This is a genomic window from Ramlibacter sp. AN1015 (assembly GCF_037726105.1).
Classification (GTDB): domain Bacteria; phylum Pseudomonadota; class Gammaproteobacteria; order Burkholderiales; family Burkholderiaceae_C; genus Ramlibacter.
The window spans coordinates 1-55,589 of record NZ_JBBJUM010000019.1 but is presented as its reverse complement, the minus strand read 5'-3'; the positions used below and the strand labels follow the sequence as shown (position 1 = coordinate 55,589).

Here is a 55,589-nt window from a genome sequence, read left to right as displayed (position 1 = left end):
ACCAGCGGCAACGCCTGGGAGTGGTGCGCCGACTGGTTCAGCGCCGACTACCACGAGCAGACCGCCGAGGCGGACCCGCTGCAGTCGTCGCCCACCGGACGGCGCTCGATGCGCGGCGGCTCCTTCCTGTGCCACGCGTCGTACTGCAACCGCTATCGCGTCGCCGCGCGCTCGTCCAACACGCCCGCCAGCAGTTCCAGCAACTGCGGCTTTCGCATCGCCGCCGCGCTCAGCCCAGGTGCAGCCGCGACGTCTGCTTGACCTCTTCCATCACCGCATAGGTGCGCGTCTCGCGCACGCCCGGCAGCTGCCACAGCACCGAGCCGGCGAAGCTGCGGTAGGCGTCCATGTCGGCCGCGCGGGTCTTGAGCAGGTAGTCGAACCCACCGGCCACCATGTGGCACTCGAGGATCTGCGGCTGCGCCTGCACGGCCGCCTTGAACTGCTCGAACACGTTGGGCGTGGTGCGGTCCAGCAGCACCTCGACGTACACCAGCATGCCCGCACCGAGCAGCCGCGGGTTCAGGCGCGCCTCGTAGCCCAGGATGTAGCCGGCGCGGGTGAGCCGCTGCACGCGCGCCAGCACCGCCGTCGGCGACAGCGAAACCGTCTCGGCGAGCTTCAGATTGCTGATGCGGCCGTCCTCCTGCAGCGCCTGCAGGATGCGGCGGTCGATGCGGTCGAGTTCGTCGAGACCCGATCGGGCGGCGTTGACGGGCGCAGTCATGGTGAATTGTTCTCCGAATACCGAAAACATCCGAACAATACCCGGCGCGAAGCCGGGCACCATGAACATTCCGCCCACCACGCACCTGCCTGCATCGTGACCACCTCCGCCGTGCCGAACCCTTCCGCGCAGCCGCCAGCGCCCACCCCTGTGCCGGCGCACGGGCCGACTTCCTCCATGCCGAAGCAAGGACCCAGGCCGCCCGGGTCGCCCCCGCGACCGCCCGTCGCCGACGGCGACGTTGCCGACGCCGCACAGGCCGGCACCGTGCAGGAACCGTTCGCCGCGTTCACCAGCTTCCCGGCCCCCGACTCTCCCCTTCGCGCAGCGATCACCGCCGCCTGGCGCACACCCGAGCCGCAGGCCGTGCAGGCGCTGCTGCCCGCCGCGCGCCTGCCCGACACGGTGGGGGAATCGGCCCGCGCGCTGGCCTGCCGGCTGGCGGACACGCTGCGCCGGCGCAAGACGGCGGTCGGTCGCGCCGGGCTGGTGCAGGGGCTGCTGCAGGAGTACGCGCTGTCGTCGCAGGAAGGCGTGGCGCTGATGTGCCTGGCCGAGGCGCTGCTGCGCATCCCCGATGCCGCGACGCGGGACGCGCTGATCCGCGACAAGATCGCGCAGGGCGACTGGGACCGCCACCTGGGGCGCAGCCCATCCCTGTTCGTCAACGCCGCCACCTGGGGGCTGCTGCTCACCGGCCGGCTGGTGTCCACCCACAGCGAAGCCGGACTGTCGTCGTCGTTGTCCCGGCTGCTCGGGCGCGGCGGTGAGCCCCTGATCCGCAAGGGCGTGGACTTCGCGATGCGCATGATGGGCGAGCAGTTCGTGACCGGCGAGACCATCGACCAGGCGCTGGCCAACGCCCGCCCGCGCGAGGCCCAGGGCTTTCGCCATTCCTTCGACATGCTGGGCGAGGCGGCGCTCACGGCCGAAGACGCCCGGCGCTACCGCGCGGACTACGAGCGCGCCATCCACGCCATCGGCGCCGCCTCGGGCGGGCGCGGCTTCCTGGCGGGCCCGGGTATCTCGATCAAGCTGTCGGCCCTGCACCCGCGCTACGCACGCGCGCAGCGCGAGCGCGTGCTGGACGAGCTCTATCCCGACCTGCTCGCGCTGTGCACCCTGGCGCGCCGCTACGACATCGGCCTGAACATCGACGCCGAAGAGTCGGAGCGGCTCGAACTTTCGCTGGACCTGCTGGAGCGGCTCGCCTTCGCGCCTGCCCTGCAGGGCTGGAACGGCCTGGGCTTCGTGATCCAGGCCTACCAGAAGCGCTGCCTGCGGGTGGCCGATTGGCTGATCGACCTCGGGCGCCGCAGCGGGCGGCGCCTGATGGTGCGCCTGGTCAAAGGGGCCTACTGGGATTCGGAGATCAAGCGCGCCCAGCTCGAGGGCCAGGACGACTACCCGGTCTTCACGCGCAAGGCACACACCGACGCGTCCTACCTCGCCTGCGCCCGCGCGCTGCTCGCCGCGCCCGACGCGGTGTTCCCGCAGTTCGCCACCCACAACGCGCACACCGTCGCTGCCATCTACCACCTGGCCGACCCGGCCCGCTACACCGAGCAGCAGTACGAGTTCCAGTGCCTGCACGGCATGGGCGAGCCGCTGTACGAGCAGGTGGTGGGCACTGCCGAAGCGGGCAAGCTGGAGCGCGCCTGCCGCATCTACGCCCCGGTCGGCACCCACGAGACGCTGCTGGCCTACCTGGTGCGACGGCTGCTGGAGAACGGCGCCAACACCTCGTTCGTCAACCGCATCGCCGATACGGCGCTGCCGCTGGACGAGCTGGTGCGCGACCCGGTGGAGCAGATCGACGCGCAGGCGGCGCGGGAGCATGGCACCGCCGGCCTGCCGCACCCGCAGATCCCCTTGCCGGGCGCCCTCTACGGCGCGCTGCGGCGCAACGCGCGCGGCCTCGATCTGTCAAACGACCGTACGCTGGCGGCGCTGCAGGAGGCGTTTCGCGCATCGGTCGATGCCGGCTGGAACGCGCCGCCCCTGCTGGCGCACGATGCGGCCGCCGACCCGCACGCGGCGGACTCCCGGCCCGTGCGCAACCCGGCGGACCCGCGCGACGTGGTGGGCTGGGTGCGCGAGGCCAGCGACGTCGAAGTGGATGCGGCGCTTGCGCAATCCGAGGCCGCGCTCCCCACCTGGGCCGCGCTCGCTCCCGCAGCCCGCGCCGAGTGCCTGGAACGCGCCGCCGACATCCTGGAGCGCGACATGCCGCGGCTCATGGGACTGCTGGTGCGCGAGGCGGGCAAGACGGCATCGAACGCGCTGTCCGAGGTGCGGGAGGCGGTCGATTTCCTGCGCTACTACGCCGGCCAGGTGCGCGCGGATTTCGACAACGCCACGCACCGCCCGCTCGGCCCCATCGCGTGCATCAGTCCCTGGAACTTCCCGCTGGCGATCTTCATGGGCCAGGTGTCGGCGGCGCTGGCCGCCGGCAACACGGTGCTGGCCAAGCCCGCCGAGCAGACGCCGCTGGTGGCCGCCGAGGCGGTGCGCGCGCTGTGGGCGGCCGGCGTGCCGCGCGCGGCGGTGCAGCTGCTGCCGGGCCGCGGCGAAACGGTGGGTGCGCGCCTGGTCGCGGACCCGCGGGTGTGCGCAGTGCTCTTCACCGGCTCGACCGAAGTCGCGCGGATGCTGCAGCGCACGCTGTCGCAACGGCTCGACGCGCGCGGCAAGGCCGTGCCGCTGGTGGCGGAGACCGGCGGGCAGAACGCCATGGTCATCGACTCCTCCGCGCTGGCCGAGCAGGTGGTGGCCGACGTTGTCGCCTCGGCATTCGACAGCGCCGGGCAGCGCTGCTCGGCACTGCGCGTGCTGTGCGTGCAGCAGGACGTGGCCGAGCGCGTGCGCACCATGCTGCTGGGCGCGATGGCCCAGCTGCGCATAGGCGACCCCGCGCGGCTGGCGACCGACGTCGGGCCGGTCATCGATGCGCAGGCGCGCGAGGGCATCGCCGCGCACGTCGAGACGATGCGCGCGCGCGGCCGCAGCGTGCACGTGCCGGTGCCGGTGCCCGCCGACGCGGGCCGTGGTGGAGGCTGCTTCGTCGCGCCCACGCTGATCGAGCTGGACGGCATTGCGGAGCTGGGCGGCGAGGTGTTCGGCCCGGTGCTGCACTTGGTCCGCTACGAGCGCGAGGCGCTGGACGACCTGCTGGCCCAGGTCCACGGCACCGGCTACGGCCTGACCCTCGGCCTGCACACGCGTATCGACGAAACCATCGCCCGCGTGCTCGACGCCGCGCAGGTGGGCAACGTCTACGTCAACCGCAACATGGTGGGCGCGGTGGTCGGCGTGCAGCCCTTCGGAGGCGAGGGCCTGTCGGGCACCGGCCCCAAGGCCGGCGGGCCGCTGTACCTGCTGCGCCTGCTCGCCGATCGCCCGGCCGACACGCTGGCGCGCGCGCTGCGCGAGCCGCACGCGCAGGTGAACGCCCTGGCCATTCCCGTCGAGGCGCCGCTGCGGCAGCTGGCCACCTGGGCACGCGAGCGCGGACACGATGCGCGGGTGGCACAGGCGTGCACGGATTTCGCGAGTCTCTCCCGCAGCGGCGCGTCGGTGCTGCTGCCCGGCCCCACCGGCGAGCGCAACGAATACCGGCTGCTGCCCAGGCGGGCGGTGCTGTGCCTCGCAGAAGATGCCGACGACCTGCTGGTGCAGTTCGCCGCGGTGCTGGCGGTCGGAAGCCAGGCGGTGTGGCCGGCCTCGGCGACGGCGCTGCGCGAGCGGCTGCCGCCCGTGCTGCGGGAGCGGGTGCGGCTGGCCCAGGACTGGGCTGCGCCCGGCGTCGCGTTCGACGCGGTCCTGCTGCACGGCACGCCCGCCGCGCTGCGCGCCGTCGCCGCCCGGCTCGCGATGCGCCCGGGGCCGGTCATCCACGTGGAGCGCCTGGATCCGGGCGCCACCGCGGTCCCCCTGGAGCGGCTGGTGATCGAACGCTCGCTGAGCGTGAACACTGCGGCCGCCGGCGGCAACGCGTCGCTGATGGCGCTGGGCTGACAGCCGCGGGAGCCGGCGCCTGCCGGACCCGCGCGGCTGCCGCCCAGGCCCGCGCCAGCTGCACGGTCGTTGCCGGCAGGTGCAGGACAGGGCTTGCCGTCCATGTCGGGGTCCAAAGAAGCCCACGGCGCGCGCACGACGCGGCCCACCGAAGGCTCAGTTGCGGAAGTTCTGCGTGACCATGAGCCCGTAGCGACGGCCGTCGAGGACGCCGATTCCCACCCGACCGAAGCCCGGGCGCAGGATGTTGGCGCGGTGCCCGGGTGAGTCCATCAGCCCCTGATGGGCCAGTGGCAGGGTGCGCGCCAGAGCGAGGTTTTCCCCGGCCACCATGAAGCGCACGTTGAGCTGGCGCATGCGATCGAAGGGGTCCTTGCCTTCGGGCGTGAGGTGGGAGAAATAGCCGCGCGCGAACATGTCGCCGGAGTGGGCACGCGCGACGCGGGTGAGGTCGGGATCGAGCTGCAGGGGCTTGAGGCCGTGACGCGCGCGCTCTTCGTTGAGCAGCTGCAGCATGCGGGACTCCAGGTCGGGCCGCGCGTGCGCATCGGTGACGGTGAAGGGCAAGGGGATGCGCTCGCGCGAATCCGGCGCCACCGTGATGCGCCCGAGCGTGGAGCTGACCGCGTCCTCGAACACCGGTGCGAGGGTGGCCTCCAGCCATTCGGCCGGCGCGGCGAGCTGGTCCGCGAGTGCGCTCCCGCGCACCTGCAGCGTGATGCGGTCGGGCAGCGGCAGCGACAGCAGCACCAGCGCCAGGATGGCCGCATGGATCAGGCCCAGGGCGAGCCCCGGGAAGATGCCGAGAAGGCGATTGACGGGATGGCGGTGCACCTGCGCCGGCAGCCCTGCCAGCAGCCCGCCGGCGATCAGCCCCAGGAGGATGCGCGCGAGCACGAGGATCACCAGGAACGCTACCGGTGCGGCCCAGACCCCGAGGCTGATGACGTGCCGCTCGATCAACGCCGCCGTCAGGCGGTAGCTCCAGAGGGCGGCGAGAAAGGTCGTGGCCAGCAGCAGCAGATCGACCGTGCCGGCGATGAAGCCGCGCCGCCAGCCGACCAGCAGGCCGATCGCTGCGACGAGGACGAGGAAAAGATCGATCAGGTTATAGGCGTCCACCATGCGCCGGCAAAGGTACCCTGAATCGCGGGCTGCCGACAAGCCGCTGCGGCACTACGAAGCGCCTTCAGGGCGTTGCCTGCGGGCCGCGCACCTCACGGGGCGGGTCATCGGCAGGGGCCCGGGCACGGGCACGGTCGCCGTCGCTGCTGATGAAAAAGCTGCCGAGGGTGGCCGTGACATAGCCGAACATGGTGAAGCCGTACACGGATAGCAGCAGACAGAGCATGCGCCCCTCCGGCGTGCGCGGCCACCAGTCCGATCCCATGGTGACGAGCATCATCGCGGTCCACCACAGCGCGTCGCCATAGTGGAGCAGCCCGTCCGGGCCGCCTTCGAAGGCGAGCATGCCCGCCGCTCCGGCAAACAGCACCACCAGCGTGAGCAGCATGACGTAGCCGAAGCCGCGGCGGTGCAGCGTGCGCCCAAGCGCCCGGATGCCGCGATTGAGCGAGGTGATCAGGCGCACCAGGCGCAGCCCCCGCACGGCGCGCGTGGCGCGCAGCACCCGAAAGCCGCGCAGCACCGCCAGGGAGCGCACGGCGGGCAACGCAAGCGAAAACAGCGTCAGGAGGTTGCGCCGCAGGAAGCGCAGCTTGTCGGGCGCCAGCACGAACTTGAGCGCGAAGTCGGCGATGAAGACGACCCAGATCACCTGGCTCGCGATCAGCAGGCCCGCATTGCTGCGCCCCGCGAGCTCCAGCGCCACCAGGACCAGCCAGACGAGGCCGAGCACCGCCATGGGAGCGTCCAGCGCGCGCTCGAGGCGCCGCAGCAGGCTGCTGCGCTGGCACTGCAGGTCACGGGCGATGTCCATCGGTGCCGCTAGTGTGGCGAAGAATGCCCGCGCCGTGTCGGTCGGCGCGCCTGGCCGGCCTGCTGTGCGGCAGGCCAAGGCCAGCCGACCCGCCCTGGCGCGGGAGTCCGTCGGGCCGGCGCTTCCGCCCGGCGGCCGAAGCCGGCGCTCGCCGGGCCGGTGCCGGGCCCGGCGCCGTGCGTCAGCGCGCGGCGAGGGCCGCTGTCGCGCGGCAGTCGTGCAGCACGCTCAGCACCCGCTCCACATCGACGGGCTTGACCAGGTACTCGTCGAATCCGGCGGCGACGGCAGCCCGGCGCCGCTCGTCGTCGCTCCAGCCGGTAATGGCAATGATGCACGTGGTGCCCAGGGGATACGTGCGGCGCAGGCGGCGGCACAGTTCCAGACCGTCCATGCCCGGCAGACCCAGGTCCAGCAGGACGATGTCGGGCTGCAGCTCGGCCGCGATCCGCAAGCCATCTTCCGCATCGAAGGCGCCGACGGCACGGTGGCCGTAGGTCTCCAACAGGACGGAGAGCATGTCCACGGCGTCTTCGTTGTCGTCCACGATGAGGATGGACAGGGCGGGCGTGGAAGGACAGTTCGTGGATTGCATCGGCAGGGTTGAGTCTCAGCAGGGGCGCACTGTAGGGGAGCGCGGCCGTATTGTCTGCTCCGTACGGCTTGTCCCCTTCCGGTGGCAGGTATCGCGACGCGACTGGACATCGCACCAAAAAGCACCCCCTGCGCCACGGGCTGGCGCAGGGGGTGGAATGCCGGGTGGAGGACATGCGATGCGATGCGAGGCGATCCCCGGCCGGCTACCCAAGTGAGTGATCGCGCGCGCTGCCGCCCGGATCAAGGTCCATGCTGCGCCACCTCGAGCTGGGCCGTAGTAGGACAGCGCCGCGCGCGAACACTCGGTTGCACTAGCCCGGCCGCGCTATGTCCAGGGGCATGGAGGGCGCTCCAGGGCGCCAAACTATTCACGGAAACGGCCGGAAAAAACGCAGGCAGAGGGAGGCGGCCCGACGCTGAAGCACGCGGGTTTGACCGATGCATGACTGCTGACGACGCGGCCGACCGCGCCGCCCACGGGACCCGCGACCAGGCAGGTCCGGGCACTCACACCCAGGCGCAGGCGCCCTCTTCCGCCGTGAGCGCGTGGCGGCGGAATCCGGCAAAGAGCTCCCGCCCCAGGTCGAACCCGTTGCGTTCGGCCTGCTCGGACGGCATCGCGGCGGGGCTGCGCGCCTGCCACTGCGCGTCGGGAACGAGCACCTGCAGCGTGCCGGCGTCGGCGTCGAGGCGAACCAGGTCGCCGTCGCGCACGCGTGCCAGCGGCCCACCGCTCGCCGCCTCCGGCGACACATGGATCGCTGCCGGCACCTTGCCGGACGCTCCGCTCATGCGGCCGTCGGTCACCAGCGCCACGCGCCAGCCCTCGCCCTGCAGCACCGCAAGCGGCGGCGTGAGCTTGTGCAGCTCGGGCATGCCGTTGGCCCGCGGCCCCTGCCAGCGCACCACGCACACCAGGCCGCCCGTTCCGTTCTCGCGGCACGCGGCCTCCAGCTCGCCGGCCCCGAAGGCCCGCAGAAGCGCGTCCTGCGAATCGAAGACCCGCGCCGGCGCCTCGATCAGGTGCCGGTCGGCGGGGACGGACGACACTTTGATGATGGCGCGGCCCAGGTTGCCCTCCAGCAGCTTGAGGCCGCCGGTGGCGCTGAAGGGTTCGCCGGCCGGCCGCAGCACCTCGCTATCGCGCGAGGGGCCCACGTCGCGCCACTGCAGGCGGCCCTCGTGCACGCCCGGCTCGCGCGTGTATTCGCGCAGCCCCGCCTCGCGCACCGTGAACACGTCTTCGTGCATCAGGCCGGCGTCGAGCAGCTCGCGGATCACGTACGCGGGCCCCCCCGCAGCCTGGAAGCCGTTCACGTCGGCCTGCCCGTTCGGGTAGATCCGCGCCAGCAGCGGCACCACGGCGGACAGCTGCGCGAAGTCGTCCCAGTCGATGCGGATGCCGGCCGCGCGCGCGACGGCGACCCAGTGGATGGTGTGGTTGGTCGAGCCGCCGGTCGCCAGCAGGGCCACCAGCGCGTTGACGATGCTGCGCTCGTCCACCAGCCGGGCGATCGGTGTGAAACGCCGCCCGCGCGTGATCGACAGCGCCGTGCGCACCGCCTCGCGCGTGAGCTGCTCGCGCAGGCCATCCTGCGGGTTGACGAACGCGCTGTCGGGCACGTGCAGGCCCATGGCCTCCATCAGCATCTGGTTGCTGTTGGCCGTGCCGTAGAAGGTGCAGGTGCCGGGGCTGTGATAGGACTTCTGCTCGGCTTCGAGCAGCTCGGCCCGCCCCAGCTTGCCCTGCGCCGCGAGCTCGCGGGCCTTGGCCTTCTCCTGGTTCGTGAGCCCGCTGGGCATCGGACCGCCGGGCACGAATACCGTGGGCAGGAAGCCGAAGTGCAGCGCACCGATCAGCATGCCGGGCACGATCTTGTCGCAGATGCCGAGCATCAGTGCCGCATCGAACACGTCGTGGCTGAGCGAGATGGCCGTGGCCTGGGCGATCACGTCGCGCGAGAACAGCGACAGCTCCATCGAGGCGGTGCCCTGCGTCACGCCGTCGCACATGGCCGGCACCCCGCCGGCCACCTGGGCCGTGGCGCCGTGGCGGCGGGCCTCGTCCTTGATCACCTCCGGGAAGCCGGCATAGGGCGCGTGAGCCGACAGCATGTCGTTGTAGGAGCTCACGATGGCAATGTTGGGCGCACGCTCGGCCACCACCTTGAGCTTGTCGTTCGCCGGCAGCGCCGCGAAGGCGTGCGCCACGTTGGCACAGCCCATGCGGTCTGCCCCGCGCTCGCGCTGCGCCATCTCGTCCATGCGGCGCAGGTACGCCTCGCGCTCCTTGCGGCTGCGCTCGCGGATGCGGTCGGTCACGGCCGATACGACGGGATGAAGGGTCACGTGGTTCTCCTGCGGATGTCGGTGGAATGCCCGCATGTTCGCATTGCCGCAGATGTCGCCGCGAGAGCCTCCGGCGGCAGGCCGCGGGCACACGCCATCTTCCCTTCCCAAGCTGCGGCCGCGCTGTGGGAGGAGGCTGCATGCTGCGCTGCGCGGCGGCGGCGCCCCCTGGTGGCTGGCCGGGGTGAGCCGAACGGTGGGCAGCTCCCGGGACAAGGCCACCCCTTGTTCCTTGCGGCCGTGTCACGTGGATTCCGTCCCTCTCTGCTGTCCCCCGGGAGTAGGGGCACGCTGCGGCATGCACCTGGGCATGCGCGTGCTTCGCGGCTGTGCGTACGCTGCAGCGACAGCCCATGTGACACACCTCCGGCTCGCGCGCGGCTGCGGCTGAGCGCGTGCGGCGCGGAACGGGCCGCACCGTCATCCAGGACAGCGGAAACGGCTCCGCCAGCGCTGGTCACAGACCTACACACGCTTACCTGTTTGCCCCACATGGACGCAGCCCTCGGCCCGTACAGTGAACTTCGGCGCGCGTAACTGCGCTTTTTTTTGCAGCCGGAGGAACAACGTGAACACGCAACAACCTTCCAAGCCCAACACGGGCAACACCACCACGAACAACACCGGCGGCGGGGCTGGCGGCGGCAACAAGGCGGCCGCTCCCAACAAGGGCCCCGGCTCACCCGGAGGGACAAGCGGCTCGCCCGGCTCGCCCGGAGCAGCGGCCGGCTCTACCGGCTCTCTCGGCTCCGGCGGGTCGCCTGGGTCCAGCGGCTCGCCTGCATCGACCGGCACGAGCGGCGGCGCAGGCGCGAAGCCCCCGGGGTCCGGCGGCTCCGGATCCCCGGGCTCCAGCGGATCCTCCAGCCCGGGTGCAGGCATCGGAGCAGGCGGCGCGTCCAGCGGCATGTCGTCCGGATCGAGCGGCGCCGGCGCATCGGGCGCTTCGTCCGGACCCTCCGCTTCGTCGGGTTCGACCACGTCCAATGCATACGGGTCGTCCGCGTCTTCGAACTCCGCTTCGTCGGGCGGCAAGGACGCGTCCTCCTCGTCCTCCGGGGGAGGCTGGGGCACCCCCCGCGAAAGCGTGCATCGCATCGCAGAGATGGCCCACCAGGCGATCGACCGCATCCAGCAGACCATCGAATCGGTCGGCGGTTCGGCCCGGCAGTCAGGCGGCAGCGGCGGCTCGAACATGGCGTCGGAAAGCTCCTCCGGGGGTTACGGCGAGCAGGCCCGCAAGGTCAGCGAGCAGGCCCGCAAGTACGGTGAGCAGGCCCGCGAGTACGGCATGCAGGCACGGCAGTACGGCGAACAGGTGCGCACCCGCGTGCACGACCAGCCGCTTCAGGCGGCCGGCATCGCCTTCGTCGCGGGCTTGCTGTACGAGAAGATGTTCATGCACCGCCGCCGCGTGAAGGTGGTGCAGGTGCCGGTGTACGTGCCGCGCCTGTCCGACTCCTCGCATTTCGACACCGGCCGGGCGCGCGGCTGGATGCAGGCGGCCGGGGAGAAGATCCACCAGCTCGGCGACTCGGGGCACGACGCGGTCCGCAAGCTGGGCGCGACGACCATGATGGGCGTGGCGGGCACCAAGGCCATGTCGTCACGCATGTGGCACAAGACGCGCCAGGCCATGCCCGAGGACATGTCCCACGCGCGCCAGCAGGTGCTGGCCAAGTCGCACGAATACGGCGGCATGGCCCGCACGCAGATGCAGGAGCACCCGCTCGTGGGCGTGGGCCTGGCGGTCGGCCTCGGTGCGCTGGCTGCCGCGATGGCGGTGAACCGGCGCAACGACTCGGCCCCCCAGGGCAGCGCTTATGTCGTCGGATCGGCCGGCGAATCCTACGGGCGGGACTACGCCTCCGTGCGCCAAGGCGGCGGCTACTCCGACGCGATGGGGTCGAACCCGCTGGTGACGGCGGGCCTGGCACTGGGCGTGGGCATGCTGCTGGGCGCGGTGCTGCGTCGGCACTGAGCCATCAGTGCGCGCCGTCGCTGCCGGTTCTGCCCGGCAGCGCGGCGCGTACGGTGGGCGGTGCGTGCCGCCTGAGGCGGGCAAGCCCGCATCTGCGACGCCCGCCGCGTCGGGCAAGACTGCGCGTCGGCAAGGGGCTTCCCCGCGGGCCCATCGGTCAGGCAGAACGCCACAGGCGCGGACCGAACATCACGCACAGCAAGGCGCACATCACGAACCCTGCGCCCGCCCATTGCAGCGCGCTCACCGACTCTCCCAGCAGCAGGGTTCCGGCGGACAGGCCGACCAGCGGCACGCCCAGGCTGAAGGGCGCGACGCGGCTGGCCGGGTACTTGCGCAGCAGGTTGGCCCAGGCGCCATAGGCCAGGGCGGTTGCGAGCCATCCGAGCGCGGCCAGCGCGGCCCAGGCCTGCCAGGGGGCGCGCAGCCAGTTCGACCATGCTTGCGGCGGATCGATCCACCAGCTCAACGCGAAGAACGGCAGCACCGCGACGCAGCTTCCCCAGACGACGAAGTGCAAGGGCTCGAACCCGCTGGACTCCCGCTGGGCCCGGCGCACGACGATGTTCGACACCGCCCACATGGCCGCGGCAGAAAGGTTCAGTGCGAGGCCGGCCAGCGTCACGCCACCGCCCTGCACCACCATCGCGTTGACGCCGAAGCATCCCAGGCCCACTGCTGCGAACGCCATCCCGGCCTTCAGCGAGGAGCCGATGCGCTCGGACAGCACCAGCGCCCCGAACAGTGCGGTGAAGAACACCTGGGTCTGCATCAGCACGGAAGCGAGCGCCGCCGTCATGCCGACCTGCAGCGCCAGGAACAGCGTGCCGAACTGGCCCACGCCCTGGGTCAGGCCGAACGCGACCACCCAGCGCATCGGCACCGACGGCGGGCGCAGTACCAGCAGCAGCGGAAAGGTGGCGAACAGGTAGCGACCTGCGCCCATCTGGAATGGCGTGAAGTGCGTCAGGCCGAACTTCATGACGACGAAGTTCATGCCCCAGATGACCACCACCAGGACGATGGCGACCAGGTCACTGCTTCGCAGGGGTGGCGGATGGCTCATCCGGCGATTGTGCCGGCCGCCTGCGACCCGTCGAGGCAGCTCGGTCTCAAGTGTTCACAGCACTAACGCGGTGCAGCACGCGCGGCACCCAAACTGCGCACAATGAAATTCAGGTCCGGGCGAGTCACGCGAGTCACGCGAGTCGCAGCCCGGCAGGCAGGCACTTCGGACGAAAGACGCGAAGACGCAACGGCAAAGGGAACAAGGGTGAGCGATGGCTGAAGAACGCGTGAAGGCATTGAGCGACGTACTGGACCAGCTGGAGAGTTCCGCGCACGACGACAGCGTGACCGTCGAGGAGGTGGTCGAGAAGCTCGGACACAAGTCGTTCGCGGCGCTGATGCTGATCTTCTCCCTCATATCGACCTCGCCGGCCAGCGCCATTCCGGGCATCACCGCCACCGTCGCGCTGATCGTGTTCATCCTGGTGGTCCAGATGATCTTCGGGCGCAAGTGCGTCTGGCTGCCGCAGTTCATCACCCGGCGGCGCATGTCCACGAAAAAACTGTGCAAGGGCATCGGCTGGCTGCGCAAGCCCGTGCAGTTCGTCGAGCGCTTCCTCAAGGCACGGCTCACCTTCCTGCTGCACCGCCCGTGGTTGTACCTGCCGCTGATCCTGATCCTCGCGCTGACGCTGTTCATGCCGTTCATGGAGGTGGTGCCGACCTCGGGCTCCCTCGCCTCGGCGGTGATTGCGTTCTTCGCGGCCGGCCTGCTCACGCGCGACGGAGTGCTGGTGGTGATTTCGTTCCTGGTGCTGGCGGCCCTGCCAGCAGCGGTCTGGTACTTCGGCTTCAGCGGCTGAGGCGCCGGGGCCTCACGAGCGGAACTGCTCCCAGGTGCGCTCCAGTACCTGGCCGATCAGCGCGAACATCTCGTCGATCTGCGCCCGCGTGATCACCAGGGGCGGGGCGACGATCATGCGGTCGCCGACGGCCCGCATCACCAGGCCGCGCTCGAAGCAGTGCCGCCGGCACGCCATGCCGACACCCTGCTCCGCCGCAAAGGCCTCGCCGGTACGCGGATCGCGGCACAGCTGGATCGCGGCCATCAGCCCGCAGCTCTGCACCTCGCCCACCAGCGGATGATCTTGCAGCGCAGCGAGCCGCTCGGCGAGGTAGGGGCCGGTGTCTTCGCGCACGCGTTCCACGAGTTGCAGCCGCTCGATGAGGTCCAGGTTCGCGAGGCCGACGGCGCAGGCCACGGGGTGGCCGGAGTAGGTGTAGCCGTGGGCCAGCTCGCCGCCGCGCTCGATCAGCACGCGCGCAACCCGTTCGCCGACCATCACGCCGCCCAACGGGACGTAGCCACTGGTGACGCCCTTGGCGAAGGTCATGAGATCGGGGCGCGTGCCGAAGGTCTCGCAACCCCACCATTGGCCCGTGCGCCCGAAACCGCAGATCACCTCGTCGCTGATCAACAGGATGCCGTGGCGATCGCAGATGCGCTGGATCTCGGGCCAGTAGGTCGCCGGCGGCACGACGACCCCTCCGGCGCCCTGCACCGGCTCGCCGATGAAGGCAGCGACCCGCTCGGCACCGACTGCCAGGATTTTTTCTTCGAGCCAGCCGGCCGCGAGCACGCCGAATTCGTCCCGCGACATCCCCTGGGCGACGCCGTGCCGGTGCTCCCAGTGATGCGGCTGGTCGATGTGCACGATGTCGGGGATGGGGAGCCCGCCCTGCGCATGCATCGCGGCCATGCCGCCCAGCGAGGCGGCCGCCATGGTGGAGCCGTGGTAGGCGTTGTGGCGCGAGATGATGACGCGGCGCTGCGGCTGCCCCAGCAGGTCCCAGTAGCGGCGCGCCAGCCGCACGTTGGTGTCGTTGGCTTCGGACCCGGAGCCGCTGAAGAAGACGTGTTCGAACTGCGCAGGCGTGCGCGCCGCCAGACGCTGCGCGAGCGCCACGGCGGCGGGGGTGGTGGTCTGGAAGAACGCGTTGTAGTAGGGCAGCGTGCGCATCTGCTCGCATGCGGCCTGCACCAGCGCCTCCTGCCCGTAGCCGACGTTGACGCACCACAGACCGGACATCGCGTCGAACAGGCGGTGGCCCTCGCTGTCCCACACGTACAGGCCTTCGCCACGGGTGATGACGCGCACACCCTGCGCCGCGAGCGCCTGGTGGTCGGTGAACGGATGCAGGAAATGCGCCGCGTCGGCCTCTTGCCAGGCGCGGGTTCCATGCGTGGTTGCAGTCGATGGCGCGAGGCCGAAGTCGGGCGGGACGTTGGTGCTCATGGGCGCTCCGGATCGCTGCGTGCTCAGACGTGCAGGAGCAGGTGCTCGCGCTCCCAGGGGGAGATCACGCGCATGAATTCCTCGTGTTCGAGGTCCTTGATCTCGGCGTACACGGTGAGGAACTCCTTGCCCAGCACTTCGGCGAGGTCCTGCTCGGCGCGCAGCATCGCCACCGCCTCGCCGAGGCTGCGGGGCAAGGCGTAGGGACTCTGGTAGCCGTTGCCGGTGCACTCGGGCGTGGGCTCGATGCGCCGCTCGATGCCGAGGTAGCCGCAGGCCAGCGTGGCAGCCAGGGCCACGTAGGGGTTGGCATCGGCGCCGATGACGCGGTTCTCGACACGCCGCGCCTGGGGCGGGCTCACGGGCGAGCGGATGCCGACGGTGCGGTTGTCCACGCCCCACTGCATGTTGATCGGCGCGGCCGTGAAGCGCGAGAGGCGGCGGTAGCTGTTGACGTAGGGCGCGAACAGGGCCATCGCTGCGGGCGTGTACTTCTGCAGGCCGCCGATCCACCAGTAGAACTCGCGGCTGGGCGTGCCGTCCTCGTTGCTGAACAGGTTGCGCCCGGTCTCGGCGCTCACGAGGCTCTGGTGCACGTGCATGGCGCTGCCCGGCTCGCCGGCGATGGGCTTGGCCATGAAGGTGGCGTACATGTCGTGGCGCAGCGCGGCCTCTCGCACGATGCGCTTGAAGAGGAAGACCTCGTCGGCCAGGCCCAGCGGCGCGGCATGGAAGAAGTTGATCTCCATCTGCCCGGCGCCGACCTCGTGGATCAGGGTGTCCACGTTCAGCTCCATCTTTTCGCAGTAGGCGTAGACGTCCTCGAACAGCGGGTCGAACTCGTTCACCGCGTCGATGGAGTAGGCCTGCCGCGAGGTTTCGGCACGGCCGCTGCGGCCCACCGGCGCGCGCAGCGGCTGGTCGGGGTCGGTGTTGCGCGCCACCAGGTAGAACTCGAGTTCGGGCGCGACCACCGGGTTCCAGCCCTTCTGGGCGAACAGGTCGCATACGCGGCGCAGCACCGAACGGGGCGCGAAGGGAACGAGCCGCCCGTGCCGGTCGTAGCAGTCGTGGATCACCTGTGCCGTCGGGTCCACCGCCCACGGCACGATGCGCACGGTGCCCGGGTCGGCCGCGAGGTGCATGTCCGCGTCGTTGCGGTTGACCACATCGAAGTAGGGACCCTCGTCCGGATACTCGCCGGTGACGCTCATGGCCACCACCACCTCGGGCAGCCGCATACCCCGGTCGGCGGTGAACTTCTCGCGGGGGAGGATCTTGCCGCGTGCCACGCCGGTCAGGTCCGGCACCAGGCATTCGACTTCGGTGACGCGGCGCTCGTTGAGCCAGCGCTCCAGCTCGGGGAATTGGAAATGGCTGCGGTGTTCCATGGGGGCTCGACACGGAAGGTCGATGGGATCATCGTAGCGACGACTGCCCCGCCGGTAAGGTCATCCGCGGGAAAGTACTCATCGGCATCTGGGCCTACGCCTTCACTCGAGCAGGAGCCCCTCGGCATGACGACGCCCGATCCCTTCCACCTCGACCGCTTCGTGGATGCCCAGGAGCCTCTCTGGGACCAGGTGCTCGAGGAGCTGCGCGCCGGCCACAAGCAGAGCCACTGGATGTGGTTCGTGTTCCCGCAGCTGGCCACGCTGGGCCGCAGCACCATGGCGCGCCACTTCGGACTGTCCGGCCTCGACGAGGCGCGCGCCTACCTCGCCCACCCGCTGCTCGGAGCGCGCCTGCGGGACGCCTGCCGGCTGCTGCTGCTGCCCGGGCGCAGCGATGCCGCTGCGATCTTCGGCACCACCGATGCGCTGAAGCTGCGCTCGTGCCTGAGCCTGTTCGACGCGGCGGCGCCCCGCGAGCCGCTGTTCGCCGAGTGCCTCGGTCGCTACTACGCAGGCAAGCCCGACCCGCTGACGCTGCGACAGATCGCACCTGGAGCCGACGACGGCTGAACGTGCACTGCGGGAACGCGGGTTGCCCAGGGTGGGGTCGGCCTCCGTGGTGGAGGCCCAACCAAGGAGAACCCATGCAGATGGACCAGCTGAAACAAAGGATCGACCGCGTCGAGGAATGCACCGACGAAGCCAAGCGCGCGGTGCAGATGGGCGCGGCTCCCCAGGACCTGCGCCAGTGCATCGACACCATGCACGAGCAGGCGCGCCAGGCCCAGCAGGCCTGCAGTTCGTCGCAGGCACAGATGAACCAGGAAAACCTGCGCGAACTCGTCAACAAGCTCGAGCAGACCGGAGACCGCGCGATGCAGGCGTGTCGGCAGGCCGGCAGCAGCGTCGATCCGCAATTGCAGCAAGCCGTACAACGTGCGCACGACGAGGCCTCGGGCCTGAAGAAGCAGATTCAGATGGGCTGATGCCCGCGCGCCGGCAGGGATCCTCCGGCGCGCATGTTCTGACTGCGAATGTGGCGCGGCCACCATGGAGCGACACGCCTGCGCCTCGATCCGGCTGCGGCGGCTGGACAATGGCGCACGCCCATGCACGCCCGCCACTTCCTTCAGCTCGTCTTCCTCTCCGCCGTCTGGGGAGCGTCCTTCCCGCTCATACGGATTGCCGCGCCCGCGTTCGGCCCGATCCCGATGGCATGCCTGCGCTGTGCGCTGGCGGCGGGCGTCCTCACCGCATTGATGCGCCTGACCGGACAGTCCTGGCCCCGGCGCAGCCACTGGCCGGCGCTCACCGTGCTGGGGCTGCTGACCGTGGTGTCGCCCTTCGTGTTCTTCAACGCCGCCGGCCTCGTGCTGCCGGCCGGTTACTCGGCCGTGCTCAACGCGACCGCGCCGCTGTTCGGCGTGCTAGCCGGTGCATTGTTCGCCGACGAGACGCTCACCACGCGCAAGCTCGCAGGCTGCGCGGCGGGCGTGCTGGGCGTCGCCTTGCTGGTGCAACTCGGCCCCGTCGCACCGACCATGCCCGTGATCCTCGGGGTGGTCGCCTGCGTGATCGCCTCGGCAAGCTACGGCTTCGGTGCCATCCTGATGAAGCGCGCAACCATGGCCCACCAGCCCCTGCCGGCGTCGGCCGTGGTCCACATCGCCGGAGCGCTGGTGCTGCTGCTGCCCGCCGGCGTCGCGGCGCCCGCCATCGAGCTGCGGCCGGGCGCCGTGCTGGCGCTGGTGGTGCTCGGCACCCTCACCTCGGGCTTCATGTACCTCCTGAGCATGCGGCTGATGCGGGAGATCCCGGCCAGCGCCGCTACCTCGTCGGCCTTCATGATCCCGATGTTCGGCGTGGCCTGGGGAGGGCTGTTCCTCGGCGAGCCCGTCACCGCCGGCATGGTGCCCGGGGTGGCGCTGGTGCTGGTCGCCTGCGCCCTCGTGACCGGCTTCAACCCGGTGCGTGCGTTCGCCCGTCGTCGTTGAGGCGCAGTCCACCGACCGCTGCTTGCCCGTGGCTCACGGACAACAGCGCCTTCAGAGGCTCACCTGCGCCCAGCAGCCCACGCGGCGATTGAGCTGCGCGTAAAAGATCTGCCCGGCCTGCGGAAGCGGAAGGCCTTCGTTGGGATACACCAGCGTTCCGCAGCTGGTGTGGATGCAGCCGGCGCGTACCCACTTGCACCGGAACGGTTGCGCGCGAGAGCGGGTTGCGATCGCCTTGTTGGTGTTGCCTGCGGGCATCTGATCTCCCCTTTGCTTCTGTGTCATCTTGAAGGCCTGCTCGTGGCCAGCAATGTTTTCATCGTCGGTTGAGGAGAACAGCACGGCCGTAGGACGCGCGCCTGAGTCAGGGGTCGAAATCTCGAACTGCCCTGTCGGCGGGCCGGCGGGGCGCAGCTGCTGTGATGCGACGGCAGCGCGGTGGCCTGCTTTGCTGCGGGCCGGCGTGCTGCCGGACCCCTCGTGCTTCGTAACGTCAGGGCTTGATGCCGGTCTCGTTGATCAACTTCGCGTAGCGCTCGCGTTCGGCGCGGATCAGGTTGGCGAACATGTCGATGCTGCCCGGCGTGACGACGCCGCCCACCTGCTGCATGCGCACCTGCACGTCCGGCGTGGCCAGTGCCTTCTGGATGGCGGCATGCAGCTTGCGGGTGACGGGCTCGGGCGTGCCCTTGGGCGCGATGAAGCCGTACCACACCGTCGCCTCGAAACCCGGGAAGCCGGACTCCGACATGGTGGGCACCTGCGGCATGCTCGCGATGCGCTCGGCGCTCAGCGCCGCGAGCACTTTGACCTTTCCCGCGCTGGCGAGCGGAGCGACTTCCAGCGTGTTGGTGGCGACCACCGGAATGTGGTTGCCCATGAGGTCGTTCAAGGCCGCGGCGCCGCCCTGGTAGGGGATGTGGCGCAGCTTGATGCCGGCGGCGCTGGACAACAGCTCCACCGCGAGGTGGGGGGTCGATGCGTTGCCCGGACTCCCGAAGCTGATGGAGCCGGGCTTGTCCTTGGCCATCTTGATCAGCTCGCCAGGGTTCGCAGCGGGAAAGCTGTTGTTGGCGGCGATCACCACCGGCACGCGCCCGACCATCGAGACCGGAACGAAGTCCTTGTCGGGGTCGAACGGCGGCGGCGTGAACAGCACCGGGTTGATGGCGGCATTGTTCGCCGTGAGCATCAGCGTGTGGCCGTCGGGCGGGGCCTCGATCAGCGCCTTCACCGCGATGTTGGTGGCGCCGCCGGGCCGGTACTCCACCACGAAGGGCTGCCCGAGCGACTGCTGCAGGGCCTGCCCCACGGTGCGGGCGACGGTATCAACCGCGCCCCCCGCCTTGAACGCGATGATGATCCGCACCGGCTTGGTGGGGTAGTCCTGCGCTGCGGCAGGCTGCGCCAGCGCCACGCTGGCGCCGATTCCAAGAACCGCGGCGGCCAGGGCCTTGATCACTCGATTGCGCATCGTGTCTCCTTTGTCGTGGTGGGGTGGTTGGGTCGTCCGCTCGCAGGTGCTGCCTCACGCCCGCAGCCGGCTGTAGACCCTGCGGGCGTTGCCGGAAAAAATGAGCTCGCGCTCCTCGGCTCCGAGGAAGGCAGCGCCGTCGATGTAGCGCCTGGTGTCGTCGAAGTAGTGGCCGGTGTCGGGATCGATGCCGCGCACCGCGCCGATGGTCTCGGAGGCGAACAGGATGTTGCGCGCCGGGATCACCTTGAGCAGCAGGTCCATGCCGTGCTGGTGGTAGACGCAGGTGTCGAAGAACACGTTGTCCAGCAGCAGCTCGGACAGCGGCCCGAGCCCCATGTCCAGGGCGATGCCGCGGTAGCGTCCCCAGTGGTAGGGCACGGCGCCACCGCCGTGCGGGATGACGAACTTGAGCGTCGGAAAATCCTTGAACAGCGCCGAGGTGAGGAACTGCATGAAGGCCGTGGTGTCGCCGTTGATGTAGTGCGCGCCCGTGGCATGGAAGTGCGGGTTGCAGGAGCCGCTCACGTGGATCATGGCCGGCACGTCGAACTCGACGAGCTTCTCGTACAACGGATACCACCAGCGATCGTGCAGCGGCGGATCGGACCACCAGCCGCCCGACGGGTCGGGATTGAGGTTGCAGCCGATGAAGCCGAGCTCGCGCACGCAGCGCTCCAGTTCGGGAATGCAGTTGGCCGGGGCCACGCCCGGGCTCTGCGGCAGTTGGCACACGCCGGCGAAGCGGTCCGGATACAGGCCGCACAAGCGATGGATCAGGTCGTTGCACAGCGTGGCCCACTGCCGGCTCGCGCGCTCGTCGCCCAGATGGTGGCCCATGCCCAGCGCACGGGGCGAGAAGATGGTGAGGTCCGTGCCGCGCTCGCGCTGCCGCTGCAGCTGCGCGGCCTCGACGCTTTCGCGCAGCTCGTCGTCCGACGCGCGGGCGGGCAGCGCCGGCTGCGGGCCGCCGCAGCCGCAGGCGGCCACCTGCAGGCGGCGGTAGTCCTCGAAGCGCTTGGGTACCGTCGTGTAGTGCCCATGGCAGTCGATGATCATGGAACGCGCTGACCTTTCCGTGCCCTGCCTGCCTGTGGCGGTGCCTGCTTGTCTCCGGCGGCGGGTGTGGTGCGCATCTTCGAATAATGGGAAACTGAATTCAAACGCCGATTTTTGAATCCGGAATCAAAATAAATGAACCTGCGTCAGCTGCGGTACTTCTGCGAGGTGGTGGAAGCGGGCAATGCCCGAGCGGCAGCACAGCGGCTGTTCGTGGCGCCCACAGCCATCAGCATGCAGCTGTCCCAGCTCGAGGAACGCCTCGGCGGGCCGCTCTTCGACCGCGCGTCCCGACCGATGGCGCTGACGCCGCTGGGCCGCTTCGTCTACCCCAAGGCCAGGCAATTGCTGTTCGAGGCCAACGACCTGGAGTCGCAGGCGCAGGGCATGGCGGCCGGCAACCTCGGTTGGCTGAGCATCGGCTTCACGCGCTCCACCCTGTTCTCGATCCTGCCCGAGGCGGTGCGGGTGATGCAGGCCTCCTATCCCCGCGTGCGCATCGAACTGGCAGAGGTGCTCTCGGCGCACCAACCCGCGAGCCTGCGCAGCGGTGCCATCCATGTGGGTCTGGCACGCGTGCTCGGCCCCACCAGCCGCGAACCCGACCTGCAGTACGACGAGCTCTTCGACGACCCGCTGGTCGCGGCCGTTCCCCTGCAGCACCCGCTGGCCGCGCGCAAGTCGCTGCGGGCTGCGGACCTCGACGCCCTGCCCTACATCAGCTTCCCGAAGGACGCGAACAGCCACTTCTCCCGCCAGATCATGGCGCTGCTGCAGGCAGCCGGCGCGTCGCCCCACATGGCCCACGAAGCCAAGGAGATCCACACCGCCCTGGCCCTGGTGGCCGCCGGTCTGGGCGCCACGGTGGTGGGCCGCAGCGTCGCGGCCAACAACCGGGCGGACGTGCGCTTCCTGCCTATCAGGAACCTGCAGGCGCACAGCACCGTGCTGGCGGTGCACAAGCGCGGCGACACCAACCTGCTCGTGGGGTCCTTCCTGGAGGTGCTCAGGGCGCAGGCACCGCCGCGCGCACCGGGGAAGACGGCTCTGGCTCCGTCGTCGAACGCTCCGGGCCGGCGGCAGAAGACGGGCGCCCGCGGGCGCCCTGCCGCGCCCGTCAGCGCCTGACCGGAATCGGCGTGGCCCTATCCACCGGGACAGCGGTAACGCTGTTCTGCGGGCTGCCCTCGATCAGGCGATCGCTGTAGGTGAGATAGGCGAGCGCGTTGCGCTGCGTGTCCACCATGCGCACGATCCTCAGGCGCTTGAACACGATGGACATGCGTTCGCTGAAAACCTCCTCCTGCTGCGGCAGGGGTTTCGGGAACGCGATGGGCCCGACCTGCCGGCAGGCGATGGAGGCTTCCGCCTTGTCTTCCGCCAGGCCGAGGCTGCCGCTGATGCCGCCGGTGCGCGCTCGCGATACGTAGCAGGTGACGCCCGTGACACCCGGATCGTCGTAGGCCTCGACCACCACCTTGTGGTTGGCACCGAGCAGCTTCCAGGCGGTGTCCACTTCGCCGATGCGCTCGGCGCGGACCACCGCCGGAGCCATGCACGCCGCCAGCGCCAACGCAGCCGTCCAGGCCGCTACGGGCGCTCGCCGCGCGCAGGCCGACCCCGATCCCAATCCCACGACACGTCCCGTAGTACTTGCCTTCATCTGCGTCCTTTCGCTATCTGCTCGATACTGGCCGCGACACACCCCCGAGGCTGCATCCGCCATGCTCGCCGACACCGTTCCCCCGACCTTCGATGCGCGCACCTGTGCATTGTGCAATCCTGCATGCACTGGCCCGCGCAGTGGCTGCGACACGACGGCGCCGAAGCCGCGTGCACCCGCCGGATTGCGGCCCTTCAGGGCGGAAGCTCTTGCTGCAGCGCGGGTGCTGCGCGGACCGGTTCGCCGGGCCCGCAGTCCTTCAATCGCGCGCAGGAACCGTGCGGGCGAAGTACGCCGCCACGAGGAATCCGAGGCGCTGGCGCGCCGGCAGCGCGACCGCCAGCGCGGCCTGGGCCCGCTCGACGCTGCGCCGGAGCATGGCGTCCGCCTGCGGCCGCCCGAGCAGCGAGACCAGCGTGGACTCGGATGGACGGCTCTCCGACGGCTGCGCATCGTCGAGGTCGTCGCGCAGCTGGAAGGCGCGACCGAGCTCCAGCGCGGCGCGTCGCAAGGCGGGCGCCTGCTCGTCGCGAGCGGCGACGATGGCGGCCATTTCCAGGGCGGCTGCGAACAGCACACCTGTCTTGAGATCGTTGAGTTCGGCACCGGCGGCAGCGTCCACGGCGCCTTGGCGCAAATCGCGGTACTGCCCCTGAGCAAGGCCGCCGAAGCCGATGGCGGCGTTGAGGCAAGCGACCAGCCGGCAGCGCCGCGTCGCATCGAGCTCCGGCGCCTGGGCGAGCACCTGGGAGGCGAGCGCCAGCAGGGCGACCGCGGCAAGCAGAGCCACGTCCTCGCCCGCGTGCAGGTGCAGGGCGGGCTGGCCGCGGCGCAGCCGGGCATCGTCCATGCAGGGCATGTCGTCCAGCACCAGGGAAGCGCAGTGCACCATCTCGACCGCGCACGCGGCATCGAGCAGTGCGGCCGGCTCGCCGCCGGCCAGCAGCGCCTCTCCGGCGAGCATCGTGAGCAGCGGGCGCAGGCGCTTGCCAGGCCCCAGAACGGCCGAACGCATGGCGCCGGCGAGCGCGTTGTCCCCGAGGGCGCCGGCCTGCGGCAACAGCTGCGCAAGGCGCTGTTCGATACGCAGCACCAGGGGCGCGACGAGGGCGGAAGCGGAACCGACGAGCGTGTCGTCGCAGGTGTCGTATGCGATGGTGCGGGGCGAGGGCGTCACGTCGGTGGCCCTGTGCAGCCAGGCGAGATGGCGCTGCGGCTGGGCCTGTGGAGCGTAGCGCGGACCATGGCCGCGCGGGTTGCCCGTGTCACACGAATCCGGCGCTGTCCTACAGTGCGGGCCCCTGAAAATGCGCGCGGAGGCTGAACCGCCTTGACCCACTACGCCATCGTCGCCCCCGCCTTTCCCAGTCACATGCGCGCCCTCGAGGCCGTGGCCTTGCGGATGCTCGCGCGCGGGCACCGCGTGAGCTGGCTGCAGCAGTCGGATGCCCGCGCCTCCTTGACCGACGCCCGCATCGAATTCATCGCGCTGGGCGCGGCCACCCATTCGCCCGGCACGCTGGACGCGGTGATCGCGCGAGCCGCCGCGCCGGGCACCCCGTGGGGGCTTCGCCGCGTCATCGCGGACATGGCCGCGGCCACGCGCATGCTGTGCGACGAACTCCCCGCCGCGCTCGACCGCATCGGAGCGCAGGTCGTGCTCGCCGATCAGATGGAGGCGGCCGGCGCACTGGTTGCACGAGGCATGGGCTTGCCCTATGCCTCGCTCGCCTGCGCCCTGCCGATCCACCGGGCGCCGGGCCTGCCGCTGGCGGTGATGCCCTGGAGTCCCGCAGGCTCGCAATGGACCCGCCGCGTCGTCGATGAGAGCGAGCGCGTATACGACCGGCTGATGGCGCCCCTCTACGACGAGATCGAGCGGCAGGCGCACTCCTTCGGGCTTGGGCGGCTGCGCCGGCTGGACGAGTTGCTGTCGCCGCACCTGCAGATCAGCCAGCTCACGGCGGACCTCGAGTTTCCGCTGCCGGGCGCACCGGCTGCCCTGCACTACACCGGCCCCTGGCGTGCTGCGGACGACGCGGGCGCGGTGATCGACTGGCCGCGGACCTGGCACCGGCGTGCCGGCGCGCCTCTGGTGTTCGCCTCGCTCGGCACGCTGCAGGGCGGACGCATCGACCTCTTCCGGCGCATCGCGCGCGCCTGCCGCGGCGAAGGACTGCAGCTGGTCATCGCCCACTGCGGCCGGCTCGATACCCGGGCTGCCCGCGCTCTCGAGGACGCCGGCGCAGACTGGGTCACCGGCTTCGTGCCGCAGCAGGCCATGCTGGCCGAGGTGGACATCGCGATCACGCACGCCGGCGTCAACACGGTGATGGACTGCCTGGCCGCCGGCAAGCCCATGCTGGCGCTGCCGATCGCGTTCGACCAGCCGGGCACTGCGGCGCGGGTGGCGTGCCGCGGCGCGGGCATTGCCATGCAGCCGGTTTTCGCGACGACCGGCCGCATCCGTCGCGCGCTGCGACGCCTCCTGGACGACGAGCGTTTCGCGCAGCACGCACGCGCGCTGGGGGCTGGCGTTCTCGCAGCCGGCGGTGCCGAACGCGCGGCCGAACTCGTGGAAGCGCTCGGGTCGGCCGGGTCCGGACAGAGCGCATGCGACACCGCCGACGCGGCGCTGGCGTGCTGAGATGAGCCAGCGCCCCCCCCGCCCTGCCCTGACCGCCGACCTGCTGCTGGTGGGCGGCGGCCTGGCCAGCGGTCTTCTGGCATGGCGGCTGCGCCAGCTGCGCCCTGAGCTGCGCGTGCAAGTGCTGGAAGCGGGCGCCACGCTCGGGGGCAACCACACCTGGTCCTTCCACGACGCCGACCTCACGCGCGAGCAGCATCGCTGGATCGCCCCGCTGGTGGGATGGCGCTGGCCGGGGCACGAGGTGCGTTTCCCCGGCCTGAACCGGCGGCTTTCGGGCGGCTACGCATCGATCACCTCGGAGCGTTTTCACCAGGTGCTGAGCGGCGCGCTGGGCGAGCACGCACTGCGCCTCGGCGTAGAGGCTTGCGAGGTCACGCCGACGCAGGTGGTCCTGCGCGATGGAACGACGCTGCAGGCCGGCGCGGTGCTCGATGCGCGGGGCACGCCGCCGGCGGCCCACATGCGCCTGGGTTTCCAGAAGTTCCTCGGGCAGGTGCTGGCCCTGTCGCAGCCGCACGGCCTGTCGCTTCCCCTGCTGATGGACGCGACCGTTGCGCAGCGAGGCGGATACCGCTTCGTGTACTGCCTGCCGCTGGATCCCCGCACCGTGCTGGTCGAGGACACCTGCTATGCCGACGGCGAGGCCCTCGACGCTGCCGCGCTGCGGTCCGAGATCGCCGACTATGCCGCTGCGCGAGGCTGGCGCGTGCTGCGCCTGCTGCGCGAGGAGCAGGGCGTGCTGCCGATCGCGCTCGACGGCGACCCGCAGGCGCTGTGGCGCGCAGCAGCCGGTGTGCCCAGGGCGGGCCTGGCGGCCGCGCTGTTCCACCCCACGACCGGCTACTCGCTGCCCGAGGCGGTGCGCCTGGCCGACCATGTGGCCGCCCTGCCCGACCTCGCCGCGCCGGCGCTGTTCGGGGCCATCCGCGCGCACGCGCTGCGTCGCTGGCATGACCAGCGCTTCTTGCGCCTGCTCAATCGCATGCTGTTCCAGGCGGCGCGCCCCGCCGAACGCTGGCGCGTGCTGCAGCGCTTCTACGGACTGCCCGAGCCGCTGATCGCGCGTTTTTATGCGGGCCGCAGCACCCGGGGCGACAAGCTGCGCCTGCTGGTGGGCAAGCCGCCCGTGCCGTTGCGAGCGGCCCTGCATGCCGCGCTGGGCCGCGAGCCGGCGCGTCGGCCCGTGGTCGGCGAACTGCCGGCGGGAGAAGGCCGATGACGCCCGTTCCCCTGCGCACCGCCGCCGTGATCGGCGCCGGCTTCGGCGGGCTGGCGCTCGCCATCCGCCTGCAGTCGGCGGGGGTGCAGACCACGCTCTTCGAAGCGCGGGACAAGCCCGGCGGACGTGCCTACGTCTGGCACGACCAGGGCTTCACCTTCGACGCCGGGCCCACGGTCATCACCGACCCTTCGGCGCTGGAGGAGCTGTTCCTGCTGTCGGGGCGCCGTCTGTCGGACTATGTGGAGCTGCTGCCGGTGGCGCCGTTCTACCGCCTGTGCTGGGAGGACGGCGCGCGCTTCGACTACGCCAACGACCAGGCTGCGCTCGATGCGCAGATCGCCGCGCGCAACCCGGCCGACGTGCAGGGCTACCGCGATTTCCTCGCCTATTCGCGCGCCGTGTTCGAGGAAGGGTACCTGCGCCTGGGAAGCGTGCCTTTCCTGAACTTCCGCAGCATGGTGCAGGCGGGGCCGCAGCTCGCGCGCCTGGGCGCGTGGCGCAGCGTCTACGCCATGGTGTCGCGCTTCATCCGCGACGACCACCTGCGCCAGGCCTTCTCGTTCCACTCGCTGCTGGTGGGCGGCAACCCGTTCGAGACATCGGCCATCTACGCACTGATCCATGCGCTCGAGCGCGAGTGGGGCGTGTGGTTTCCGCGTGGCGGCACCGGGGCACTGGTGCAGGGGATGGTGCGGCTGTTCGAGGACCTGGGCGGCACGCTGCGGCTGGATGCTCCGGTCGATCGCATCGAGGTCGAGCAGGGCCAGGCACGTGCACTGCGCGTGCACGGCGAACGCCTGGCTTTCGACCAGGTGGCGTCGAACGCCGACGTGGTCCACACCTACGAGCGGCTGCTGGGCCACGTGCCGTCGGGCGCCCGGCAGGCGCAGCGGCTGCGCACCAAGCGCTTTTCGATGTCCCTGCTGGTGATCCACTTCGGCCTGAAGCGCCCGCAGCCGCAGCTCGCGCACCACACGGTCTGCTTCGGGCCGCGCTACCGCGCGCTCATCGACGAGATCTTCCACGGCAAGAGCCTGGCCGAGGACTTCTCTCTGTACCTGCACGCGCCCTGCGCCACCGACCCCTCGCTCGCCCCGCCAGGCTGCTCCAGCCATTACGTGCTGGCGCCCGTGCCGCACCTGGGGCAGGTTCCCACCGACTGGTCCGAGCAAGGCCCGCGCCTGGCCGAACGCATCCTCGCGTATCTCGAGCGGCGATACATCCCCGGCTTGCGGGACGACCTGGTGACGCAGCGCATCTTCACGCCCGCCGACTTCCGCGACAGCCTGAACGCCCATCTGGGCTCGGCCTTTTCGCTGGAGCCGGTGCTCACGCAGAGCGCGTGGTTCCGCCCGCACAACCGGGACGACGCCATCCCGAACCTCTACATCGTGGGCGCCGGCACGCACCCCGGCGCCGGTGTTCCGGGCGTGGTGGGCTCGGCCAAGGCCACCGCGCGCCTGATGCTGGGGCCGCCGCCATGAACACCCGCAGCCCGGACGAGGCGGTGGTCGCCCATGCCCTGGCGAGCATCGCCAGCGGCTCGCAGAGCTTCGCCGCCGCCACGCGCCTGTTCGATGCGCGCACCCGGCAGAGCGCGGTGCTGCTCTATGCCTGGTGCCGCCACTGCGACGACGTGATCGACGGGCAGGTGCTCGGCCATGCCGCCGCGCCGCAGGCCGGTGCGGGCGCGAATCTGCAGCCGTCCGACCCGGGCGCGGTCGAAGAACGCCTGCGCGAACTGGAGCGGCACACGCGCCGCGCCTGCGCCGGCGCGCCTTGCGAGCACCCGGTGTTCCTGGGGCTGGCCGAGGTGGTCCGCCGCCACGACATCCCGCCGCGGCTACCGATGGAACTGCTGGCCGGTTTTGCGATGGATGCGCGCGGCACGCACTACGCCACGCTGGCCGACACCCTGCTGTACGGCTGGCGGGTGGCGGGCGTGGTCGGCGTGATGATGGCGCGCATCATGGGGGTGGGCAGCCCCGCGACGCTCGACCGGGCCTGCGACCTCGGCATCGCGTTCCAGCTCACCAACATTGCGCGAGACGTGCTGGAAGACGCGCAGCGCGGCCGGCTCTACCTGCCCGCAGACTGGCTGCGCGAGGATGGCCTCGACGGCTTGTCCGCAGTCCTCGACCCGGCGCGTCGCGAGGCGCTCGCCCGCGTCGTCGCACGCCTGGTCGGCGCGGCCGAGCCGTACTACCAGTCGGCACGGGCGGGCATCGGCGAGCTACCGCTGCGCTGCGCGTGGTCGATCGCCACCGCCCGGGGGATCTACCGCGCCATCGGACGCAAGGTCCGCCGCGCGGGCGCGTCCGCCCTCGAACAGCGCATGGCCACCGGCCGGGCTGAAAAGCTCTGGTTCGTGGCGCGCGGCGCCGGGGTGGCCCTGGCCGCCAACGCGATGGCGCAGCCGCCGCGGCCGCCGCACCTGTTCCAGCGGCCGTTCTGAGCGCTCAGGAGCGCCGGCCGCCGGCACGCGCCTGCCGCAGCCGCTCACGCAGCCGCTCGGGCCGCGGCGCCCACAGAAAGCCGAAGGACACGCATCCCTCGCGCCCGTGCTGGGCATGGTGGAGTTGGTGCGCCTCGACCAGCCGGCGCAGGTAACCGCCGCGCGGCTGCCACGCCATGGGCAGCCGCCGGTGCACCAGGCCGTCGTGCACCAGCAGGTACAGGGCGCCGTAGACCGTCATGCCCAGGCCGACCAGCGCAAGCACGCGGCGCTGTGGGTCCTGCCCGGCGGCGATCAGCGCGATGGCGATGGCCGCGAACACGATGGCGTAGAGATCGTTGCGCTCGAAGCGCCCGGCACGCGGCGCATGGTGCGAGGCATGCCAGCCCCACCCGATGCCGTGCATCACATAGCGGTGCGCCAGCCAGGCGATGCCTTCCATCGCCAGGACGGCGGCGAGCACGACGGCTGCATCGCGCAGCCAGGCAAGCAGGGAAACGGACACACTGACCTCCGGCATCGAGGGCGCCATGATGCGCCGAGTCGGGGCAACCCGGTCGGCCGCCATGACCAAGGCCCCTGCGCTGCGACGGTTCCATCCATGCGCCATCCCTTAGCTCAGCACCTGTCATTTCTGACAGGGTGAACCGCTGCCGTGGCGTGTCATCATCCTGACGAGTCCGCCCGGAGTACCTGTTGAAAAACGATTTCCTTAACGACCTGCGCACAGCGGTCAATGCCCAGTGGGCCCACATCCGCACCGGCGCTTTCTGGCGCCAGGTCCTGGAGCAGCCCGTCACGGGGCCCCTGTACAAAGACCTGATGCTTCAGGTGTGGCACTACTCCCGCCACAACTCCATGAACCAGGCCGTCGCGTCCTTCGTGCCGGCGCCCGAGGCCCTGCTGAAGTTCGTCTACCGGCATGCCGCCGAGGAACTCGGCCACGAGCGCATGGTGGTGCACGACCTGCGCAGCATCGGCCTGTTCGACGAAGCCGACCTGACCCGCCCTCCCCTGCCCGCGACCGAGGCGCTGATCGGCTACCTGTACTACGTCTCCCTGCGCTACGGCCCTGTGGCCCGACTGGGCTACAGCTTCTGGGCCGAGGGAATCTACGAGCACATTCAGGCACCGTTCGCCAAGATCTGCAAGGACCTGCAGCTGACCAGCAAGAACGTCACGTTCTTCGGCGCCCATGCCGAGGCCGACGAGGAGCACATCAAGCAGGTCGAGGACATGATCGCCCGCTTCGCCGAGACGCCCGAACAGCAAGCCCAGGTCACCCAGGTCGCCCTCACCACCCTTTCCCTCACCGGCCAGCTGCTCGAGCAGGTGGCCGCCCGCCACCGCAAGGACGCCGCATGATGCTCAACCACACCATCGCCTCCCCGAAAGTCATTCCCGTCGCGCGGGCGGTGCCGCCCCACCTCGCCTATGCGGCCGACGACGAACCGGTGCTGCTGCGGCACCTGACCACCCCGTGCGAGATCGAGGCCGTCCTGCCGCTGCGCGAAGGCATCGACCTGTCGGCCCACGCGGCGGCGGGCGCCGCATTCCTGGCGCTCGAAAAAAAAGAGACGAGTTGGGTTTCGTAGGCGCTTTCGAGCGCGCCGGCCGCCTGATCGGCACCATCCGGCTGGTTCCCATGGGCCTTGGGCTCACCCTCACCGATTCGCTGCTCGACCAGCTGGGCCCGCAGGCGCCCTCCCACCCCGGCACCCGCTGGGAAGTCGGTCGCCTGGTGCTTGACGAAGCGCACCGCAGCGACGTCGATGCCTTGCGCCGCTGCCTATCCCTCTCGCTGGACTACGCCTGCTCGCTCACCCAGGTGGACAACCTCTACGCATCCTGCACCCACGTGCTCGGGCGCCTCTATCGCCGGTTCGCGTTCAGCAGCTTCGCCGCAGACGTGCCGCTTGCCGGCACCGACAAGCGCTACACGCTGATCCACGGTCACGCCCAGCACGTCCTCGCCGCCCTTTCCAGCCGGCCCGTCACTTCGCACTGATGCCATGCTGACGCCGATCCGCCGCCTCCTGGATCGCTACGAGGACTACCACCAGCGCGAGCCGGTGATGCACTGGTATGCGGGCCTGCTCGGCACCGTGGGCTTCCCCCTGTTCTACCTGCTGCGATTCGCGAAATCGACGCCGGTCTACGACGACCTGTGGCTGCGCCTGGTGGCCGCCGGCATGTGCGCGCTGCTGCTGCTGCGCACGCACTGGCCCGAGCGGTTGCGGCCGTATTTCTTCGTCTACTCCTACGCGGCGCTCGTTTTCACGCTGCCCTTCATGTTCGTCTTCACCTCGCTGAAGAACGGCGGCGGCACGGTGGCGGTCGCCAACACCTTGATGGCGTCGTTCTTCGTGATCCTGATGACCGACTGGCGCAACATGGTCGCCATGCTGTCGATGGGCTTCGGAGCGGCCGTGCTCGCCTACTGGGGCACCGATCCGGCGGCCACCGTTCCCGCCGACTATGTGGCCCGACTTCCCATCCTGCTGCTGGTGCTCGTGGGCGGCACCTTCTTCAAGCTCGCACTCGAGCGGGCCACTGCCACCAAGGTGCGGGACGCCTACGCAGCGGTTGCCGGCTCGATCGCCCACGAGATGCGCCATCCGCTGGGCCAGGTGCAGCACAGCCTGGACGCCGTGCAGCGCCTGCTGCCTGCGCCGGGCGCCTGGGGTGCCTCCCGCCTGGGACCGGCCGAGCTCGACGGCCTCTACCGGCACGTGGCCCAGGGGCAGCAGGCCATCGAGCGCGGCCTGCAGGTGATCTCCATGACGCTGGACCAGGTGAACGACGAGAAGCCGGTGGACGACTCGAACTTCGCCCAGCTGTCGGCCGCCGAGGTCGTGCGCAAGGCCGTGGACGACTACGGCTACGAAGACCCGGGCCAGCGCGACCGTGTCGAGGTGCAGATCCTGGAGGACTTCCGCTTCCGCGGCGACGAGACCGCCTTCCTGTACGTCCTGTTCAACCTGCTGAAGAACGCCCTGTATTTCATTCCGGCCTCACCCGAGCTTCGCATCAACATCACCGTGGGTGCGCACGCGGTGCGGGTGCGCGACACCGGCCCCGGCATCGCCCCCGAGCGGCTGCCCGAGCTGTTCGAGCCTTTCCGCTCGCTCGGCAAGGCCGGCGGCACGGGACTGGGCCTGCGCTACTGCCGCCGGGTCATGCGCAGCTTCGGCGGCGACATCGGCTGTGACTCGCGCCTGGGCGAGTACACCGAGTTCACCATGCGCTTTCCCACCATCCCGCTGGCCGAACAGGAGGAGCACCTGGCCGCCGTGCTGGCGCAGGCACGGGCGGTGCTCGCCGGCCGGCGGCTGCTGCTGGTGGACGACGATTCGGCGCAGCGGCTCGCCACGCGCCACAAGCTGCGCCGCATGGACCTGGAAGTCGATGAGGCGGGCGAAGGGCGGCGCGCACTGGAAATGCTGGCCTACGAACGCTACGACCTGGTGCTGATGGACCTGCGCATGCCGGTGCTGGACGGCTGGCAGCTGGCCGGACACATCCGTGGCGGCAAGGTGCCGCTCAACACGGACGTTCGGCTGGTGGCGCACAGCAGCGAACCCGAGCAGGCGGCGCGGCTCAAGGCGCGCCGGGCCGGGCTCGACGGTTTCGTCGCCAAGCCCAGCTCCGAAGCCACGCTGGCGCGGGCCCTGGCCGGCGCGCTCTCCCGGCCCTCCAGTACGAGCAAGCGGGTGCTGGAAGGTCGGCGGGTATTGCTGGCCGACGACAACCCGCTGAACCGGCGAGCGATGGCGGCCTTCCTGGTCGATGCCGGGGCAGTGGTGCAGGAAGCCGAACACGGCGCCGACGTGCTGAGCCAGCTGGACGCGGGCGAGGCCATCGATGTCGTGTTGCTGGACCTGCATATGCCGGGCCTCGGCGGACTGCAGACCGTACGCCGCATCCGGGACAGCGCCAAGGCGTGGGCCAGCGTTCCAGTGGTGGCGCTCACGGCCGAATCGGGCGATGCCGCTCGCAAGGCGGCCCGCGCAGCCGGCATGAACGCGTTCCTGGTCAAGCCGGTGCCGCCCGAGATCCTGTGCTCCACGTTGTCGCGCATGCTCGCAGGCGAGCGCACGGCGCCCGGCGTGACCGACGCCGAACCGCAGGGCGAGTCGCTGCTCAACGCACAGCGGCTGGAAAGCTATCGACGGCTGGGGCTGCTGGACGACCTGGTCACCGAATACTTCCCCGAGATACACCGCCTGCTGGACGCCCTCGGCACCGCCATCGAGCAGCGGGCACTGCCGAAGGCGCAGGAGCTGCTGCATTCGCTGCTGGGCCTGAGCGGCGAGGCGGCGGCACAGGCCCTGCACCAGGCCGTGCGCCGCATCTACGTGTCGGTGCGCGAGGAGCAGCGCTGGCCCGCCACCGCAGACTGGCTCGCGCAGCTGCGCACCCTGGCATCGCGCAGCGAAGCGGCCCTGCGCGAGTTTGCCAAGGCGCCGGCGGCTTCGGGCACGGGCGGCACGGACATCGACGTCGATGCTGGTTGAAGCCCGCGGCATCCTCTTCGTCGATGACGAGGCGATCTCACGCAAGTGGTTCGTCCGCTCCTTCGGCAAGGAATTCCAGGTCGCCACCGCCGCCAGCGCCGACGAGGCGCTGCAGGTGCTCGCAGAGCGCGGCCACGAGTTCGCCGTGGTCTTCACGGACTACCGCATGCCGGAGCAGGACGGCCTGCAGCTGCTCACGCGGATCCAGACCCAGTGGCGCCACCTGGTGCGCCTGCTCGCCACCGCCTATGCGGAAAAAGACGTCGCGATCGCCGCCGTGAACCAGGGCCGGGTGCTGCGCATCCTGGAAAAGCCGCTGGAAGACGAGCCCACGCGCGAGACCCTGCGCGAAGCCCTCGAGGCCTACCGCATGAGCGCCCTGCAGCGCGCGCAGAACGAGAGCCGCGCGGTGGCGGTGCGGGAGACCCTCGGCTTTTTGGCCCACGAGCTGAACACGCCCCTGGCCACGATCCGCGGCAGCATCACGGCGGTGCTCGAGCGCCGGTGCGACCCGTCCGCCCCCGGCGTGGCGCAGTTCGACGACCGTGCCGGAGACATCCTGGCGTCGCTGCAACGCATCGAGCGGCGGGCCCAGTACTGCCAGTCGCTCGTGGCGACCTTCGTGCAATCTGCCCGCGACGCCTTCCCGGACGCCGCCCCGCAGAGCTTCAGCGCCTCGGGGCTGCTGGCGGCGCTCATGGCCGAGTACCCCTTCGAGGCCGACGAGCGCGCCGCCGTGCAGGTGCGGGTGCTGCAGGACTTCCGCCTACCCGGCCGGCGCGACCTGGTCTACGTCGTGGTCTGCACGCTGGTCAAGAACGCCCTGCAGGCGCTGCGCGGCCACGATGCGCCGCTGCTGCGCCTGGAGGTCGGCTGCACTGTGTCCGCGGCCGAGGCGGCGCAGGGCTGGATCCGCATCACGGACAACGGCCCCGGCATTGCGGCCGACATCCTGGCGCGCCTCACCCGCGAGCCGGTGACGACCCGCGCATCCAGCGGCGGCAGCGGCATGGGACTGATGTTCTGCCAGCGGGTCATGCAGGATGCGCGCGGATCGGTGGAAGTCGCGTCCGTCGAAGGCGCCGGCACCACCGTCACCCTGCGCATGCCTGCAAGCTCGCCCGCCTGAGCACAGCCCGCCCGTTCAGGCCGGCGGCGCGTCGCCCGCTCCTGCTGGCGGCTCCGTGGGCAGCTCCCAGAACAGCAACCGGTTCCCGAACGGGTCGGTCACGGTCATGTCGCGGCCCCAGGGCTGTCGCTCGACGCCGGGCCGCGCATAGGCGTAGTCGCGCGCGCTGAGTTCCGCGTGCAGGGCGTCCAGGCGCGCGACGGGGATGCGCAGTGCCGACCCGGGCGTGGCGTCGCCGTGGTGTTCGGACAGGTGCAGCGTGCACGCACCGCGCGAGACCTGCAGGTACAGCGGCAGGGCCGGCTCGAACCGGTGCTCCCAGTCGAGCGCGAAGCCGAGGAAATCGAGGTAGAACTCCCGCGCCTTCGCCTCGTCGAAGATGCGCAGGACAGGGATGGGCGATCCGATCTGCATGGTGCGTGTCTCGTGCATCACGTCAGGCCTGCGGCCGTGCGGACCGCAGGCACCTGCGGCGCCGCCATCTCAGCCGCGCATGCGCGCGACGCGGTCGATCCAGTCCGAGAAAGCCTGCATCTGCGCCGCGACGAACTTGCCGGTGGCCTCGTCGGTACACCGGCCGTCGGCGTCGAACTTGGTCTGCGCCTGCCCGATGAAGACCTCGGGCTTGACCAGGACCATGGCGTTGACGAACAGCATCACCTTGCGCAGGTCGTACTGCACGCGTGCGCCGCCGAGCGGCCCGGTGGTCGCCGAGAGAATGGCGACCGGCTTGCCGGCGAAGGGCTGGTCGTCGCCGCGCGAGAGCCAGTCGATCAGGTTCTTCAGCATGCCGGGAATCGAGTAGTTGTACTCGGGCGTGACGATGACCACGCCGTCCGCCTGGCGCACGCGTTCGCGAATCGCCGTCACCTCCTGGGGCATGCCCCGCGCGAGCACGTCGGCGTCGAACGGCGGCACTGCGCGCCAGTCGAGCGCCTCGAACTCGGCGCCTTGCGGCAGCGACTGCGCCGCCAGGCGCATGGCCATTGCGTTGTACGAGCCGGCCCGCAGGCTGCCGCACAGGCCGACGATGCGCTTGTTCCTCGATTCCATGGTTTCCTTCAGCTTCAACTCTGTATCTGGATGCCGCGTCGCGCGATCACGTCGCGCCAGCGGGCGATGTCGCTTTGGACCATGTCGCGCATGGCCTGCGGCGTGATGTGTGCCGTGGCGCTGCCTGCGTTCGCAACCGTCCGCTGCACCTGCGGATTCTGCAGCAGCGTGCCCAGTTCCGCATGCAGCCGCTGGACGATTTCGGGCGGCAGCCCGGCCGGGCCGGCCACGCCCAGCCACGACTTCACCTCGAATCCGGGCAGTGTCACCGCCGCCGGTGGCACATTCGGCAGGGACGGCCACGGCGTGGCGCTGGTCACCGCCAGCGCGCGCAGCCGCCCCGACTGGATGTGCGGCAGCGACACGGTCAGGGTGTCGCACAGCAGATCGACCTCGCCGGCCAGCACCGACTGCACCGGCGCGCCGCCGCCGCGGTAGGGAACGTGCAGCAGCTGCACGCCGGCGGCGCCGCCGAGCAGCTCGCCGGTGAGGTGCTGCGTCGAGCCGACGCCCACCGACGTGAAGCTCACCTTGTCGCTGCCGGTGCGGGCGATCTTGATCAAATCGGCCAGAGTCTTGGCCGGGTGCTCGGCCCGCACGCAGACCGCGAACGGGAAGGCAGTCACGGTGGAGATGAAGGAGAAGTCCTTCACCGGGTCGTACGGCAGCGAAGCGCGCATCGCGGCCGAGGCGGTGTGCGCCCCCGTCAGCAGCACCAGCGTGTGGCCGTCGGGTGCGCTCTTGGCGACGTGGCTGCTGGCCAGCATGCCGCCCGCCCCCGACTTGATGTCCACGACCACCGACTGCCCGAGCTGCTCGCCCAGGTGCTGGGCCACCAGCCGCGCGATGACGTCCGCATTGCCGCCGGCGCCGAAACCATGCACCAGCTGGATGGGACGGCTGGGCCAGGCGGGCTGCGACCAGGCCCCCGGGACGGCGGCCGCGGCGGCGAGGCCGGCGACGAATGTCCTGCGCTTGAAGCTGTAGTTCACTGGAGTCTCCTTGGTGGTTCGCGGTTGTCGTCGATCGATGCGCAGGTGCCCCGCCACTTCACGGGCTCTCCTGCCATACGGGTGTGAAGAAACGCGCGGGCCGCAGGATGCGCGATTCCTGCCGCTGCAGCAGCGGCATCATGCGTTCCACATAGGCCTGGAACACGGGGTCGGCCATGAGCGCGGCGCGGCGCTCGGCACGCTCGTTCAGATCCTTGTAGGCCCACAGATGCACGATCTGGTTGAGCTCGCCGATGTCGGTGTGGTAGTAGGCCACCATGCGCCCGAGGATGCGCCGCTGCACCGGCAGGCCCTCGGCCTCGAACAGCGCCAGGTATTCGCGCCACTTGCCCGGGTGGGTGGTGTAGGTGCGCTCCTCGACCAGCATCGGTGCGCCGTTCACGGGCAGGCCTCCGGGCCGGGCACCACGAAAACGGTCGTGCGCAGTGCGCGCCGCATCACAGCGTGTGCCCCCCATCGATCACGATGCGCGTGCCGGTGGCGGTCTTCAGCAGCGTGGCGCAGGCGAGCACGGCCGCGGCCACGTCTTCGGGCGTGACCACGCGGCCCAGCGGCGTCTGGGTGGCTTTCTTCTCGAGTTCGCTGCGGCTGCGGCCCTCGACGAATCCGGTGTCCACCGCCGCCGGCGACACCGACAGGAAGCGCACCTGTGGACCGAACACCCGCGCCAGCGAAGTCGTCATGGTGTCCAGGGCCGCCTTGGCCGCGCAGTAGGCGATGTTGCTTCCCGCGCCGGTGAAAGCCGAGACCGAGGAGACCTGCACCACCACGCTGTCCGCGCCCTGCTGCAGCAGCGGCAGCAAGGCGCGGGTGATCGAGTACGGCCCACCGGCATTGGCCAGCAGCAGCGCGTTGAACAGCTCGGGGGTCAGGGTGTCCAGGTCGCCATGGGGGATGCGCCGCGTATAGCCGGCCGAATTCACCAGGATGTCCAGGCCCTTCCAGGTCGCGCCCAGCTCCTGGGCGACGCGCGTGTGGGCGCCCGTGTCCTCCAGCGGGATGCACAGGGCCACGTGCCCCGAACCGGGCAACTCCTGCAGCAGCTGCTGCGCCCGCTCGGCACCGAGGTGGTAGCCGATGGCGACCTGCGCGCCCTGGGCGGCGAGCGCCCGAACGCATGCCGCGCCGATGCCGCTGCTGCCGCCGGTCACCACCGCGCGCTTTCCGCGCAATTGAAAACTGTCCACCAAACGAACTCCTTGCATGCGACCGTCGCATCGCGCTGGACCCTTCCCGCCCGACTGCGGAGAATGCCGGTGCGCGCTCGCCACGCCGCCGAGCCCATTGTTCGCCGTGGCGGCCGCACATCCAAGCCGCTTGTCCGACTATCGAACATGACTTCATCGCCCGACGCCGGCTCGCTGACCCGGGGCGTGCTGCTGCTGCGCTTGCTTGCTACGGCCGGCTCGCGCGGATTGGCCCTCACCGAGATCGCCGCGCGCAGCGCCCTGCCCCACCCCTCGGCGCACCGGGTGCTCAAGCAGCTCACGGCCGAGCGCCTGGTGGAGCACCATCCGCAGTCGCGCCGCTACCGGCTCGGGCCGCTCACCTTCGAGCTCGGCCTGGCGGGATCCACGATGTTCGACATCCGCGACCTCTGCCGCCACGACATGGCCACCCTCGCAGCGTCCACCGCCGACACCGTGTACCTGGTCGCGCGCAGCGGCTTCGACGCGGTCTGTGTCGATCGCGTCGAAGGAAGCTTTCCGATCCGCACGCTGGTGCTCGAAGTCGGCAGCCGCAGGCCCCTGGGCGTCGGTGCCGGCGGGCTCGCAGTGCTCGCTGCGATCGACACCGACGAGCGCCAGGAGATCATCGAGCGCGTATCACCGCTGCTGCCGCAGTTCGCAGGGCTCGATACAGCGGCGCTGGAGCGCGCCTGCGAGGAGGCACAGCAGTTCGGCGCCGCAGTGGTCCGCGGCACGGTGAATCTCGGGGTCAGCGCGGTGGGCGTTGCGTTCCGCGACCCGCTGGGCCAGGCGGTCGGCGCGCTCAGCGTCGCGGCCATGGCGCAGCGGCTTCCGGCGCGCCGCATGCGCGAGATCGCCCGTCAGTTGCAGGCCGCGTGCCGTGGGGTGGAGCAGCGGCTGCGCGCACACAAACGCGGCGGGTGGCAGGCCGGCAGCCGCGCGGAAATCTGAGCCGCCATACGGAGCGGCGGGCGCGCGCCGCACAGGCGGGCAGGTGCCCCCGTCCGCGGTGCAGCAGCGTGCGTGCGCCGACATAGGACGCAGCTGCGCGCGGCTCGCCCGATGCTTTAGCACGCCGCCAAGGGCCATCCGCAGGCGGCCGCGCCGCCCTGCGTAGCTCAGCCTGCGAAAGGCGCGTTGAAGCCGGCCCACACCTCGTCGTAGCGCGGCTGCAGGTTGCCGGCGCCGAGGGCCTGCGCCGTTGGCCGGAAGATGTGCCGGCTCTCGAACATGAACGCGAGGGTGCTCTCCAGCTTGTGCGGCTGCAGCGGCGCGCTGCTGGCCTTCTCGAAGGTCGCTGCGTCGGGACCGTGCGCCAGCATCGCGTTGTGCAGGCTGACCCCGCCCGGCACGAAGCCCTCGGCCTTGGCGTCGTACACGCCCTGCACCAGGCCCATGAACTCGCTCATGATGTTGCGGTGGAACCAGGGCGGGCGGAACGTGTCTTCGGCCACCAGCCAGCGCGGCGGGAAGATCACGAAGTCGCAGTTGGCCACGCCGGGCGTGTCGGACGCCGAGGTGAGCACGGTGTTGATCGATGGGTCCGGATGGTCGAAGGAGACCGTCCCGATCGCCATGAAGCGCGCGAGCTCGTACTTGTACGCGACCAGGTTGCCGTGCCAGGCCACCACGTCCAGCGGCGTTCCGGCCAGCTCGCCCGACCAGAACCCGCCGAGGAACTTGTTGACCAGTTGAACCGGACCGGTGGGCTGCTCGTAGGCGGCGACCGGCGCCAGGAAGTCCCGCGCGTTGGCCAGCCCGTTGGAGCCGATGGGGCCGAGTTCGGGCAGCACGAACGGCGCGCCGTAGTTCTCGCAGAGATAGCCGCGCGCGGTGCCGTCGGGCAGCTCGACGCGCACGCGCATGCCGCGCGGCACCACGACGATCTCGCCCGGCCGCACGTGCAGCCGCCCGACCTCGGTGTGCATCAGCAGGGCACCGGCCTGCGGCACGAGCAGCATTTCGGCGTCCGAATTGACGAAGTAGCGGCCGGTCATGGAACGGTTGGCGCAGTAGACGCCGGCCGCGACGCCGACCTGGGCGTGGGCGTCGCCGTTGCCGGCCACCGTGACCACCGAATCGATGAAGTCGGTGGGCGCCTCGGGCATGGGCCACGGGTCCCAGCGCAGGCGGTTGGCCGGCGTGGGCGCGTCGTGGAAGGGGCCGGTCTTCCAGCGCTCGACGGCCAGCGGCTCGAAGCGGCCATGCGCGGCGGACGGCCGCACGCGGTACATCCAGGTGCGCAGGTTGCGGTGGCGCGGCGCGGTGAATGCTGCGCCCGAGAGCAGCTCGGCATACAGCCCGTGCGGCGCGCGTTGCGGGGAGTTGCGGCCCAGCGGCAGGGCGCCCGGATGCGCTTCGCTGGAGAACTGGTTGCCGAAGCCGCTCTGGTAGGCGAAGGCGTCGGTGCTGGTCGTATCGGTCATGGTGCGTGCGTGGAAGTTGCCGGGTATCGAGGGCTCCATGATGCCGCGCGCTTGGGGATCGCGCGACAGCGGGGTGGAGGGCTGGGCTACTGCGGCAGCACGTCTGTCACACCGTGAGGTAGCAGGCGCCGAAGCGTCGTGCCCCGGATCTTTCCGCCGGTCGGGCGCCGGATCTTTCCGCCGCTCAGCGCGGCGATGCCAGTGCCTGCCCCAGCTGCCGCAGCAGCGCAGCACCGTCGCCCCGCCAGGCGCTGCCGTGCATGCAGGCCAGCGTGCGCGGCTGCAGCGCCGCCAGGCGCTCCATCACGGCGGCCGTGTGCGGCGCATGCGCGTAGTAGTCCATGGCTTGTCGGAAGCCTTCGCTCGGCCCGAGGATGTCGCCCTCGGTGAGCGCCTGCTCGCCGTGGCCCGGCTGCGTGAACAGGTCGCCGCAGAAGAAGGTGCCGCTGGTGAGGTCCATCAGCAAGCCGCACTCCCAGCCGTGCGGCACGTGCGGCGTGTCATGCCACTGCACGGTGTGCCGTCCGAGCGTGATCATCTCGCCGTCGGCGAGCGGCCGCGGCGGGCGCTGGGCCATGTCGCCGATGGACACCATGGCGGCGACCTGCCCGCACAGCGGCTGCGCCTGAGGCGCAACCGCCAGCCAGTCGTTGAGCGATCCGCACTCGTCCGCTTCGACGTGCGACAGGCCGACATAGCGCAGCCGCTCCACCGGCATGACCGCGGCCACCGCCTCGCATATCGGCGCGAACATCTGGCGCAAGCCCGTGTGGAACAGCAGCGGCTCGTCGTCCACCAGCAGGTACTGGTTGAAGCTGAAGCCGCTGCCGTCGGGAAAGTCGATCGGCGTGTGGATGCGGTAGATGCCGTCGGCGATCTCGTGGACGCTGGTTCCGGTGTGCGGGTTGGTGACCATGGGTGCGCTCGCTTCCTGGATAGCCGTGGGAACTGCAGGTATACCGTGCGCCCGGCTGCGGGGGAACCCCTGGCGCACGGATGCTCTCCCGGTCGATGTCGCCCAGGATCACCATCGCCCCGCGCCTTCCCCGTCCCGCTACGTCCTTCGATGTACCTGGCCACGGATCCCACGCACGTCGCGGCGACAGCGCGCACACCAGAGGCACCGGCGCGCCTTCAGTGTCGCGGCGGCAGCCACGAGGCGTACTCGATGGCGCCCGCCTCGGCCGCCTGCCCGTGGGCCCGCGTGCGGTGGAGCTCATCGAGCACGCGCGCGAAGAGCTGCTCGAGCGCGGCGAGCGTCTCCAGCGATATCGGCTCGGGACCGTCGGCGCGGGGGGCGGCGGCGGCACGTGCAGGTTCTGCGACGGTCTGGTGGAAAGTCATGGCGGCTCCTTGGGCGTGGCTCGACCACGCGGGGGTGGCTGCGCTGCGGGATCGCACGCGCTTGCGCAAGGATGCGCACCGGCCGTTCCCCAAACGTTCCCGCTTCAGCCACCGCCCGCGCCGCCCCGCCTGGCCGACGCGCGGCAGCGCTGCGCATCCAGCGGCTGCCCCGCCGCATGGAACCCCTGCGCCGCGGCGCTGAACGCCTGCTGCGCTGCCGCGGGTTCGGCCGATGCGAGCGCCACGTGCGCGCGCGCCTCGTGCAACGCCGCGTGCCAGGCGGGCAGCCGCATCACCACCTTGGCGAGGTACTCGGAAGCGCGCAGGTGGGTGGCCGCGAGCTCGCTCTGGTGTGCGCGGGCCGAGGCGATCGTCGCAGGAACTGCAAAGGTGATGCGGCAGCCGGGGCAGGTCTCGAGGGGGCCGCGCACGGCGCTGTCCGCCTCTTCGAGCGCGCCCAGCGCAGCATCCGCGTCATGCGATGCCAGTGCGATGCGCGTGCCGTAGATGCGGTCGAGCAGGTGGAAGCCGACATCGGACTGGCGGGCCACGTCGAGGGCGTCGTCCAGCAGTGCACGGGCCTGCGCGCGCTGCCCGCGGTACAGGGCGAGCTCGGCGCGCCGCTGCAGCGACAAGGCCTCGCCGGTGGCGCCACCGATGGCACGGTGCAGGCGCCCTCCGGCCACCAGGTCGATCTCCGCGGCGTCGAGCTGGCCGTTCAGCAGCCGTGCCTCGCCGCGCAGGGTGACGGCGAAGGCGTGGCCGCGGTCGGCGCCGATGCGCCGTGCCTCGGCATCCAGCGCGTCGGCGAAGGCGATCACCTCGGCGTAGGGCCGCGAGCCATAGAGGAAGCGCTGCGTGATGCACAGGTGCCCGTCGAACACGCGCACCGCGAGCTGCGGCAGCTGGCTGGTGTCGTGCAGGTCGGCCCACACGCTCGCATGAAGCTCGCCGCGCGCATGCGCAGCCGCAGCCTGCGACCACGAGGCGATCACCAGCGTGCCCTGGTCCCCCGTCTCCAGCGCGATGCGCCGCACCTCGGCCGAGCGGCGCGTGCCTTCCTCGGGACTGCCGAAGCCCAGCGCCGCCGCGCCGCTGTACGCCAGCGCCTGGGCCAGGCGCCCGGCCACGGTGGTGGCGTCCACGGTCTTGAGGTACTCCAGTGCACCGGCCGGATCGCTCAGCTTCACTTGGGCCAGCGCGCGCTTGGCGCGCAGCTCCTGCGCCAGCGCATGCGGCGAGACCTGCGCCGCTGCGTCGTAGGCGGCGAGCGTCCCGGGCCGCCCCAGCGCATCGAGGGACTCGGCCCGCAGCGCCAGCGCCGGCTGCAGCTGCGGGCGCGGCCCGAGCAGCGGCTCGACGTGGCGCAGCACATCGGCGTAGGCCCCGAGGCGGAATGCGTCCTGTGCGGCGGCCAGGGAACACGGAACGGCACGGTCGATCTCACCGGCCGCCAGCCAGTGCTGGCCCACCAGCCCCGGTGCGGCGCCGGCGTGCTCCAGCCGCTCGGCGACCTCCTGGTGCAGCTGGCGCCGCCGGTGGGGCGCGACGCCGTCGACCAATGCTTGCCGCACCAGCGCATGGCCGAAGCGATAGCGGCCGTCCCAGTGCACCAGCACCCCCCGGGCCAGCGCGCGGTCGAGCAGGGCGGCGGCGTCCTGCCCGGGCTCATCGGCCAGGGCCAGTGCGGCAGCGGGCTCCAGCACATCGGCCGCGAACGCGAGTCGCCGCAGCGCCGGCATGGCGCCCTCCTCCACGTCGCACAGCCGCGCGGCGATCACGGCGGCGACGTCGCGCGGCACCTGAGCCGCGTCGGCGCCCGCCGCGCGTGCAAGCTCGACCACCGCAAAGGGAAGGCCCTGCGCCACGTCGGCCACCGAGGCGGCGGCATCGGGTCCGAGCGATCCCGCGCGCGTCGCGAGCATCTGCGATTCGTCGTGCGTCAGCGGCGGCAGCTCGAGTGCCTCCAGCGTGCCCGCCCGCAACAGGCGCGCCGCCTCGCCCTCGAGCAGCGCGGGCAGCTGCGGCCGGCAGGCGAGCAGCACGAACAGCGGCGCGCCACTGCCGGCGAGCTGCGCGAGCAGTTCGGCGCTGGCGTCGTCGGCAGCGTGGGCGTCGTCGGCCACCAGCAGCACCGGCTTGCCCGGTGCCGAGGCCAGCAGGAGGCGGCGCACCGCACCGACCACCTGATGCCTGCCGATCGGCAGCGCAAGCGGCTGTGGCGGCGCTTCAGCGAGCGGCGTCAGCGCGGCGAGCACCGCATGCGCATGGCTGCCGATGGCGGCGCGCACGCTCGGGCCGCCCGCTTGCAGCAGCGGCTCGACCAGGTCGGCGGCGAGCCCATAGGGCCGGGTCCAGTCGCTGGCCTGCACCATGTGCACCTGCCAGCCGAGGCCCCGCGCCTCCTGCACGAGCCGCCGGCAGAAGGTGGTCTTGCCCATGCCGGGCGCCGCGCGCAACACGACGCCCGACGGCTTGCCCTGTGCGGCCCGGTTCATCAGGGCCAGCACCCGCACCAGCTCGCGTGAGCGCCCCACGAAGGTGACGGCATCGCGCTGCAGACCTGCCAGGCACTCGCGATGCAGCGCCTCGACCGCCTCCCCGGGCCGGACGCCCAGCGCGTGCTGGAGGTGCTCGCGCAGATGTTCGTACCAGACCAGCGCGGCGGACGGCCGGCCCGCGGCCATGTCGGCGCGCATCAGCGCCAGGTGGGCCGCTTCGTCACCCGGTTCGTGGCGCACCAGCCGCTCGAAGTCGCCCGCCTGGCGCAGCAGGCACAGGTATTTGCCCCGCAGCCGCTGGCGCGCCGCCTCGGCCCAGGGCTCGTAGCGCGCGAGCGGCAGCAGGTCGCCGCCGTAGAGCTCGGCGGCAGCGCGGCAGCCGGCCGCGTCACCGGCGGCCAGCGCCCCGTCGGCCGCACGCTCGAACTCCAGGGCATCACACGCCACATCGCACTGCGGCAGCAGGCACACCCGCCCGCCGCGCAGCACCAGCGCGTCGGGCAAGCCCAGGTACTGGCGGGCGTGATAGGCCGCCTTGCGCAAATTTGCGCTGCCCGCCTCGGGACCGAGATGCGGCCACAGCGCCTCGACCACCTGCTCGTGCAGCAGGCTGCGTTCGGGCTGCACGCTGAGCAGTTGCAGCAGCTCGCGGGCCCTGCGCGTGAGCGCACCGCGGTCGTCGGGATTGCGCCCGTCGATGCACAGGCCGAACTGCCCCAGCAGTCGGATCGACACCGCATGTCCTGCCATGGCCCTGCCCTCCTTGCCGGCGTGCCGGGAACGTTCGGGGAACGCGCTCCACGCAGCATGCCCCAAGGCACCCCGGGTGCCTAGCCGTCCGGCACAACCGCAACCCAGGAGATATCCCATGACAAGCACGTCAACCCCCGCCTCCCTGTACGAACGCCTCGGCCGCAACGCCGGCATCACGCGCATCGTGACCGACGTGGTCGAGGCCCACCTGGCCAACCCGCTGGTCGCCGCCCGCTACCGCGCCGTCAAGGACATCGACCGCGTGCGCAACATGGCCATCGAGTTCTTCTGCGCCGGCACCGGCGGCCCCGAGCCCTACACCGGGCGGGACATGCTGAGCACGCACAAGGGCATGAACATCAGCGAACAGGAGTACATGGCGGTGATGGACGACATCCTCGGCGCACTCGAAAAGCACCAGGTCGATGCCGCCACCCGTGGGGAGGTGGCCGGAATCCTGTACTCGCTCAAGGGAGACATCCTGCGGGTGTGAGCACGGCGCAGATGAAGCCACTCGGCTTGACCAGCTTCACACGCTCGGCTCCGAATCGTGCAGCGTGACCACTACCGCTCGCGGCGCCGATGACCGTCCGCCAGCGCCGCGGCCGAGCGCAGCGATGGCCCGTCGGGACCCACCCCCCTGTGTGTGCGCCTGCGGCGCGCAGGGCGGCGGGGAAAAAGAAGCGCGCATGTCTGAGCCCGCAGGGCGAGTTCGCGCGCTTCCCCCGCCGTCCGAGCACCGCAGGTCGCCCCTGTGGCCCGTCAGGGCCACAGGGGTCGCAGACACCGGGGTCGCCTTTCTTTGCCTACTTTCTTTGGCGAAGCAAAGAAAGTAGGTCGCCCGCCGGGGCGAACTCCCGGCATGCCCCGGCTGCAATGGCTTGGCGACGCAGAAGCAGCCCCCCCGCGCCACGTACGCCAACCCCACGGACCCCGGCCGAAGCCGTTCGGCGCAGGTTGCCCCGCAGCGCAGCGTCGCGAACGCAGCTACGTCAAACCCGCTCGACGTAGCAACCCGCCGCTCACCGCAGCTGCACCGACGCCATCACTCCAGCCCCACCGGCTCCCAATCCTCCACCAGCGTATTCACCAGCCTCCCCACCCCCTCGACCTCGCACACCACCTCCTGCCCCGGCCGCACATCGACCGAGCCCTTGGGCGTGCCGGTGAGGATCACGTCGCCCGGACTGATCGTCATGATGTCGCTGAGGTAGGCGATCAGCGAGGCGATGTCGTGGATCATGTCCGCCGTCGTTCCCTCCTGCACCAGTTGCCCATCGACGTGCGTGCTCAGGCGCAGCTGCATCGGGTCGGCCACCTCGTCGCGAGGCACCAGCCACGGACCGAGCGCGGTGGCAGCGTCGCGGTTCTTCACCCGCAGGTTCGGCCGGTAGTACGGCTCCAGGAAGTTGCGGATCGCGTAGTCGTTCGCAACGGTGTAGCCCAGCACGTAGTCCATCGCGTCCGCCCGGCTCACGCCGCGTCCTTCGCGGCCGATCACCACCGCGAGCTCGCACTCGTAGTGCATGAACTCGGCATCCCGCGGGCGGCGCGTGAGGCCACGATGCCCGACCACGGCATTGGCGGACTTCAGGAAGATGATCGGCTCGGCCTTCTGCGCGGTCAGAAAGGTCGCCTGGTCTGCCGACGACTTGGCCGCCAGCTCGGTCGCGTGGTCGGCGTAGTTCAGTGCGAGCGTGAAGATGGTGCGCGGCTCGAAGGGTGCGAGCCACTGCACCTCGCCCGCGTCCACCACCCGCCCGTCCGCCAGCCGCACCCGTTCGCCGGCGCCGCCGGCCTCGTTCGGCCAGGGTGTGCAGCCCTGCACGCGGCCTCCATGGACGACACGCCCCCGCTTCACAGCACCGCTCCCTGCGCGCGCAGCGTGTTCTCCACGCGTCCGACGCCTTCGATTTCCACCGCGACGCGATCGCCCGCGCGGGCGCGCGGCGCATTCTCCGGCACGCCCATCAGCAGCACGTCGCCCGCCTCCAGGGTCATGAACTCCGTCACCTCGGCGAGCAGCCGCGCCACGGGGCGCAGGAGGTGGGCCGTGTTGTGGGTCATCTTGCGTTCTCCATTGACGAACGCGCGCAACTCCAGCGCGTCCGGGTTGGCCAGCCGGCCGGCCGGCGCCATCGGGCCCATCGGGCAGAAACCGTCGCGGCATTTCTGCTTGATGGGAGGCCGCAGGACGGCCGTGTGCGGCACGGTGAGATCGTTGACGGCCACGTAGCCGGCCACGAAGCGCAGTGCATCCTGCTCGCGCACGCGCGATGCGGGAGCGCCGATGACCACGCCCAGCGTCGCGCCGACCTCCACCTCGTCCACGCCGGTCGGCAGCACGATCGTGTCGCCGCTTGCGCGCCAGGTGTTGGCTGGCTTGAGGTACAGCACGGGGTGCACCGGCGGGCGGAAGTGCGGCTCGCGGTGCATGGCGGGCTCCATCGCCTCCCAGGCACCGCGGAAATTGAGCAGGCAGCCGACGACGGTTTTCATGCTTCGTCTCCGTAGCCGAACAAGGCACTCGGGTTGTCCACCAGGATGCGCTGCAGCTCGGCGTCGCTGCGCACGTAGCGATACAGCAGCTCCAGCAGGTCGGCGTCGTTCGGGGGCGCCTTCTTCGAAACGGGATGCGGCCAGTCGGAGCCCCAGACGCAGCGCTGCGGCGCAGCGTCGATGAGCGCGCGCGCCAGCGGAACCACGTCGTCGTAGGGCGCGCCGGCCTGGCTGATCTTCTCGCCCAGCGAGAGCATCACCCAGAAGTTGCCGCGCTCGAGCAGCGAGCGCAGCTTGCGGATGTTCGGATCGCGGTCGGGCCCGAGCGCCGCATCGGGTCGCCCCATGTGGTCGATCAGGATCGGGATGTCCAGGTGCTCGAACCACGAGGCGCTGTCCACGATGCCGGTCTGCTCGGGCTGCACCTTCATGTACCAGCCCAGCTCGCGGATCTTGCCGACCGCGCGGTCGAAGGCCGGCTTGCTGAGGACCGCCCCGAGCGCCTGGCGGAAAGAGAAGCGCGCGCCGCGCACGCCGGCCGCGTGCAGCCGCTCCAGCTCGGCGTCGTCGGCCGCCTCGAACAGCAACGCGTTGGCACAGGCCTTGTAGCCGGGGCCGAGTGCGGCCAGCGCATCGACCACCACGCGGTGGTCCTCGCCGTAGGTGGTGGTCTGCACGATGATGCCGCGCCGGATGCCCAGGGCTTCGTGCATGCGCTTGAGCGCATCGGGCGTGGCCGTGGGCATCTCGTAGGCGGCGCCGGGGCGCACCGGGTACTTGTCGCGCGGGCCGAGGATGTGGAACTGGCTGTCGATGGTGCCGGCCGGCGGCATCCGCGCCGGGCGGCGCGGCTCGGGGTGGAAGGGGAAGTAGTCGCTGCTCATGGAGTGGGTCCGGGGTGTTCGTTCAGGCACGCGTGTCGATCGATGCGAGGCAGCTCATTCGATCCAGGCCGTGATCTCGCACTGCACCAGGATGCCTGCGCTCAGCTCGCCCGCCTGCAGCGACAGCCGCGCGGGGCGGTCGTCGGCATCGGGGAACATGGCGAGCCATTGCGCGTTGAGCGGCCCGCGCTGCGCACGGTCCTTGAGCCACACGGTCATGCGCACCAGCTGGTGCGGGCCGCCGCCGCCTGCGGCCAGCACGTTGCGCACCTGCTGGAACATGCAGGCGCACTGGGCCTCCAGGCCCTCGGCGAGCGAGCCGGTGGCGGGGTCGGTGCCGTTGATGAGACCGCTCATGAGCAGCGGCCCCACCCGCGCAGCGGCCGGGATCGGGTTGGCGTGGCTGAATCCCGCGACCTGGATCGTCTGGCGTCGCGGCATCGTCAGTTGGCCGTGATGTTGGCCGAGCGGATGATCGGCATCCAGGTCGATTCTTCCTTGGCCAGGTAGTTGCTGAACTCCTGCGGCGCCATCCATCTCGCCTCGGCGCCCGCCTGGTAGAAGCGGTCCTTGACCGACTGGCTCGCCAGTGCGGTGCGCAGCGCGGCGCTGAGCTTGTCGATCACCGGCTGCGGCGTGCCGGCGGGTGCCAGCAGGCCGGTGAAGGTCTGGCCCTCGACGCCGGTGATGCCCTGCTCTTCGAGCGTGGGTACGTCCGGCAGCCACGGCACGCGCTTCGGTGCGACCACGGCCAGCGCGCGGGTGCGCCCGTCCTTGATGAACGGCTGCGCCACCGAGACCTGGTCGATGTTGAACTGCACCTGTCCGCCCAGCAGGTCGTTGGTGGCCGGCGCATTGCCTTTGTAGTGGGCCGTGATCCACTTCGCACCCGTCACCTTCTGGAGCATCTCGCTCATGAGGTGGTTGGTGGTCCCCGCGCCGGGCGAGGCCATGGTGACGGTGTTGGGCTTGGCCTTGGCGAGCGCCACCAGGTCCGGCACCGTCTTGGCAGGAACCGATGGGTGTACCTGCACCAGCAGCGGCGTGAGCGAGACCATGGAGATCGGCACGAAGTCCTTCTTCCAGTGGTAGAGCGGCCGGTTGTAGATGGTGGGCGAGTACAGCAGCGGACCGTTGGCCGCCATGAACAGCGTATAGCCGTCCGGATCGGCCTTGGCGACGAGCTCGGCCGCGAGCATGCCGCCTGCGCCTGCCTTGTTCTCCACCACGATCGGCTGCGGCAGAGTCTTCTGCAGCTCCGCCGCCACGATGCGGGCCGCGCCATCGACGTTGCCGCCGGGCGGATACGGCACCACGATGCGGATGGGTTTGCTCGGATACTCCTGCGCGAAGGCAGGCGCGGCCGCGATGGCGGCGAGGGCCGCCACGCCGGTCACGAGAGGGGCGATCAGCTTGCGCATGGTGTGTCTCCTTGTTTGCGGTCGCTCGACTCTAGGCACACGGCTGCACGGCGGCAACGCAAATAGCGCGCAAACTTCCACCATGTGAACATTGCCGCGATTCGCGCGGCGACGCCAGCGCAGCCGCCGATTACGATTTCCGTCTGGCGAGCCCGCCAGGGAAATTCCACCTTCTGGACAGCCGCCATGCGCATCCTCGCTTCCGACCTGGACCCGCAGCAGACCTACAAGCTGCTCACCGGCATCATCGTTCCGCGCCCCATCGCCTGGGTCGCCACGCAGTCGCCGGAGGGCGTGCTCAACGTGGCGCCCTTCAGCGCCTTCACCTTCGTGTCGAACAAGCCGCCGATGATCGGCGTGAACGTGGGCCGCAAGGCCGGGGTCATGAAGGACACGGCCAACAACATACACGCACGCGGCGAGTACGTCGTGCACATCGCAGACGAGCAACTGCTGCAGGCGGTGCACGACAGCGCCGAGGAGCACCCGCCCGAGGTCAGCGAAGTGGAGGTGCTCGGGCTCGACTGCATCCCGAGCGACTGCATCGGCGTGCCGCGGCTGGCAGCGCCGCCGGTGGCCATGGAGTGCCGGCTGCACCGGGTGATCGAGTTCGGCGTCACCGGCTCCGAGTTCATCGTCGGTGAAGTGCTCGCCTTCCATATCCGCGAAGGCCTGGCCAGGGACGGCAAGATCGACACCCTGGCGCTCAACCCCATCTGCCGCCTGGGCGGCCCCAACTACGCGACGCTCGGCACCATCGTCACCCTGCGCGCGGTGGCCCAGACCGACAAGACGGTGATGCCGGGTTGAGCACGCAGCCATGCGCGCGGTGACGCCCCCGGCCTCCGAGCCCGTCGATGGCGCGCAGAGCGTGCGCCGCGCCCTCGCCGTGCTGCGCTTGGTCGCCACCGGCCAGGACCGCGGCGTGCGCCTGACCGATGTGGCGTCCATGTCGGGCCTGCCGCTGCCCACGGTGCACCGCCTGCTCAAGGTGCTGATGGAAGAAACCGCCGTCGAGCAGGACCCCGCCACCCGCCGCTACCGCATCGGCTCCGAGATCAGCCTGCTCGGCCTGGCCCGGCCGGCCGGCCTATCCTTGCGCGCCGTGGCGGAGCCTTTCCTCGCGTCGCTGGCCGCGGAAGTGGGCGACACCGTGTTCCTGAGCGTCAAGCACGGCTCGGACTCGGTGTGCATCGCACGCTATCTCGGCTCGCACACCATCCAGGTGCTGTCCATCGACGTCGGCGCGCGCCGGCCGCTGGGCGCGAGCGTCTCGGGCGTCGCCCTGCTCTCGGGCCTGGCGCCGCAGGAAGCGGCCGAGCTCGGGCGCGCGAACGCCGTGCGCCTGGAGGCCCTCGGGCGCAGCGTGCGGCAGGTGCTCGCGTCCGCAGAATCGGCGCGCCGCCAGGGCTATGTGTATGCGCCCGCCGGCGTGATGCCGGGCACCAGCGCGGTGGCCGTGCCGGTGCGCGACGGCGGCGGCGTTGTGGTGGGCGCGATCAGCATTGCCACGCTCGCGGAGCGGCTGCGCCGCGAGCGCCTGAAGCCGGTGCTGGCGGCCATGCAGTCGCAGGTGGCCCGCATCGGCCTGCGGCTCGGCGAGATCGAGCGCGCCCGGCAGGCCGTGGGGCGCCAGGGCTGACGGCCGGCGCCTGCCGACCCGGGCACGGCACGAGCCCCGCTCGCATCCAGCGGCTCGCGCTCCCCGCGTGCGCCGGCCGGATAGGCTGGCAGCGGCAGCCGCGGCCGCCGCAACCGCACAGGCGCGCATCTACCGCAGCACGTAGCTCGCGAGCACCGCCTGCACCTCGTAGACGCTCAGGCGCTTGTTGAACGTCTTCTGCACCGGCACCGGCATGCCGGAGATCCAGATCTTGAGCTCGGCGTCGAGATCGAAGGTGCCGGCCGTCTCGATGCTGAAGTGGGTGATGCTCTTGTACGGAATGGAGTGGTACTCGACCTTGCTTCCGGTGAGCCCCTGCTTGTCCACCAGCACGAGTCGCTTGTCGGTGAACACGAAGTAGTCGCGCAGCAGCTGGTAGGCGTGCTGCACCGACTCGCCCGGCGCGAGCACCTGGGCGAATTCCTGCTGGATCGTGGACGCATCGATCTTCGATGCGTTGCCCATCATGGCGTCGAAGAGGCCCATTGCCGTCTGCTTGCGTGCGGACTCAGTCCAGCTTCACGTTGGCAGCGTCGATGACCTTCTTCCACCGGTTGCGCTCGGCTTCGAGGAACTTGTTCATCTCGGCCGGCGATCCGCCGATGGGCTCGGCCCCGGTGGCGGCAAGGCGCTCGCGCACGTCGGGCATCTTCAGGATGTCGCCGATCGCGGCATTCAGCTTGTCCACGATGGGCTGCGGCGTTCCGGGCGGCGCCACCAGGCCGAACCAGGCCGATGCGATGAAATCGGGCAGGCCGAACTCGGGCCCCGCCGGCACGTCGGGCACCATCGAACTGCGCTTGGGCGCGGCGACGCCCAGCAGCTTGACCTGCTTGGTTTCGAGGTACTTCAGGACCGAGGCGGTGTTGCCGAAGAACAGGTCGATGCGCCCACCCATCAGCTCCGTGAGGGCGGGGCCTTCGCCGCGGAACGGCACGTGGACCATCTGCGTGCCGGTCATGGTGGCGAACATCTGCGCCGTGAGGTGCGAGGTGGAGCCGTTGCCCTGCGACCCGTAGGTGATCTTGCCCGGGTTCGCGCGTGCGTACTCGATCAGCTCGCGCGCGGAGTTTGCGGCCAGTCCCGGACGCGCCGTGATCACGTTGGGCATGCCCGACAGCATGATCACCGGCACCAGCTTCATCGGATCGAAGGGCATCTCCCGGTAGAGGAACTGGTTGATCGTGAGCGGCCCCGGGGGCGAGGACAGCAGGGTGTAGCCATCGGGCGCGGCAGAGGCGACCGCCTGCGCGCCGATGTTTCCGCCGGCGCCGGTGCGGTTCTCGATGACCACGCTCTGGCCGAATTTTTCCGAGAGCTTCTGGCCGACCGTGCGCGTGACCACGTCGAGCGAACCGCCGGCGGGAAAGTTCACGACCAGGCGGATCGGCTTGTTCGGATAGGAGGCGGCGTCCTGCGCGGTGGCGGGAAGGCCGACGCTCGCGAGCAGTGCGGCGGTGAGAAGGGTTCTGCGGTCCATGGCGTGTGTCTCCTGTTGTGTGATGGTGGAAATGGAAATCGGGTCAATCGCTGTCGGGCCCGAGCACCTGCTGCGAGATCGGCGGCAGCAGGACCTCGACGACGGCGCTGCGGCCGCCGCGCACGATCTCGAGCGCCTGGCCGAGCACGCCGTCCAGCTCGTCCGCGCGCTGCACGCGGAACGCCGCGGCGCCCGCCGCGGCGGCGGCGATGTCGGCAAGCCGCGCGCCCGCCGTGCTGGTGATCCAGTAGCGGTCGCGCTGGTGCGCCGTGCCCTTGGGGTGCACCAGCAGCGACGACACCTTCGGCGCATTCCAGCCGCCGTTGTTCAGGACGATGGTGAGCTGCGGCGCGCGGTAGGTCTCGCCCACCCAGTAGGCGCTGCTGGGCACGCCGAAGACGTAGCTGCCGTCGCCCACCAGCGTGATCACTTCGGCCTGCGGATCGGCGAGCTTCAGGCCGAGCGCGGCGTTGATGCTCCAGCCCAGGCCGCTACCGCCGTTGGCGTAGTAGCTGCCCGGATTGCGCATGCGCAGCGTGTGCAGGATGCGTTCGGTGGCGGTGGGCGCTTCGTACAGCACCACGGTGCGCTCGTGGACCAGCCTTGCGACGGCTTCGGCCAGCTGCTGCAGACCGACGCTGCCGTCCTGCGCGGGGGCGAGCGCCGGCAGTGCGAGCCGGGCCTGGGCCTGCGTGATCCACTGCACGCGCTCGTCGCGCCGCGCCGTGCCCTCGCCCGCCGCCGCGCCGTCCGCAGCGGCGAGCAGCTGTCGCAGCGCCAGCAGGCTGTCGGCCTGCCAGCTCGCCTCGGAGGGGAAGTGCCAGAAGCCCATGCCGGCCTTGAGCACGTCGCAGTCGATGTGGAAGATGCGCGCGCCGGGCGCCGGCGCCCCCTTCGCGACGATCCAGGGCACATCGACGTCCAGCAGCACGATCACGTCGGCCTCATCGACCAGGGCGTTGCGCCGGTAGCCGACGTGGTGCGGGTGGTCGCCGGGAAAGTTCATGTACTGCGGGTTCACCTCGCTGACCGCGACGCCGATGCGCTGCGACAGCTGCGCGAGCAGCGTCGCCGCCTCGGGCTGGCGCCCGAGATAGCTGGTGATCACCAGCGGCCGCCGGGCCTGTTGCAGGGCCTGCACGATGGTGGCGGCCGCGTCCTGCGGCAGCCCGGTCGGTGCCGGCGGCTGCCAGTGCGCCAGGGCCTGCTGCGGCGCCCCTGCGGGCTCTTCCCAGACCTCGCGTCCCCCGGTGAGATAGACCGGCCCCTGCGGCGCGCCGTGGGCGATCTGCGCGCCACGCAGCAGCACCTGATCGACCATCTCGGGGGCGCGCACCTCGTAGAACCACTTCATGTACTGCGCCACGATCTCGTGCTGGCGCGTGGAGTCCTGGGTGTAGTGGATGAACTCGGTGCGCGCGCCGGCGCGCTCCCCACTCACGCTGACGGGCGAAAGGCCGGCCACGATGATCGCAGGCACCCGCCCCCGCGCGGCGTTGTGGATGCTGCTGCCCAGGTTCTGCGTGCCGACGTCCACGTGCACCAGCACCATCTGCGCGCGCCGGGTGCGCATCGCGTAACCATGGGCCGCGCTGAGGGCGGTCATCTCGTGCGGGCAGATGACGATGTCCGGCATCGCGGCGCCGTCCGCGTCGAGTTCGGCGAAGGCCTCGATGAACGCCGGATGATCGCTGCCGAGGTTGGTGAAGATGGTGTCGATGCCGAGGCGGGCCGCCTCCTCGAGGAGCCGGCGTGCGGCGGTGGGGGTGCGGGTGGCTGTCATCGAGTTCCGGCTGGCGGGCGCCGGTCCTTTCGGCGCCGGCTCGGCTGCGCGCAGGGATGGCGCGGCGCGGCCCGTGGTCTGTGTGTCTCCGTGGCCGGGCTCGCAGCCCGCACCGTTGTGTCCTCAGTCTAGGACCGCGTGTTGATCCAGGTCAATGAATCGAAGCGTTTGTGCGGTAAGCGAACGAGCGACTCAGCTTGCTTGCGCGTCAGGCCTTGGAAGCAGGCGCGACCTCCGCGCCCTCTATGCCGTGGCGCGCCAGCGCATCGGCCACGAACCCGCTGACGATCATCGCGTCCACGAAGCCGGACAGGAAGGCGAGCGCCTCGGCGCCGCGCGCGGACCCCGCGCCCATGGCCTGGCGAATGGTCATGAAGGCCGGCTCGAGCAGGCGCAGCCCGCCCTGCCGCGCGGCGTCGGCCTCGAGCTGCTGCCGCACGCCGGCGGCCACCTCGGCGCCCTCCTCCAGGAACAGGGCGACTACTGCGGACGAGCTGGCCGCGCGCAGGATGCGCGCGTGCCGCAAGGCACGGCTGAGGTGCAGGTCGTAGGCACTGCCGGCACCGACCACCACGCGCATGCCCTCGCGGTCCACCTCGTCGGCACTGCCGAGGGGGGACTCCTCGCGCACCAGGTACGCGCCTTCGATGAGCACATAGGGCTGCGTGAAGCCGATGCCTTCGCCGCGCATCGGATCGACCGCGAAAAAGCCGATGTCGGCCCGCTCCTCGCGCACGGCCTGCACCGCGTCGCGCGCCGTGTCGAAGGGCACGCACGCCAGCGGCACGCCCAGCCGCTGCGCGAGCTCCCGTGCCAGATCGACCGAGACGCCCTCGGGCTGGCCCGCGGCGTCCCGTTGGGCGAGGATGCGATTGCCGTAGTTGATGGCCGCGCGCAGGCTGCCGGTCGGCGCGAAGGTGGCGGTGAGCGGGTGCGGATGCATACGGCGAGCTTGCCACGAAGGGGCGGCGGGTGGTGCGTTCGCCGGGGAGGCGTGGTTCTGAGCCAGTGCAGAGGTCATTTCGCGCGTTGCGTTTCGCCTTGCGCTTCGCGATGGATGTTCTGTAGTTGACGTGGCGAGCCGGGATTTCGCCCCGGCGGGCGAGT

At 70.8% G+C, this 55,589-nt stretch carries 54 protein-coding genes (1 of these 54 running past the window's edge); 21 read left to right on the top strand and 33 right to left on the bottom strand.

All coding sequences use genetic code 11. The features are described from left to right. Window positions 1-261 carry the end of a formylglycine-generating enzyme family protein gene (locus tag WG922_RS21035; RefSeq protein WP_340284986.1) on the top strand. Its footprint begins 726 nt before the window's first position, so 261 of the gene's 987 nt are visible here — the last part of the coding sequence; the start codon falls outside the window, past its left edge; it ends in the stop codon at window positions 259-261. Here WG922_RS21035 and WG922_RS21030 read toward each other — a convergent pair. Further along, on the bottom strand, window positions 230-727 hold the full coding sequence (locus tag WG922_RS21030; RefSeq protein ID WP_340284985.1) for an Lrp/AsnC ligand binding domain-containing protein: 498 nt from the start codon (window positions 725-727) through the stop codon (window positions 230-232). The genes WG922_RS21035 and WG922_RS21030 overlap by 32 nt on opposite strands. 177 nt (window positions 728-904) lie before the next feature. On the opposite strand from WG922_RS21030, the gene putA reads away from it, so the two are divergent. Beyond that, window positions 905-4,744, top strand: coding sequence for a trifunctional transcriptional regulator/proline dehydrogenase/L-glutamate gamma-semialdehyde dehydrogenase (gene putA / locus WG922_RS21025; protein ID WP_340284984.1), 3,840 nt, complete (start codon window positions 905-907; stop codon window positions 4,742-4,744). 156 nt (window positions 4,745-4,900) lie between these two features. Here putA and WG922_RS21020 read toward each other — a convergent pair whose 3' ends face one another. The 5 genes from WG922_RS21020 to WG922_RS21000 all read right to left on the bottom strand — a co-directional run bounded on the left by WG922_RS21020 (window position 4,901) and on the right by WG922_RS21000 (window position 10,664). Continuing rightward, window positions 4,901-5,869 (bottom strand): CAP domain-containing protein, encoded by a 969-nt coding sequence (locus WG922_RS21020; RefSeq protein ID WP_340284983.1) that lies wholly within the window; start codon window positions 5,867-5,869, stop codon window positions 4,901-4,903. Between the two features lie 64 nt (window positions 5,870-5,933). After that, a complete protein-coding gene (locus tag WG922_RS21015; protein ID WP_340284981.1) occupies window positions 5,934-6,683 on the bottom strand; it encodes an ion transporter in 750 nt (249 codons plus the stop codon). Between the two features lie 181 nt (window positions 6,684-6,864). Beyond that, the gene (locus WG922_RS21010; protein ID WP_340284980.1) at window positions 6,865-7,278 is read right to left on the bottom strand and encodes a response regulator; all 414 of its coding nucleotides are present in this window, start codon (window positions 7,276-7,278) and stop codon (window positions 6,865-6,867) included. 509 nt (window positions 7,279-7,787) lie between these two features. Continuing rightward, the gene (gene edd / locus WG922_RS21005) at window positions 7,788-9,629 is read right to left on the bottom strand and encodes a phosphogluconate dehydratase (RefSeq protein ID WP_340284979.1); all 1,842 of its coding nucleotides are present in this window, start codon (window positions 9,627-9,629) and stop codon (window positions 7,788-7,790) included. Window positions 9,630-10,094: 465 nt separating this feature from the next. Continuing rightward, on the bottom strand, window positions 10,095-10,664 hold the full coding sequence (locus WG922_RS21000; RefSeq protein WP_340284978.1) for a hypothetical protein: 570 nt from the start codon (window positions 10,662-10,664) through the stop codon (window positions 10,095-10,097). A gap of 52 nt (window positions 10,665-10,716) precedes the next feature. Between WG922_RS21000 and WG922_RS20995 the strand changes: the two genes are divergently transcribed. Continuing rightward, entirely contained in the window at window positions 10,717-11,610 is an 894-nt protein-coding gene (locus WG922_RS20995) for a hypothetical protein (protein ID WP_340284977.1), read from the top strand. A 157-nt stretch (window positions 11,611-11,767) separates the two neighbouring features. Here WG922_RS20995 and WG922_RS20990 read toward each other — a convergent pair whose 3' ends face one another. Then, the gene (locus tag WG922_RS20990; RefSeq protein WP_340284976.1) at window positions 11,768-12,676 is read right to left on the bottom strand and encodes an EamA family transporter; all 909 of its coding nucleotides are present in this window, start codon (window positions 12,674-12,676) and stop codon (window positions 11,768-11,770) included. 214 nt (window positions 12,677-12,890) lie between these two features. Here WG922_RS20990 and WG922_RS20985 point away from each other — a divergent pair, with 214 nt between their 5' ends. Beyond that, window positions 12,891-13,481, top strand: a complete 591-nt coding sequence (locus tag WG922_RS20985) for an exopolysaccharide biosynthesis protein (protein ID WP_340284975.1) — start codon at window positions 12,891-12,893, stop codon at window positions 13,479-13,481. Window positions 13,482-13,493: 12 nt separating this feature from the next. On the opposite strand, the gene WG922_RS20980 is transcribed toward WG922_RS20985, so the two are convergent. Together WG922_RS20980 and WG922_RS20975 are read right to left on the bottom strand one after the other, a co-directional pair. Further along, window positions 13,494-14,915 carry an aspartate aminotransferase family protein gene (locus WG922_RS20980; RefSeq protein ID WP_340284974.1) on the bottom strand — a complete coding sequence of 474 codons (1,422 nt, stop codon included), beginning with the start codon at window positions 14,913-14,915 and terminating at the stop codon, window positions 13,494-13,496. Between the two features lie 23 nt (window positions 14,916-14,938). Then, window positions 14,939-16,306, bottom strand: a complete 1,368-nt coding sequence (locus WG922_RS20975; RefSeq protein WP_340284973.1) for a glutamine synthetase family protein — start codon at window positions 16,304-16,306, stop codon at window positions 14,939-14,941. 126 nt (window positions 16,307-16,432) lie between these two features. On the opposite strand from WG922_RS20975, the gene WG922_RS20970 reads away from it, so the two are divergent. The 3 genes from WG922_RS20970 to WG922_RS20960 all read left to right on the top strand — a co-directional run bounded on the left by WG922_RS20970 (window position 16,433) and on the right by WG922_RS20960 (window position 18,303). Next, entirely contained in the window at window positions 16,433-16,879 is a 447-nt protein-coding gene (locus WG922_RS20970) for a DUF1810 domain-containing protein (protein ID WP_340284972.1), read from the top strand. A gap of 74 nt (window positions 16,880-16,953) precedes the next feature. Then, on the top strand, window positions 16,954-17,295 hold the full coding sequence (locus WG922_RS20965) for a hypothetical protein (RefSeq protein ID WP_340284971.1): 342 nt from the start codon (window positions 16,954-16,956) through the stop codon (window positions 17,293-17,295). Between the two features lie 123 nt (window positions 17,296-17,418). Further along, the gene (locus WG922_RS20960; RefSeq protein WP_340284970.1) at window positions 17,419-18,303 is read left to right on the top strand and encodes a DMT family transporter; all 885 of its coding nucleotides are present in this window, start codon (window positions 17,419-17,421) and stop codon (window positions 18,301-18,303) included. 51 nt (window positions 18,304-18,354) lie between these two features. On the opposite strand, the gene WG922_RS20955 is transcribed toward WG922_RS20960, so the two are convergent. From WG922_RS20955 to WG922_RS20945, 3 genes are all read right to left on the bottom strand, one after another. Continuing rightward, a complete protein-coding gene (locus WG922_RS20955; RefSeq protein WP_340284968.1) occupies window positions 18,355-18,561 on the bottom strand; it encodes a hypothetical protein in 207 nt (68 codons plus the stop codon). Window positions 18,562-18,796: 235 nt separating this feature from the next. Further along, window positions 18,797-19,777 carry a Bug family tripartite tricarboxylate transporter substrate binding protein gene (locus tag WG922_RS20950; RefSeq protein WP_340284967.1) on the bottom strand — a complete coding sequence of 327 codons (981 nt, stop codon included), beginning with the start codon at window positions 19,775-19,777 and terminating at the stop codon, window positions 18,797-18,799. A 54-nt stretch (window positions 19,778-19,831) separates the two neighbouring features. Next, window positions 19,832-20,836, bottom strand: a complete 1,005-nt coding sequence (locus tag WG922_RS20945; protein WP_340284966.1) for an amidohydrolase family protein — start codon at window positions 20,834-20,836, stop codon at window positions 19,832-19,834. A gap of 135 nt (window positions 20,837-20,971) precedes the next feature. Between WG922_RS20945 and WG922_RS20940 the strand changes: the two genes are divergently transcribed. Beyond that, on the top strand, window positions 20,972-21,964 hold the full coding sequence (locus tag WG922_RS20940; protein WP_340284965.1) for a LysR family transcriptional regulator: 993 nt from the start codon (window positions 20,972-20,974) through the stop codon (window positions 21,962-21,964). Here WG922_RS20940 and WG922_RS20935 read toward each other — a convergent pair. Further along, window positions 21,954-22,391, bottom strand: a complete 438-nt coding sequence (locus WG922_RS20935; protein ID WP_340285007.1) for a CreA family protein — start codon at window positions 22,389-22,391, stop codon at window positions 21,954-21,956. The two genes, WG922_RS20940 and WG922_RS20935, sit on opposite strands and share 11 nt — an antisense overlap. Before the next feature lie 367 nt (window positions 22,392-22,758). Beyond that, complete coding sequence (locus WG922_RS20930) at window positions 22,759-23,676, bottom strand: polyprenyl synthetase family protein (RefSeq protein ID WP_340284964.1); 918 nt, start codon at window positions 23,674-23,676, stop codon at window positions 22,759-22,761. A 153-nt stretch (window positions 23,677-23,829) separates the two neighbouring features. Here WG922_RS20930 and WG922_RS20925 point away from each other — a divergent pair, with 153 nt between their 5' ends. The 4 genes from WG922_RS20925 to WG922_RS20910 are packed head-to-tail and all read left to right on the top strand — an operon-like array spanning window position 23,830 to window position 28,826. Next, window positions 23,830-25,146, top strand: a complete 1,317-nt coding sequence (locus tag WG922_RS20925) for a glycosyltransferase (RefSeq protein ID WP_340284963.1) — start codon at window positions 23,830-23,832, stop codon at window positions 25,144-25,146. Window position 25,147: 1 nt separating this feature from the next. Next, entirely contained in the window at window positions 25,148-26,368 is a 1,221-nt protein-coding gene (crtY, locus tag WG922_RS20920) for a lycopene beta-cyclase CrtY (protein WP_340284962.1), read from the top strand. Next, window positions 26,365-27,855 carry a phytoene desaturase gene (locus tag WG922_RS20915; RefSeq protein ID WP_340284961.1) on the top strand — a complete coding sequence of 497 codons (1,491 nt, stop codon included), beginning with the start codon at window positions 26,365-26,367 and terminating at the stop codon, window positions 27,853-27,855. Before crtY ends, WG922_RS20915 begins: the two co-directional genes overlap by 4 nt. Continuing rightward, window positions 27,852-28,826: a phytoene/squalene synthase family protein gene (locus WG922_RS20910; RefSeq protein WP_340284960.1), complete on the top strand. Its 975-nt coding sequence runs from the start codon at window positions 27,852-27,854 to the stop codon at window positions 28,824-28,826. Before WG922_RS20915 ends, WG922_RS20910 begins: the two co-directional genes overlap by 4 nt. A gap of 4 nt (window positions 28,827-28,830) precedes the next feature. Here the strand turns inward: WG922_RS20910 and WG922_RS20905 are convergent, their stop codons facing one another. Further along, window positions 28,831-29,331, bottom strand: coding sequence for a sterol desaturase family protein (locus tag WG922_RS20905; protein ID WP_340284959.1), 501 nt, complete (start codon window positions 29,329-29,331; stop codon window positions 28,831-28,833). A 191-nt stretch (window positions 29,332-29,522) separates the two neighbouring features. Between WG922_RS20905 and WG922_RS20900 the strand changes: the two genes are divergently transcribed. From WG922_RS20900 to WG922_RS20880, 5 genes are read left to right on the top strand one after another with little or no spacing between them, the layout of a single operon-like run. Continuing rightward, on the top strand, window positions 29,523-30,191 hold the full coding sequence (locus WG922_RS20900; protein WP_340284958.1) for an iron-containing redox enzyme family protein: 669 nt from the start codon (window positions 29,523-29,525) through the stop codon (window positions 30,189-30,191). Continuing rightward, window positions 30,191-30,421, top strand: a complete 231-nt coding sequence (locus WG922_RS20895) for a hypothetical protein (protein WP_340284957.1) — start codon at window positions 30,191-30,193, stop codon at window positions 30,419-30,421. Before WG922_RS20900 ends, WG922_RS20895 begins: the two co-directional genes overlap by 1 nt. Next, entirely contained in the window at window positions 30,409-30,834 is a 426-nt protein-coding gene (locus WG922_RS20890; RefSeq protein WP_340284956.1) for an N-acetyltransferase, read from the top strand. The genes WG922_RS20895 and WG922_RS20890 overlap by 13 nt, the downstream gene beginning before the upstream one ends. Window positions 30,835-30,838: 4 nt before the next feature. Next, window positions 30,839-33,343: an ATP-binding response regulator gene (locus tag WG922_RS20885; protein ID WP_340284955.1), complete on the top strand. Its 2,505-nt coding sequence runs from the start codon at window positions 30,839-30,841 to the stop codon at window positions 33,341-33,343. Further along, complete coding sequence (locus WG922_RS20880) at window positions 33,333-34,472, top strand: hybrid sensor histidine kinase/response regulator (protein ID WP_340284954.1); 1,140 nt, start codon at window positions 33,333-33,335, stop codon at window positions 34,470-34,472. The genes WG922_RS20885 and WG922_RS20880 overlap by 11 nt, the downstream gene beginning before the upstream one ends. 15 nt (window positions 34,473-34,487) lie before the next feature. Here the strand turns inward: WG922_RS20880 and WG922_RS20875 are convergent, their stop codons facing one another. The 5 genes from WG922_RS20875 to WG922_RS20855 form a co-directional block, all read right to left on the bottom strand. Then, window positions 34,488-34,886: a glyoxalase superfamily protein gene (locus tag WG922_RS20875; RefSeq protein WP_340284953.1), complete on the bottom strand. Its 399-nt coding sequence runs from the start codon at window positions 34,884-34,886 to the stop codon at window positions 34,488-34,490. Window positions 34,887-34,955: 69 nt separating this feature from the next. Next, window positions 34,956-35,525 (bottom strand): NADPH-dependent FMN reductase, encoded by a 570-nt coding sequence (locus WG922_RS20870; protein WP_340284952.1) that lies wholly within the window; start codon window positions 35,523-35,525, stop codon window positions 34,956-34,958. A 14-nt stretch (window positions 35,526-35,539) separates the two neighbouring features. After that, the gene (locus WG922_RS20865; RefSeq protein WP_340284951.1) at window positions 35,540-36,517 is read right to left on the bottom strand and encodes a tripartite tricarboxylate transporter substrate binding protein; all 978 of its coding nucleotides are present in this window, start codon (window positions 36,515-36,517) and stop codon (window positions 35,540-35,542) included. A 58-nt stretch (window positions 36,518-36,575) separates the two neighbouring features. After that, entirely contained in the window at window positions 36,576-36,920 is a 345-nt protein-coding gene (locus tag WG922_RS20860; RefSeq protein WP_340284950.1) for an NIPSNAP family protein, read from the bottom strand. A gap of 55 nt (window positions 36,921-36,975) precedes the next feature. After that, the gene (locus tag WG922_RS20855; RefSeq protein WP_340284949.1) at window positions 36,976-37,725 is read right to left on the bottom strand and encodes an SDR family NAD(P)-dependent oxidoreductase; all 750 of its coding nucleotides are present in this window, start codon (window positions 37,723-37,725) and stop codon (window positions 36,976-36,978) included. Window positions 37,726-37,872: 147 nt separating this feature from the next. Between WG922_RS20855 and WG922_RS20850 the strand changes: the two genes are divergently transcribed. After that, a complete protein-coding gene (locus tag WG922_RS20850) occupies window positions 37,873-38,679 on the top strand; it encodes an IclR family transcriptional regulator (protein ID WP_340284948.1) in 807 nt (268 codons plus the stop codon). A 167-nt stretch (window positions 38,680-38,846) separates the two neighbouring features. Here the strand turns inward: WG922_RS20850 and hmgA are convergent, their stop codons facing one another. The 4 genes from hmgA to WG922_RS20830 all read right to left on the bottom strand — a co-directional run bounded on the left by hmgA (window position 38,847) and on the right by WG922_RS20830 (window position 44,749). Next, window positions 38,847-40,154 (bottom strand): homogentisate 1,2-dioxygenase, encoded by a 1,308-nt coding sequence (gene hmgA / locus WG922_RS20845; RefSeq protein ID WP_340284947.1) that lies wholly within the window; start codon window positions 40,152-40,154, stop codon window positions 38,847-38,849. Between the two features lie 184 nt (window positions 40,155-40,338). Then, window positions 40,339-41,070, bottom strand: a complete 732-nt coding sequence (locus WG922_RS20840) for an MBL fold metallo-hydrolase (protein ID WP_340284946.1) — start codon at window positions 41,068-41,070, stop codon at window positions 40,339-40,341. A 218-nt stretch (window positions 41,071-41,288) separates the two neighbouring features. After that, window positions 41,289-41,498, bottom strand: coding sequence for a hypothetical protein (locus WG922_RS20835; RefSeq protein WP_340284945.1), 210 nt, complete (start codon window positions 41,496-41,498; stop codon window positions 41,289-41,291). Between the two features lie 104 nt (window positions 41,499-41,602). Beyond that, complete coding sequence (locus WG922_RS20830) at window positions 41,603-44,749, bottom strand: AAA family ATPase (protein WP_340284944.1); 3,147 nt, start codon at window positions 44,747-44,749, stop codon at window positions 41,603-41,605. 118 nt (window positions 44,750-44,867) lie between these two features. Here WG922_RS20830 and WG922_RS20825 point away from each other — a divergent pair, with 118 nt between their 5' ends. Next, window positions 44,868-45,245: a group I truncated hemoglobin gene (locus WG922_RS20825; protein WP_340284942.1), complete on the top strand. Its 378-nt coding sequence runs from the start codon at window positions 44,868-44,870 to the stop codon at window positions 45,243-45,245. Window positions 45,246-45,797: 552 nt separating this feature from the next. Here WG922_RS20825 and WG922_RS20820 read toward each other — a convergent pair. The 5 genes from WG922_RS20820 to WG922_RS20800 are packed head-to-tail and all read right to left on the bottom strand — an operon-like array spanning window position 45,798 to window position 49,556. After that, on the bottom strand, window positions 45,798-46,613 hold the full coding sequence (locus tag WG922_RS20820) for a fumarylacetoacetate hydrolase family protein (RefSeq protein WP_445322866.1): 816 nt from the start codon (window positions 46,611-46,613) through the stop codon (window positions 45,798-45,800). After that, complete coding sequence (locus tag WG922_RS20815; RefSeq protein WP_340284940.1) at window positions 46,610-47,251, bottom strand: fumarylacetoacetate hydrolase family protein; 642 nt, start codon at window positions 47,249-47,251, stop codon at window positions 46,610-46,612. The genes WG922_RS20820 and WG922_RS20815 overlap by 4 nt, the downstream gene beginning before the upstream one ends. After that, entirely contained in the window at window positions 47,248-48,135 is an 888-nt protein-coding gene (locus WG922_RS20810) for an amidohydrolase family protein (protein WP_340284939.1), read from the bottom strand. The genes WG922_RS20815 and WG922_RS20810 overlap by 4 nt, the downstream gene beginning before the upstream one ends. Before the next feature lie 54 nt (window positions 48,136-48,189). Further along, window positions 48,190-48,576 (bottom strand): RidA family protein, encoded by a 387-nt coding sequence (locus WG922_RS20805; RefSeq protein ID WP_340284938.1) that lies wholly within the window; start codon window positions 48,574-48,576, stop codon window positions 48,190-48,192. 2 nt (window positions 48,577-48,578) lie between these two features. After that, window positions 48,579-49,556, bottom strand: coding sequence for a Bug family tripartite tricarboxylate transporter substrate binding protein (locus WG922_RS20800; RefSeq protein WP_340284937.1), 978 nt, complete (start codon window positions 49,554-49,556; stop codon window positions 48,579-48,581). A gap of 186 nt (window positions 49,557-49,742) precedes the next feature. On the opposite strand from WG922_RS20800, the gene WG922_RS20795 reads away from it, so the two are divergent. Beyond that, window positions 49,743-50,366: a flavin reductase family protein gene (locus WG922_RS20795; protein WP_340284936.1), complete on the top strand. Its 624-nt coding sequence runs from the start codon at window positions 49,743-49,745 to the stop codon at window positions 50,364-50,366. A gap of 10 nt (window positions 50,367-50,376) precedes the next feature. Then, on the top strand, window positions 50,377-51,198 hold the full coding sequence (locus tag WG922_RS20790; protein WP_340284935.1) for an IclR family transcriptional regulator: 822 nt from the start codon (window positions 50,377-50,379) through the stop codon (window positions 51,196-51,198). A 129-nt stretch (window positions 51,199-51,327) separates the two neighbouring features. Here the strand turns inward: WG922_RS20790 and WG922_RS20785 are convergent, their stop codons facing one another. The 4 genes from WG922_RS20785 to WG922_RS20770 all read right to left on the bottom strand — a co-directional run bounded on the left by WG922_RS20785 (window position 51,328) and on the right by WG922_RS20770 (window position 55,425). After that, window positions 51,328-51,705 carry a PH domain-containing protein gene (locus WG922_RS20785; protein ID WP_340284934.1) on the bottom strand — a complete coding sequence of 126 codons (378 nt, stop codon included), beginning with the start codon at window positions 51,703-51,705 and terminating at the stop codon, window positions 51,328-51,330. Between the two features lie 22 nt (window positions 51,706-51,727). After that, entirely contained in the window at window positions 51,728-52,699 is a 972-nt protein-coding gene (locus tag WG922_RS20780) for a Bug family tripartite tricarboxylate transporter substrate binding protein (RefSeq protein WP_340284933.1), read from the bottom strand. A 43-nt stretch (window positions 52,700-52,742) separates the two neighbouring features. Then, a complete protein-coding gene (locus tag WG922_RS20775) occupies window positions 52,743-54,482 on the bottom strand; it encodes a thiamine pyrophosphate-requiring protein (RefSeq protein ID WP_340284932.1) in 1,740 nt (579 codons plus the stop codon). Window positions 54,483-54,690: 208 nt separating this feature from the next. Next, on the bottom strand, window positions 54,691-55,425 hold the full coding sequence (locus WG922_RS20770) for a transporter substrate-binding domain-containing protein (RefSeq protein ID WP_340284931.1): 735 nt from the start codon (window positions 55,423-55,425) through the stop codon (window positions 54,691-54,693). Window positions 55,426-55,589: the final 164 nt, after the last annotated feature.

Excerpts from the sequence above, each read along its gene's own strand:
- WG922_RS21030 (WP_340284985.1), bottom strand. The coding sequence starts at position 727 with ATGACTGCGCCCGTCAACGCCGCCCGATCGGGTCTCGACGAACTCGAC.
- putA (WP_340284984.1), top strand. The coding sequence starts at position 905 with ATGCCGAAGCAAGGACCCAGGCCGCCCGGGTCGCCCCCGCGACCGCCC.
- WG922_RS21020 (WP_340284983.1), bottom strand. The coding sequence starts at position 5,869 with ATGGTGGACGCCTATAACCTGATCGATCTTTTCCTCGTCCTCGTCGCA.
- WG922_RS21015 (WP_340284981.1), bottom strand. The coding sequence starts at position 6,683 with ATGGACATCGCCCGTGACCTGCAGTGCCAGCGCAGCAGCCTGCTGCGG.
- WG922_RS21010 (WP_340284980.1), bottom strand. The coding sequence starts at position 7,278 with ATGCAATCCACGAACTGTCCTTCCACGCCCGCCCTGTCCATCCTCATC.
- WG922_RS20990 (WP_340284976.1), bottom strand. The coding sequence starts at position 12,676 with ATGAGCCATCCGCCACCCCTGCGAAGCAGTGACCTGGTCGCCATCGTC.
- WG922_RS20985 (WP_340284975.1), top strand. The coding sequence starts at position 12,891 with ATGGCTGAAGAACGCGTGAAGGCATTGAGCGACGTACTGGACCAGCTG.
- WG922_RS20980 (WP_340284974.1), bottom strand. The coding sequence starts at position 14,915 with ATGAGCACCAACGTCCCGCCCGACTTCGGCCTCGCGCCATCGACTGCA.
- WG922_RS20975 (WP_340284973.1), bottom strand. The coding sequence starts at position 16,306 with ATGGAACACCGCAGCCATTTCCAATTCCCCGAGCTGGAGCGCTGGCTC.
- WG922_RS20970 (WP_340284972.1), top strand. The coding sequence starts at position 16,433 with ATGACGACGCCCGATCCCTTCCACCTCGACCGCTTCGTGGATGCCCAG.
- WG922_RS20965 (WP_340284971.1), top strand. The coding sequence starts at position 16,954 with ATGCAGATGGACCAGCTGAAACAAAGGATCGACCGCGTCGAGGAATGC.
- WG922_RS20960 (WP_340284970.1), top strand. The coding sequence starts at position 17,419 with ATGCACGCCCGCCACTTCCTTCAGCTCGTCTTCCTCTCCGCCGTCTGG.
- WG922_RS20955 (WP_340284968.1), bottom strand. The coding sequence starts at position 18,561 with ATGCCCGCAGGCAACACCAACAAGGCGATCGCAACCCGCTCTCGCGCG.
- WG922_RS20950 (WP_340284967.1), bottom strand. The coding sequence starts at position 19,777 with ATGCGCAATCGAGTGATCAAGGCCCTGGCCGCCGCGGTTCTTGGAATC.
- WG922_RS20945 (WP_340284966.1), bottom strand. The coding sequence starts at position 20,836 with ATGATCATCGACTGCCATGGGCACTACACGACGGTACCCAAGCGCTTC.
- WG922_RS20940 (WP_340284965.1), top strand. The coding sequence starts at position 20,972 with ATGAACCTGCGTCAGCTGCGGTACTTCTGCGAGGTGGTGGAAGCGGGC.
- WG922_RS20935 (WP_340285007.1), bottom strand. The coding sequence starts at position 22,391 with ATGGCTCCGGCGGTGGTCCGCGCCGAGCGCATCGGCGAAGTGGACACC.
- crtY (WP_340284962.1), top strand. The coding sequence starts at position 25,148 with ATGAGCCAGCGCCCCCCCCGCCCTGCCCTGACCGCCGACCTGCTGCTG.
- WG922_RS20915 (WP_340284961.1), top strand. The coding sequence starts at position 26,365 with ATGACGCCCGTTCCCCTGCGCACCGCCGCCGTGATCGGCGCCGGCTTC.
- WG922_RS20910 (WP_340284960.1), top strand. The coding sequence starts at position 27,852 with ATGAACACCCGCAGCCCGGACGAGGCGGTGGTCGCCCATGCCCTGGCG.
- WG922_RS20895 (WP_340284957.1), top strand. The coding sequence starts at position 30,191 with ATGCTCAACCACACCATCGCCTCCCCGAAAGTCATTCCCGTCGCGCGG.
- WG922_RS20885 (WP_340284955.1), top strand. The coding sequence starts at position 30,839 with ATGCTGACGCCGATCCGCCGCCTCCTGGATCGCTACGAGGACTACCAC.
- WG922_RS20880 (WP_340284954.1), top strand. The coding sequence starts at position 33,333 with ATGCTGGTTGAAGCCCGCGGCATCCTCTTCGTCGATGACGAGGCGATC.
- WG922_RS20875 (WP_340284953.1), bottom strand. The coding sequence starts at position 34,886 with ATGCAGATCGGATCGCCCATCCCTGTCCTGCGCATCTTCGACGAGGCG.
- WG922_RS20870 (WP_340284952.1), bottom strand. The coding sequence starts at position 35,525 with ATGGAATCGAGGAACAAGCGCATCGTCGGCCTGTGCGGCAGCCTGCGG.
- WG922_RS20850 (WP_340284948.1), top strand. The coding sequence starts at position 37,873 with ATGACTTCATCGCCCGACGCCGGCTCGCTGACCCGGGGCGTGCTGCTG.
- hmgA (WP_340284947.1), bottom strand. The coding sequence starts at position 40,154 with ATGACCGATACGACCAGCACCGACGCCTTCGCCTACCAGAGCGGCTTC.
- WG922_RS20840 (WP_340284946.1), bottom strand. The coding sequence starts at position 41,070 with ATGGTCACCAACCCGCACACCGGAACCAGCGTCCACGAGATCGCCGAC.
- WG922_RS20835 (WP_340284945.1), bottom strand. The coding sequence starts at position 41,498 with ATGACTTTCCACCAGACCGTCGCAGAACCTGCACGTGCCGCCGCCGCC.
- WG922_RS20830 (WP_340284944.1), bottom strand. The coding sequence starts at position 44,749 with ATGGCAGGACATGCGGTGTCGATCCGACTGCTGGGGCAGTTCGGCCTG.
- WG922_RS20825 (WP_340284942.1), top strand. The coding sequence starts at position 44,868 with ATGACAAGCACGTCAACCCCCGCCTCCCTGTACGAACGCCTCGGCCGC.
- WG922_RS20815 (WP_340284940.1), bottom strand. The coding sequence starts at position 47,251 with ATGAAAACCGTCGTCGGCTGCCTGCTCAATTTCCGCGGTGCCTGGGAG.
- WG922_RS20810 (WP_340284939.1), bottom strand. The coding sequence starts at position 48,135 with ATGAGCAGCGACTACTTCCCCTTCCACCCCGAGCCGCGCCGCCCGGCG.
- WG922_RS20805 (WP_340284938.1), bottom strand. The coding sequence starts at position 48,576 with ATGCCGCGACGCCAGACGATCCAGGTCGCGGGATTCAGCCACGCCAAC.
- WG922_RS20800 (WP_340284937.1), bottom strand. The coding sequence starts at position 49,556 with ATGCGCAAGCTGATCGCCCCTCTCGTGACCGGCGTGGCGGCCCTCGCC.
- WG922_RS20795 (WP_340284936.1), top strand. The coding sequence starts at position 49,743 with ATGCGCATCCTCGCTTCCGACCTGGACCCGCAGCAGACCTACAAGCTG.
- WG922_RS20790 (WP_340284935.1), top strand. The coding sequence starts at position 50,377 with ATGCGCGCGGTGACGCCCCCGGCCTCCGAGCCCGTCGATGGCGCGCAG.
- WG922_RS20785 (WP_340284934.1), bottom strand. The coding sequence starts at position 51,705 with ATGGGCCTCTTCGACGCCATGATGGGCAACGCATCGAAGATCGATGCG.
- WG922_RS20780 (WP_340284933.1), bottom strand. The coding sequence starts at position 52,699 with ATGGACCGCAGAACCCTTCTCACCGCCGCACTGCTCGCGAGCGTCGGC.
- WG922_RS20775 (WP_340284932.1), bottom strand. The coding sequence starts at position 54,482 with ATGACAGCCACCCGCACCCCCACCGCCGCACGCCGGCTCCTCGAGGAG.
- WG922_RS20770 (WP_340284931.1), bottom strand. The coding sequence starts at position 55,425 with ATGCATCCGCACCCGCTCACCGCCACCTTCGCGCCGACCGGCAGCCTG.